This is a genomic window from Microbacterium sp. JC 701, assembly GCF_021026215.1.
Taxonomy (GTDB): domain Bacteria; phylum Actinomycetota; class Actinomycetes; order Actinomycetales; family Microbacteriaceae; genus Microbacterium; species Microbacterium algihabitans.
Window position 1 is genome coordinate 904,135 of the sequence record NZ_JAJNCV010000001.1, and the last position, 55,573, is coordinate 959,707.

Consider the following 55,573-nt stretch of genomic DNA (forward strand, 5'->3'; position numbering starts at 1 on the left):
CCCTGTCCGTTGGGACCGATGTGCACGCGACCGCCGACCGACGAGTCGGCGAGCTTCACCTTGTGGCCGCGGGCCACCGCGTGCAGCGCGCTGTGGAAGCAGGCGGCGTAGCCGGCCGCGAACAGCTGCTCGGGGTTGGTTCCGGCGCCGGATCCGCCCATCGCCTGAGGGACGGCGACGTCGAGGTCGATGTAGTCGCCGGCGGTGACGTGGCCGTTGCGGCCCTCGCCGGTCGAGACGGCTTCGGCGGTGTAGAGGACGTCCATGGGGGTTCCTTTCGTGGGGCGGGGCATCACGCGGTGGTGCGTGGCGCCCGGGATGCGGCGATCACCGGTTCGGGGTGGTCCCGCAGGTCTTTCATGGCCTCGGTGAGCTGGTGCAGCGCGTCGATCAGCTCGCGCGCGCTGTCCATGTCGGGTAGGCCCGACCCGGCCGCGATGCAGCGGGGCACGTGGGCGAGTTCGGTGCGCAGGGCCGTTCCGCGCGGCGTGAGGGACACGGTGACGACGCGCTCGTCGGGGCTGCGGCGCGCGCGCGTCACGTATCCCGCGGCCTCCATGCGCGCCAGCATCGGCGAGAGCGTGCCGGAGTCGAGCTGGAGCGCCTCGCCGAGGCTGGTCACGCTCTGGTCGCCGTCGGTCCACAGCGTGACCAGCGCGATGTACTGCGGATAGGTGAGGTTCCACGGCTCGAGCAGAACGCGGTACGCCTGCGTGGTCGTGCGGTTCGCCGCGTAGAGCGCGAAGCAGACGAGGTGGTCGACAGCGGGCATGGCAGAACTCTTGCACACAACTCAGTTGTGCACAACTCAAATGAGAATCGCTCGCCGTCCGCCATGGACGCAGACGGACCATGGGCCTGATGTCAAGCCCTGACATCCCGACCGCCGACGCCTCAGCATGGGTCGCATGACCAGCCGCAGCGACGCGAGTTTCGCCTCGCCCTCGGGATTCCTCCCCGACGGCGACGGCGACCTGCTCGCCATCAACGGGCACCACTTCGACCTCGGCACGCCTTCGACGTTCGCGGGAGGCGGCGCGGTCTGAACCCGCGTCACCCGCGGTCGGGCTCGATGTCGTCGGCGGGATGCCGCGTCACCAGCAACTGCGAGACGCGCCGACGTTCGATCGCGCTCACCTGCAGCGTCGCTCCCTCGACCTCGACGGTGTCGCCGACCCGCGCGAGTCGTCCCAGGCGCTCCACCACGAATCCCGCGACCGTGTCGGACGCGCCGCGGGGGAGGGGCACGCCGGTCGCTTCTTCGAAGTCCTGCAGGTTGAGTCGACCCTCGACGGTGCCGTGCTCTCCCTCGGACAGGGGCTGCTCGGCATCCGTGTCGTACTCGTCGAAGATCTCGCCCACCACCTCTTCGACCAGATCCTCCAACGTCACGATCCCGTCGGTGCCGCCGTACTCGTCGACGACGACGGCGATGTGACTGCCGTCGGCGCGCATCGCCGTGAGGGTCGGCAGCACTCGCGCCGTCGAGGGGATGTAGCGGATCTCGCGCATGACGGCCGAGAGCGGGCGGCCGGGCTCGTCGTAGAGGTCGCGGACGTGGACGAAGCCCACGACGTCGTCGATGGTCTGCTCGGCGACCGGGTAGCGCGAGTAGGGCAGATCGCGCACGCGTTCGGCCGCCTCGGCGATGGTGCCCCCGGCGTCGAGCGTCACGACCTCCGGGCGCGGGCGCATGACCTCGCTCACGTGCCGATCCCGCAGCGACAGGACATCGTCGAGGATGCGACGCTCGTCGTCGGGAAGCCCCTCGTGGCTGGAGACGATGTCGCGCAGCTCTTCCTCGGTCAACTCCTCGCCGGTCTTGTCAGGATCGCCGCCGAGCAGTCGGACCAGCAGGTTGGTCGAGATCGACAGCAGCCAGATCACCGGTCGCATGAGCTTCGCGAAGCCGTTCAGCACCGGCGCCACCGTGTAGGCGAACGCGGCGTTGCGCTGAATCGCGAGGCGCTTGGGCACCAGCTCTCCCAGCACGAGCGAGAGATAGGCGATCACGAGCGTCAGGGCGATCGTCGCGACCGTCGCGGCGGCGCCCTGCTCGAGGCCCAGAGAGACGAAGAGCGGGGTCACGGAGGGGGCGATCGACGAGGCGCCGTACGCGGCGGACGCGAAACCCGCCACGGTCACGCCGATTTGGACCGCCGAGAGGAAGGTGTTGGGGTTGCGCGCGAGATCGGCCACCTTCTGGCCGCGCTTGCCCCGCGACGCGAGCGCGTTGACCTGGCTCTCGCGCAGGGTGACCAACGCCATCTCGGTCGCGGCGAACACGCCTCCGATCAAGACGAACACCACGACCAGGACGATGTTGAGAGCGAGGTCGTTCACCGGCCCGCCCCGTTCTGTCCGGAGTTCGCGCCCGGGGTCACCCGGGCGTTCGGACTGTGACCGTCGGGACCGCAGGCGTGGCTCATGCGCCGAGTGTACGGAGCGTGCGCTCGGGCAGCGCCGTGAAAGCGGGGGGTTGCGCCGGGATGCGCTCGTCTGCTCGTCAGCGGATCGTGCCGTCGGCGCCCGAGACCCGGACCGTCTCGCCGCCCTCGCGTTCGATGACCCACACCGAGGTTCCGCCCTCGTCCTCGAGCTGCGCTTCGTCGACCGCGGCGTCGCCACCCTCGCCCGCGGCGATGCGCACCGCGTCGGCCAGGGTGGTCGTGATCGCGTCGAGAGCGGTGCGGTCTTCGTCGTCGAGCGCGTCGGCGTCTTGCGAGGACTGCACCGTCGCGCCGTCGGAGCTCACCCGCACCTCGATCGCGCGGTCGCCCGTCGCCACGTGCACCTGCCACTCGCCGTCGTCGGTCTCGAGCTCGAAGGCTCGGCCGCCGGCGCTCGCCTCCGCCGTGGTGATGGCCCGGACCGCCTCGCGGTCGGATGCGGCGGCATCCGTTCCTCCCGCCGGGGTGGACGCGCATCCGCTCAGCGCGAGGGCGGCCGCGGCGATGAGGGCGATGGCGGCGGGGAATCGGATCGAGGCCATGCCCGAAGGCTAATCAGCGCTCCCGCTCGACGCAGGGTGTTGCGCGCGGGGTCGTCGGTGTGCGTTCGGGGGGCATTACCAAGCGGCGGCCGACCCGTCAACGGTGGCCCGACGTCCAGCTTCGGGTTTAATCATCACCGGCATGAGCGAGATCACCGCACACCATGGACTCCTGACCGACATCGACCTCCACGTCGACGACACGGGCGGCTCCGGTCGCCCCGTCGTCCTCATCCACGGCTGGCCCCTCTCCGGCGAGTCGTGGGCGCACCAGGTCCCCGCCCTCGAGGGCGCCGGGTACCGGGTCGTCACCTACGACCGGCGCGGCTTCGGCCGCAGCGACAAGCCGCGCTCGGGCTACGACTACGACACCTTCTCGGACGACCTCCAGGCCGTGCTCGAGGCCCTCGACCTGCGCGATGTCACTCTCGTCGGCTTCTCGATGGGCGGCGGCGAGGTCGCCCGCTACCTGACCCGGCACGGGGCGGACCGCGTGCACAGCGTCGTCTTCGCGTCGGCGGTGCCGCCGTACCTCGCGAAGACGGACGACAACCCCGAGGGCCCTCTCGACGACGCGACCGCCGACGGGATGAAGCAAGGGCTGAAGGACGATGAGAAGTCGTTCTACCACCAGTTCACGACCGACTTCTTCTCTGTGAACGGCGAGCTGGTGGTCTCGGAAGCCGATCGCGCCGAGGCGGAGCGCCTGGCCGACCAGGCCGATCACCACGCCGCGCTGAAGTCGATGGAGGCATTCGCCACGACGGACTTCCGCGACGATCTGCCCAACGTGACGGTGCCGACGCTCGTCATCCACGGCGACAGCGATGCGACCGTTCCGTTCGAGGGGTCCGGCAAGCGCACGCACGAGGCTGTCGCGGGCAGTGAGCTGCACGTCGTCTCGGGCGCCCCGCACGGCGTGAACGTGAGCCACGCCGAGGAGTTCAACCGCGTGCTGATCGACTTCCTCCAGCGCTAAGCCCTCCGGTCGCCCTCTCGATCTCGCCCGCATCCGCGGAGGGCGCGACCTTTCTTCGACGCCCTCGTCACCATCGGTGGCGGGGGCGTCGTGGCGTCCGGCCGGGTGAGTGTGATCTGCGCGAGGGGTGATGCGTCGGGCGACAGACTCCCGGGGGCCGCCGCAAATGCCGGTGAGCAGCCCGCCTCGTCCCTAGCCTGACGCGCATGTCCGACACCGACGCCGCCCTCCTGCGTCGCGGTCGTCCTCGGCGCCGCGGGTGGCGCGAGGGCGGATCCCGCGTTCGCGGCTGGGATCTCGAGATGCTCGGCTGGGCCGTCTTCGCCCTGGGCGTGGGCGTGCTGCTCGCGCACGCGGCATCCGTCGCCCTCCCCGTCGAAACGTCGTCCGACGCTTCTCGCGTCGTGTTCTGGGTGGCCCTGCTGGCGCCCGCCGTGATCGCCCTGCGCCGGTCGCGACCGCGCGGCCTGCTGCGGATCAGACTCGTCGACCTCGCGTACGGCATCGTCTTCGGTCTGATCGTGCGCGGGGTGCAAGGGGCGCTCGCCGGCCTCGAGGGGCCTGTCGCCTGGCCGTCGACGTTCACGACGGGCGACGGACTGCCGTCGTCGTTTCTGACCGACGCGGTGGGGGACGCGATCGTGGCGCCGCTGTGCGAGGAGAGCTTCTTCCGCGGGGTCGTGCTGCTCTGCATCTTCGCGGTGGTGAGGCGGTGGAGCGGCCCGGTCGCGGCGGGCGTCGCGGCCGTGGCGCTGTCGACCGCCCTGTTCGTCGTCACGCACCAGATCCTCGGAGCACCGGATGCCGTGGACCTGGCCGCCCTGGCTCTGCTCGGCGTCGTCACGGGGGTCTTCGTCGTCGGCACGGGGCGCATCTGGCCGGCGGTGGCGGTGCACATCGTCTTCAACGCGTCGGGTATCGCCCTGGTCGCCATCGGCACCCTGCTCGCGTGAGTCCGACGGCACGGTTTGGCCGTGGCATCCGGATGACGTAGTCTTGATCTTTGGTGCCTGCCTCTCTGCGAGCGGGTCACCCGAACGTGAGCCCTCCACCGGCCCTGTTCCCCCGCCCCTCGGGCGGAGAACGGACCACCGGAGCGGGATTCACGAACTCCTCCGTTCGATCAAGAAAGCAGCACTACTGTGACGCGCACTTTCACCCCCAAGGCCGCTGAGGTCACGCGCGAGTGGGTCGTTATCGACGCCACCGACGTCGTTCTCGGCCGTCTGGCCTCGCACGCGGCGGTCCTCCTCCGCGGCAAGCACAAGGCGACCTTCGCCAACCACATCGACTCCGGCGACTTCGTCATCGTGATCAACGCCGAAAAGGTGGCGCTCACGGGTCAGAAGCTCCAGAAGAAGATGGCCTACCGTCACTCGGGTTACCCGGGCGGCCTCAAGTCGGTCAACTACGAGGAACTCCTCGAGAAGAACCCCGTCCGCGCGGTCGAGAAGGCCATCCGCGGCATGCTGCCCAAGAACAGCCTCGGCGCGGCGCAGCTCAAGAAGCTCAAGGTCTACCGCGGCGCCGAGCACCCCCACGGTGCCCAGCAGCCCACGGCATACACCTTCGACCAGGTCGCCCAGTAAGCGCCGCCGGATAAGGACGAAACAGTGTCGAACATCGACTCCAGCAACTACAGCACCGAGACGCCGGCCGAGCAGACGGCCGTCGCCACCGAGCGCCCCGTGCTCTCGGTCCCCGGCGGCGCCGTCGGCCGTCGCAAGCAGGCCATCGCCCGCGTGCGTCTGGTTCCCGGCTCGGGCACGATCACGGTCAACGGCCGCACGATCGAGGACTACTTCCCGAACAAGCTGCACCAGCAGCTGATCAACGACCCGTTCACGGTGCTCGAGCTCGCGGGCTCGTACGACGTGATCGCGCGCATCTCCGGTGGTGGCCCCTCGGGTCAGGCCGGCGCGCTGCGTCTGGGCATCGCTCGTGCGCTCAACGAGATCGACGCCGAGAACAACCGCCCGACCCTGAAGAAGGCCGGCTTCCTCTCGCGCGACGCTCGCGTCAAGGAGCGCAAGAAGGCCGGTCTCAAGAAGGCCCGCAAGGCGCCTCAGTACTCCAAGCGCTGAGTTCGAAGCTCCGTATGCCTCTTTTCGGCACGGACGGGGTGCGGGGGCTGGCCAACGGCCTCCTCACCGCCGAACTCGCGCTGCACCTGGCCCAGGCGACTGCTGTCGTCCTGGGCCAGGGTCGTTCCGCGGAGGCGCGCAAGGCCGAGGGCCGTCGACTCACGGCCGTCGTCGCGCGCGACCCGCGCGTGTCGGGGGAGTTCCTCTCGGCCGCGGTCGCCGCGGGACTGGCGTCGTCGGGTGTCGACGTGCTCGACGCCGGGGTCATCCCCACGCCCGCGACAGCTTTCCTGATCGCCGACCACGACGCCGATTTCGGCGTGATGGTTTCGGCGTCGCACAACCCCGCACCCGACAACGGCATCAAGATCTTCGCGCGCGGCGGCACCAAGCTCCCCGACGTCGTCGAGCAGCGCATCGAAAGCGCTCTCGAGGGCGAACGGCTGCAGCCCACCGGCGCAGGCGTCGGACGCATCCGCCGCTTCGCCGACGCGGAGGACCGCTACGTCCTGCACCTGCTCGGCTCGCTCCCGCACCGTCTCGACGGCATCCACGTCGTGCTCGACTGCGCGCACGGAGCCGCGGCCGGTGTGTCGCCCGAGACCTTCAAGGACGCCGGCGCCCAGGTCACCGTGATCGGCGCCGATCCCGACGGACTGAACATCAACGACGGTGTGGGCTCGACGCACCTCGACGTGCTCGCCGAGACCGTCGTGCGCCTCGGTGCCGACCTCGGCATCGCTCACGACGGCGATGCGGACCGCTGCCTCGCCGTGGACGCCGAAGGCAACATCGTCGACGGCGACCAGATCATGGCCATCCTCGCGGTCGCGATGAAGGACCGCGGCGCCCTCGTCGACGACACGTTGGTCGCCACGGTGATGAGCAACCTCGGACTCCATCGGGCGATGCAGGACCACGGCATCCGTGTGCTGCAGACCGCGGTCGGCGACCGCTACGTGCTCGAGGCCATGAACGAGGGCGGATACTCCCTCGGCGGCGAGCAGTCGGGGCACGTGATCATGAGCGAGTTCGCCACGACCGGTGACGGACTGCTCACGGGACTCCACCTCGTGGCGGAGATGGCGCGGCAGGGCAAGACCCTCGCCGAGCTCGCCTCGATCATGACCGTGTACCCGCAGGTGCTCGTCAACGTGCGCGGCGTCGACCGCGACGGAGTGAGCGACGACCAGGTGCAGGAGGCCGTCGCGGCCTCGACCGCGGAACTCGGCGATTCCGGACGTGTGCTGCTGCGCGCGTCGGGTACCGAGCCGCTCGTGCGCGTGATGGTCGAAGCCGCCGACGAGCACACGGCTCGCCTGCACGCCGATCGGCTCGCCGACGTGGTGCGGGAGCGTTTGGCGCTCTAGGGTCCGTCCCTTCGACAGGCTCAGGGACCTTCGACAGGCTCAGGGACCTTCGACAGGCTCAGCAGTCTCCGTCCGCGGAGACTGCTGAGCCGTCGTCGTCTCAGTACTCGAGCGACTCGATGTAGCGCAGCAGGACGCCCTCGCGCAGGGCCCACGGCGAGACCTCGAGCTCGTCGACGTCCATCGCCTTCATGGCCCGCTCGACGACGACCGCCGCCGCCACGATCTGGAACGTGCGATCGGCCGTGATGCCCGGCAACGCCTCGCGGGCGTCGGCGGGGATGCGGGCGAGGCGCGGAATCCAGTCCTTGAGCTCCTTGCGCGGAAGCACCATGCGATCGATGCCCGACCACCCCGGCACGGGGTACCCGGCGAGCTTCGCCAACGAACGGATCGCCTTGGACGAGCCGATCACGTGATCGGGGCGGGGGAGAGCAGCGAAGCGCTCGGCGACGGGGGCGAGGACGGATGCCGCGTGCTGGCGGAGCGCCTCGATCTCATCGTCGCTGGGCGGGTCGTGGGGGAGGAACCGCACGGTCGATCGTCCGGCGCCCAGCGGCACCGATTCGGCGAGGTCGGGCAACTCGTCGGCGCCACCGGCGATCTCGAGCGACCCGCCCCCGATGTCGAAGAGCAGGATCTGCCCCGCCGACCATCCGAACCAGCGGCGCACCGCCAGGTAGGTGAACCGCGCCTCGGTCTCGCCGCCGAGCACCTGCAGTGGCTGGCCGAGGGCATCCTCGATCAGGGCGATCACGTCGTCGCCGTTCGTGGCCTCGCGCACCGCCGAGGTCGCGGTGGCGAGCAGCTCGTCGACCCCCTCGGCGCGAGCCCTCTCGCGAGCGGCGGTCACGGCATCCACCAATCCCCTCACCCCCTCGGGCGAGATCGAGCCGTCGGGCTGCACGTAGCGCATCAGGCGCAGGACCGATCGATGCGACGAGGTCGCGGTCGGTCGGCCGCCCGCGCGCGCATTGGCGACGAGCAGGTGGACGGTGTTCGAGCCGATGTCGAGGACTCCCAGGCGCACGGTCCGAGCGTAGTGGGCGGATGCCGCGGACCTCCGGCCGCGGGGCGCTCGAGGGTCCGCGCGGCCGCGCCGGTAGCATGGGCGGGTGTCCGCCGCCGAGACAGCCGCTCCCGCACCGTCGCTGAGCCCCTACCGTCAGATCGACCGCGAGGACTGGGCCCGCATGGCCGGTGGACTCGAGCAACCGCTGACCGAGAACGAGATCGTGCAGTTGCGCGGGATCGGCGACCGGCTCGACCCCCGCGAGGTCGCGGAGGTGTACCTGCCGCTCAGTCGCCTGCTGAGCCTTTACGCCCGCGCGACGCGTCGGCTCGGCGTCGACACGAGCCAGTTCCTCGGCGAGCCGGATGCCACGACGCCTTTCGTCATCGGCGTCGCCGGGTCGGTGGCGGTGGGCAAGTCGACCATCGCGCGTCTGCTGCGCGAGCTCATGAGTCGCTGGCCCGATACGCCGCGCGTGGAGTTGGTGACCACCGACGGGTTCCTCTATCCGAACGCCGAGCTCGAACGGCGAGGCCTGATGGACCGCAAGGGCTTCCCCGAGTCGTACGACCGGCGGGCGCTCGTGGAGTTCCTCAGCGAGGTCAAGTCGGGCGCCGAAGAGGCCCGCGCCCCCTTCTACTCGCACGTGCGGTACGACATCATGCCCGACGCGCACGTGAGCGTGCACCGTCCCGACGTGGTGATCGTCGAGGGCCTCAACGTCCTGCAGCCGCCGCCCTCGCCGAACGAGGTCGCCGTCAGCGACCTGTTCGACTTCTCGATCTACGTCGATGCCGACGCCGCCCACATCGAGCGCTGGTACGTCGACCGGTTCCTCGCCCTGCGCGACAACGCCTTCACGAACCCGACGTCGTTCTTCCGCGTGTTCGCCGACATCAGCGACGAAGAAGCGGTCGAGCGCGCGCTCGGCTACTGGCGCGAGATCAACCTCCCCAACCTCGAAGAGAACGTGCTGCCGACGCGGCATCGCGCGAAGCTCGTGCTGCAGAAGGGCGCCGACCACACCGTCGAGTCGGTGCTGCTGCGCAAGCTCTGAGTCGCGGCATCCGGAACCGTCGTTCCCCGTGAAGGGCCGGTAATCGGCGACGGATCCGAGCGGTACCGACGTCCGTCGCTCGGTATACCTACTGGCCTCGGCCCCGCATTCAAACCGGTACCACAGGTCGTTCACAGACTCCTCACAGCCGACCTAGCGTGACTGCACGGCTCTCTTTCGCGGGATGCCGTGACCTGCGCCGACGGCGGCGCCGGCGTACCGAAGGGGGAGTCATATGTTTCGCGTGAGATGGAGGGACCGGGGTTCCGGTCCCGGCAGCGGGTCGACGGAGAACGGTCGGGTGTGGACGGGCAGTCGCACCGGACGCGCCGCGATCAAGGTCGCCGCAGCGGTGGGCGCGGGATCGCTCAGCCTGTTCGGCGGGGTCACGGCCGCGCAGGCCGCTCCGACGGTGAGCGCCCCGGCGCCCATCCAGCTCGGAGTGCTCGACCTGATCGACGGGACGCTCGACCTCGACGTCACGGACGTGGTCGACGCCCTCGACCTGGCGGACGCCGTCGACACGACGCTCGACATCGACGTCGCGGATGTGCTCGACGCCCTCGATCTCGACGCGGATCTCGATCTGCTCGACGCCGACGCCGACGTGCTCGATGTCACCGACGTCGTCGACCAGCTCGACCTGGACGTCATCGACGCCTTCGACGCGGATGCCGACGTGCTCGACCTCGACGCCGACACCGTCGACGCGACGGATGTGGCCGACGCCGACGCCGCCGACGCGGAGGCGCTCGACGTGCTCGACATCGACGTGACCGACGTGCTGGACGCCCTCGACCTGGACGGCACCCTCGACCTGCTCGACGCGGACGCGGACGTGCTGGACATCGACGGTGACGCCGAGGGTCTCGACATCGACCTGATCGACGCGGATGCGCTGGACATCGACATCCTGGACGCGGACGCCGACGTGCTCGACATCGACGCGGACGGCGCCGACGTCGTCGACGCGGCCGAGGTGCTCGACGCCGCTGACGTGGTCGACGCGACCGAGGTGCTCGACGTGGATGCCACCGACACGCTGGACATCCTCGACATCGATGTGACCGACGTGCTCGACGCTCTCGACCTCGACGCAGACCTCGATCTGCTCGACGCCGATGCCGACGTGCTGGACGTGACCGACGTGCTCGACGTGGTGGACGTGCTCGACATCCTGGACGCGGATGCCGACGTGCTCGACATCGACGCCGACACGGTGGACGCCTCGGACGTGGCCGATGCGGATGCCGCTGACGCCGACGCTCTGGACGTGCTCGACCTGGACGTGACCGACCTGCTCGACGCCCTCGACATCGACGGCACCCTCGACCTGCTGGATGCGGACGCGGACGTGCTGGACATCGACGGTGACGCCGAGGGTCTGGACATCGACCTGCTCGACGCGGACGCGCTGGACATCGACATCCTCGATGCCGACGCCGACGTGCTCGACATCGACGCCGACGGAGCGGACGCCGACGCCGCTGACGTTCTCGACGTCCTCGACGTCGTCGACGCTGACGGTCTCGACGTGCTGGACGTGCTCGACATCGACGTCACCGACGTGCTCGACGCGCTCGACATCGACGCCGACGCGGACGTTCTCGACGCTGACGCTGACGTGCTCGATGTGACCGACGTGCTCGACGCGGTGGACGTGCTCGACGTGATCGATGCTGACGCCGACGTGCTCGACATCGACGCCGACGGTGCTGACGCCGCAGACGTGGTCGACGCGGATGCCGCTGACACCGACGCGCTGGACGTGCTCGACATCGACGTGACCGACGTGCTCGACGCGCTCGACATCGACGCCGACGCCGACGTGCTCGACGCTGACGCCGACGTGCTCGACATCGACGGTGACGCCGACGGCCTGGACCTCGACGTGATCGACGCCGACGGTCTCGACGTCGACGTCTTCGATGCCGACGCCGACGCCGACGTGCTCGACATCGACGCCGACGTCGCTGACACCGACGTCGCTGACGCGGACGTGGCTGACGCCGACATGGTGGAGGCCGACATGGTGGACGCGGATGTCGCTGACGCGGATGTCGCTGACGCGGATGTCGCTGACGCGGATGTCGCTGACGCTGACGTGGCTGACGCCGATGTGGCTGACGCCGACGTGGCCGACGCTGACATGGTCGACGCCGACGCCGACGTCGCAGACGCGGACATGGTGGATGCCGACATGGTTGACGCGGATGTCGCTGACGTTGCTGACGCCGACGTGGCTGACGCCGACGTGGCTGACGCCGACGTGGCTGACGCCGACGTTGCCGACGCTGACATGGTCGACGCCGACGTCGCTGACGTGGATGTCGCCGACGCCGATGTGGCTGACGCTGACGTTGCTGACGCTGACGTTGCTGACGCCGACGTTGCCGACGCCGACATGGTCGATGCAGACGCGACGGACGCCGCTGACGCGGCCGATGCCGCTGACGCGACCGACGCCGCCGATGGCGACGCGACGGACGGGGACCCCACCGCGGGAGCCCGAGCCGACGCGGTGAACGGTGTGGTGGTCCGCGGTACGGACGCCCGTCAGAACATCGTCGTCTCGGGCTTCCAGCCCGGTGAGACGGTCTTCGCGACGGTGTTCTCGACGCCGTTCGACTTGACCCCGGTGACGGTCGATGCCTCCGGCATGGCCCGCATGTCGTTCGCCGTCGGACCGGACTTCGAGCTCGGCGCACACCGCGTCGAGATTCGCGGATCGGTCACGGGCGACCTGCCGCAGGACCGCGAGAACACGGCCTTCCTGGTCGTCGATCCCGCGAACGCCGGCCCCAGCGGGGACGGTGGTGGTGACGGCATCCAGGGCGGTCTCCCGCAGACCGGTGCCGAGGTGAACGCACCTCTGGCTCTCGGTGGAGCGACTCTCCTGCTGCTCTTCGGTGCCGGGCTCTGGAGCATCCGTCGCCGCGAGAACCGGAGGACGAACGCCGGTGAGTAAGACGACCACGGTGGAGGGCGCCCCTGACACGGGGGTTGCGGAGGGGCGTCCCTCCACCGGGCGGTCGACGAGGGTCGCGGCGGTCGCCGCCGCCGCGACCCTCGCCATCGTCGCCGGATACGCCTTCGTCGCCGGGTCGTTCACCGTCCCGACGTCTCCGACTCGACCGGTCGTGAGTGAGGTGTTCTCGCCCTGGTTCTCGCAGCGCTGGAACGTCTTCGCGCCGAACATCATGAAGGTCAATCGCAACCTCCAGATCCAGGTGCAGTGGCGCGACGGCAACGAGCTCGTCCACAGCGACTGGGTCGACGTGACCGACATCGAGTTCACGTCGGCCCGTGGCATCCCGATGCCGTCGCGCATCTCGAAGAACTCGTTCAACGCGACCCAGGCGATGTTCACGCGGTACCAGGCGCTGAGCCCGCAGCAGCGGGATCGGGTGCGCGACACCTTCATCCGGGGGCTCGGCGGCGGCGCGTTCGAGCCCGTGGACGCCGGAGACCTGCTCACCCAGCTCGACGGCCTCGAGGGCAGTCGGGCCGCCGCGGTGAGCTACCTGCGCTACGACTACATGCTCGTTCGTTTCGCCTCGGCCTTCGGCACCGCGTACTTCGACCGGCCGGTCGAGCGCGTGCGGTGGCGCATCGAGTCGGATCGACCGAACGATTTCCTCCACCGATTCGATCAGGAGCGGCAGACGGAGTTGTCCTACATCACATTCGGCTGGCGTCAGCCGGCCGCGGCACCGACCGACGAGGTCCAAGCCATCTACGACGAGGTCGTCGAGAGGTACACGGGACGATGAACACAACGGCATCCATCGCCCGCCCGCAACCGCTGCGCGAGAGGCTTCGGCCCTCGGCGCTGTGGCCGCGGTTCGTGGACTGGATCATGGACCGGCCGCACGCCACGATCGGCTTCTCGATCCTGCGCATCCTGATGGGGCTGTCGATGCTCATCGTGCTGGTGCCCAGCTACGCCGATCGGCAGTACCTCTGGGGAGCGGGCGCCTGGTGGGTGGAGCCCGAGGCGAGCCGGCGGGGCTGGTGGGAGCCGCTGCGCGTGTTCTTCCCGAAAGACAACGCGGTGGTCTTCGAGATCTGCTTCCACCTCCTCATCGTGCTCGCGGTGGTGTTCGTCGCCGGCTTCAAGACCCGGTGGGTCACCCCCGTGCTGATGGTGTTGTGGGTCGGCCTGTCGACGAACACGACGCTGCTCGGCAACGGCGGCGACACGCTCATGCGCATCGTGCTGGTGTTCGTGGTGTTCGCCGACCTCAGCCGGCATTTCTCGGTCGATGCGTGGGTGCGCCACCGACGCGGCGCCCGTGCCTCGTTCTGGGCGCGGCGGCGACCGGCGTGGGTGCCGATGTGGCTCGGGGCGTGGCTGCACAACACGGTGCTGATCCTCTGCGTCTTCCAGATCCTGCTCGTGTACTTCGTCTCGAGCGTGCTGAAGTTCCAGGGCGAGGAGTGGTTGAACGGAACGGCGATCTACTACGCGTTGAGCATCGAGCAGTTCCATGTGCTCCCGGCGCTCAGCCAGCTGGCGTGGCAGTCCGCGCCCATGGTCGCGCTGGCCACGTGGCTCGCCCTGTGGGTGCAGATGCTGTTCCCGCTCATGATCCTGTGGAAGCCCACGCGGTACGCCGCGGTGTTCCTCATCACCGGGATGCACCTGGGCATCGCGATCCTGCTGGGGCTGTGGCCGTTCTCGCTCATGATGATCGCCCTTGACCTGCTGCTGGTCAGAGACGGGTCGTGGATGCGACTGGGCGGGCGCCTCGCCTCGCTGCGGAGGGGTTCACTCAGGCCTGCCACGTAGACTCGACCCCATGTGCGGAATCATCGGTTACGTGGGTCCTCGGCAGAGCCAGGACATTCTCATCGCGGGGCTGTCGCGTCTGGAATACCGGGGCTACGACTCCGCGGGTATCGCCGTGATCGACGGCGACGGTCAGCTCGACATGCGCAAGCGCGCGGGCAAGCTCGCGGTGCTGCGCGACGACCTGGCGTCGTCGCCCATGCCCGACGGCACCACCGGGATCGGCCACACGCGGTGGGCGACGCACGGCGGGCCGACCGACGCCAACGCGCACCCGCACCTGGCCGACGACGACAAGCTCGCCGTCATCCACAACGGCATCATCGAGAACTTCGCCGAACTCAAGAGCGAGCTGGTCGGAGAGGGCTTCGCCTTCCGCAGCGAGACCGACACCGAGGTCGCCGCGGTCATGATCGGCCGCGAGTACGCCCGCACGGGTGACCTCGTCGCGGCGTTCCGCGCCGTCGTGTCGCGCCTCGAGGGCGCGTACACGCTGCTCGCGATGCACAAGGACCACCCCGGCCTCGTCGTCGGCGCGCGCCGCAACTCCCCGCTGGTGATCGGACTCGGCGAGGGCGAGAACTTCCTCGGCTCCGACGTGGCCGCCTTCGTCGAGCACACGCGCAACGCGCTGGCCATCGGTCAGGACGAGATCGTCGCGATCACGCCCGAGGGCGTCGAGGTCACCGACTTCTCGGGCGCGCCCGTCGAGGTCGAGCCGTTCGAGGTCACCTGGGACGCCTCGGCTGCCGAGAAGGGCGGCTGGTCGTCGTTCATGGCCAAGGAGGTCTCGGAGGAGCCCGAGGCCGTCGCCAACACGCTGCGCGGTCGGATCCACGAGGGCCGCGTCGAGATTCCCGAGCTCGACGGCATGGACGAGTTCCTCGCCGACATCGACCGCATCCTCGTCATCGCGTGCGGCACCGCCGCCTACGCCGGCATGGTCGGCAAGTACGCGCTCGAGACGTGGACGCGTGTTCCCGTCGACGTCGAGCTTGCGCACGAGTTCCGCTACCGCGACCCCGTGCTCTCCGCGCGCACCCTCGTCGTCTCGATCAGCCAGTCGGGCGAGACGATGGACACGCTGATGGCCGTGAAGTACGCGCGTTCGCGCGGTGCCAAGACGCTGTCGATCTGCAACACCCAGGGCGCCACGATCCCGCGCGAGTCGGATGCCATCGTGTACACCCACGCCGGCCCCGAGGTCGCTGTGGCCTCCACCAAGGCCTTCGTCGCGCAGATCACCGCCCTGTACCTGCTTGCGCTGCACGTGGGCCGTGTGCGCGGCGCCATCGACCCCGTCGTGGCCGTCGAGGCCGTGACCGAGCTCGAGGCCGTGCCCGGCAAGATCGCCCGCGTGCTCGAGACCGAGCAGTCGCGCATCGAGCAGCTCGCGCACTGGATGGCCGACACCCGTTCGGTGCTGTTCCTCGGCCGCAACGTCGGCTACCCGATCGCGCTCGAGGGTGCGCTCAAGCTCAAGGAGCTGGCCTACATCCACGCCGAGGGCTTCGCCGCCGGCGAGCTCAAGCACGGTCCCATCGCGCTGATCGAGCCCGGACAGCCCGTGTTCGTCGTCGTCCCGAGCCCGCGCGGGTCGGGTGAGATGCACAAGAAGGTCGTCTCGAACATCGAGGAGATCCGCGCCCGCGGTGCCCGCGTGATCGCGATCGCCGAGGAGGGCGACGTGGCCGTGCTGCCCGCCGCCGATGAGGTTCTGCGCATCCCGCTCGCGGCCCCCCTCTTCGAGCCGCTGCTGGCCGTGGTGCCACTGCACATCTTCGCGATGGGCCTCGCCGAGGCGAAGGGCCTCGACGTCGACCAGCCGCGCAACCTGGCGAAGTCGGTGACGGTCGAGTAGGACTCGTCGTCTTCGGGGCCGGATGCCGTGGCATCCGGCCCCTTCGTCGTCTCGGGTGCCCGCCGGCACCGGCAGAATGGAACGGATGCCGAGAGGGGAGGGCCCATGATCGTCGGAATCGGCGTCGACCTGGTCGACGTTCCGCGGTTCGAGGAGCACCTCGCTCGCACCCCGCGCCTGCTGCCGCGTCTGTTCGCCCCCGCGGAGCGCGTGCTCAAGCCGCGATCGCTGGCCGCCCGGTACGCCGCGAAAGAAGCGCTCATCAAGGCCCTCGGAGGGTCGGACGGCGTGCACTGGACCGACATCGAGGTCACCTCGGAGCCGTCGGGTCGCCCCGTCTTCGCGCTCAGCGGAGAGACGGCGGCGACCATCGCTGCACGCGGCATCACCGCTGTGCACCTGTCGATGTCGCACGATGCCGGGCTCGCGACGGCCTACGTGGTCGCCGAGGCGGCATCCGGAATCGAACCCACCCGAGAGGACACCGCGTGAGCATGGCATCCGGGGTGCTGCGCGAAGCGCTCATCGACGTCGACGCGATCACCGAGAACGTCCGGCACCTGCGCCGGCTGACCGGCTCCGAGATCATCGCCGTGGTCAAGGCCGACGGCTACGGCCACGGTGCGTTCCGCGCGGCGCAGGCGGCGCTGCGGGGAGGGGCGACCCGCATCGGCGTCTCCGACATCGACGAGGCCCTGGCGCTGCGTCGCGCCGGCATCCGCGCCCCGCTCTTCGCGTGGCTGCACGCGCCCGGCGCGTCGTTCGTCGAGGCCGTGCGACACGAGGTCGAGCTCGGCATCTCCGACCTCGACCAGCTGTTGCGGGCAGCGGAGGCCGCCCAGGGCGAGCGCCCCGCCGCCGTCCACCTGAAGATCGAGACCGGGCTCTCGCGCAACGGCATCGCACCGGCGGACTGGCGGCAGGTGTTCTCGGAGGCCGCGCGTCTGGAGCGGATCGGTCGCCTGCGCGTGGTCGGGCTGTTCTCCCACCTGTCGAACACGAGCATCGACGACGATCGGGCGGCGCTGGCGAAGTTCGAGGAGGGCGTCGTGCTCGCCGCGGGCGTCGGCCTGACCCCTCCGCTGCGCCACATCGCCGCGACGAACGCGGCGATCGCCCTTCCCGAGGCGCGGCTGGGCTGCGTGCGCATCGGCATCGGCATCTACGGCGTCTCGCCGTTCGACGACCGGACGCCCGCCGATCTGGGTCTGCGCCCCGCGATGACCTTGCGCGGCGCCGTCGCGGCCGTGCGCCGCGTGCCCGCCGGCACCGGGGTCTCGTACGGCTACGACTACCGCACGACGACCGACACCACCCTCGCGCTCGTGCCCCTCGGGTACGCCGACGGCGTGCCGCGACAGGCCTCGGGTCGGGGCCCCGTGACGATCGGCGGTCGTCGGTTCACCGTCGCGGGTCGCATCGCGATGGACCAGTTCGTCGTCGACGTCGGCGATCACCCGGTGGCCGTGGGCGACGAGGTCGTACTCTTCGGCGACCCGACCCTGGGTGTGCCCTCGGCGCGCGAGTGGGCGGAGGCCGCCGACACCATCGACTACGAGATCGTCACGCGGGTGGGGGCGCGCGTACCGCGACGGGAGGGCGGGGCATGAGCATTCCGGACGACCTGCTGGGCGAGCGCGTCATCGACGCCCCCGGCGACATGGAGGAGCTCGGCCGCGCGATCGGTCGCGTCCTCGAGCCGGGCGACGTCGTGGTGCTCACCGGCCCGCTCGGGGCGGGGAAGACGACCCTGACCCGGGGGATCGGCGAGGGTCTCGGCATCCGGGGTCCCGTCCAGAGTCCGACGTTCGTGATCGCGCGCACGCACCCCTCGCTGGTCGGGGGGACTCCGCTGGTGCATGTCGACGCGTACCGGCTCGGGGCGGCCGTCGAACTCGACGACCTCGACATCGACGTGGCCGGATCCGCCGTCATCGTCGAGTGGGGGCGCGGGGTCGCGGAGTACTTGGCCGACCGATGGTGGGAGATCGAGATCTCGCGTCAGGTCGGCGGCCGCGGTGTCGACAACGCCTGCGGTGAGATCGCGGTGCACACCGTCGAGCTCGACGCCGACGCCCCGCGGACGGTCACGATCTCGCGTCGTCCCTGAAACGCCGCGTCTGGCCGGTGGGCCGCTGTCGGCCGCCGGCACCGCGCGCGGGTGCGCGATGCGCCGACCACACCTCGCGGAGGGCGCGCAGCGTCTCGACCGGCTGCTCGACGTGGGCGAAGTGGCCGCTGTCGGCGAGCACGCGGTCGTCGTAGTCGCGCATGAGGCGCGCCCAATCGTGTGCGTCGCGGGCGGAGACGAAGACGTCGTGCTCGCCTCGGACCGAGCGCACGGGGCAGGAGATGCGTCGCCAGACGCCGTCGTCGTGCGTGCGCGACGCCTGCATCGCGGCGAGGAACGCCGTCGGACGGATCTCCGTGGCGAGGGCGTCGGTCACCGCCCGATCCACCCCGTCCGGATGCCGGAACAGGGGCCGCGCCAGACGGTGCAGCAGACCCGTGCGGCGCAGGACCCGCAGCAGCGGGGCGGACAGCGGTCCGAGCGCGCGCAGGATGCGCATGGCCAGAACCATCCCGGCGAGCCACGGCAACCGCGCCGCCTTCGCGATCGGGCGCCGGCCGACGGTACGTGCTCCGGCGCCGCTCGGTGAGACCACACCGACCGCGACGGTGTCGTTCGGAAAGCGTGCGGCGACGTCGAGCGCGATCACGCCGCCGAGGGAATGGCCGACGATGCGCCAGCGCGGGTATCCGAGTGCCCGGGCGACGGCGGCGACCGCGACCGCGAGGTCGGCGGGGTCGGGGACCGGGCCCGGCGTCTCGCCCCAGCCGGGGAGGTCGATCGCCACGATGTCGGACAGCGGCAGGCGCAGGGCGTCGGATGCCGCGATGAGCGGTACCCACGTGCGCCACGATCCCGCGGCCCCGTGCAGGAGGACCGTGGCGACGGGGTTCCCCGACGCCCGACCCGCGCGCACGACGATCGGCCCCACCCCCGTGGGCACGATGACGCGGCGCAGGCCGAGGTCGGTGGCATCCATGTCCCTTCTTCGGAGCGGAGGTGGTCCCGGATGCCGTGTCGGAGGCGCCGACTACCCTGGAACCGTGATCATCGGCATCGACACCTCGCTCGGCACCGCTGTCGCGGCCATCGCTCGCGACGGCGAGATCCTCGCCGAGGAGCAGAGCAGCAACCCTCTCGGGCACGCCGAGGTGATCGGCGACCTGCTGCGACGCGCCACCACCGCAGCTCCCGCGCCGACGCATGTCGCGATCGGCATGGGACCGGGGCCCTTCACCGGGCTGCGCGTGGGCATCGCCACCGCTCGGGTCTATGCGCTTGGTCGCGGCGTGCCGCTGGTCGCCGTGCCGAGCCACGACGGCGTCGCGCTCGGCGTCCTGCTCGCCGACGCCCTGACCGGTACCGAGACCGGCCGCTTCGCCGTCGTGACCGACGCCCGCCGCAGAGAATTCGCCTACAGCGTCTACGACGGGCTCGACGACGACGGACTGCCCGTGCGCGTGACCGAGGCGGCTCTCAGCCCTCGCGACGACCTCGACGCGCGCCTCGAGGAGCACGGGGCACGCCGCTACGACGCCACGAGCGTGTCGGCCGCGATGATCGCGCTCGCCGCAGCGCGCGCCCTCGACGCCGATCGCACGCTCGCCGGCCCCGAGCCGCTGTACCTGCGCAGCCCCGACGTCGTCGCCGCCCACGCGCCGAAGCGGGTCAGCTGATGTCGACGCGGGTGGCGACCGCCGCCGACCTCGACGCGATCATGGCGCTCGAGCACGCGTCGTTCCCGACCGACGCCTGGAGCCCGGCCATGATGCGCGAAGAGCTGGCCTCGCCGCACGGGTGGTACGTCGTCGTCGAAGAGGCCGGGAGTCTCGTCGGCTACGCGGGCCTGCGCGCGGTGCGCGGGGCTCGGGATGCCGACATCCAGACGATCACGATCTCCGAGTCCGCGCGGGGTCGGGGGCGGGGCCGTGCCCTTCTCGCCGCCCTGCTCGACGAAGCCGCGCGGCGCGAGGTGCACGACGTGTTCCTCGAGGTGCGCGCCGACAACCCGGTCGCGCAGAGGCTGTACCTCTCCGAGGGCTTCGTCGAGGTCGGACGACGACCGCGGTACTACCAGCCCGACGACGTCGACGCGATCGTGATGCAGCTCGACCTGCGGGGCTGGAGCGCGCGGCGTGCGCAGGAGCCGGCATCCGGGATCTCCGAGACCCCCACCACCACCAGCGGAAAGGGATGGTGCTGATGGACGCTCCCCTCGTACTCGGCATCGAGACCAGCTGCGACGAGACCGGCATCGGGATCGTGCGCGGTCGGCAGCTGCTCAGCAACACCATCGCGTCGAGCATGGACGAGCACGCGCGCTACGGCGGCGTCGTGCCCGAGGTCGCCGCGCGCGCCCACCTCGAGGCGCTGCAGCCCTCGATCGACGCCGCGCTCGCCGAGGCCGGCGTGACCCTGGCCGATCTCGACGCCGTGGCCGTGACCAGCGGCCCGGGTCTCGCCGGCGCGCTGATGGTCGGCGTCGGAGCGGCAAAGGGCCTCGCGGTCGCGCTCGACAAGCCGCTGTACGCGGTGAACCACCTGGTCGGTCACATCGCCGCCGACATCCTCGACGCCGACGCGGGCGAGCTCGAATATCCGACCGTCGCGCTGCTGGTGAGCGGCGGTCATACCTCGCTGCTGCTCGTCCGCGACCTCACCAGCGACGTCGAACTGCTGGGCGAGACGATGGACGACGCCGCGGGCGAGGCCTTCGACAAGGTCGCCCGGTTGCTGAAGCTGCCCTACCCCGGCGGACCCGAGATCGACCGGGCGGCCGCCGACGGCGATCCCACGGCGATCCGCTTCCCCCGGGGCCTCTCGCGGGCCTCCGACATGGCCGCGCACCGCTACGACTTCTCGTTCTCGGGGCTCAAGACCGCCGTCGCCCGGTGGGTGGAGCAGCACGAGGCTGCCGGTCAGCCGGTGCCGGTGTCGGACGTCGCGGCGTCGTTCCGCGAGGCCGTCGTCGACGTGCTCGTCACGAAGGCCCTCGACGCGTGCGCGCGATTCGAGGTGCCGCGTCTGCTGCTGGGCGGGGGAGTGATCGCCAACAAGCGCCTGCGCGACGTCGCCCTCGAGCGGGCGGCGGCCGCGGGCGTCGCGGTGCGCATTCCGCCCCTGCGACTGTGCACCGACAACGGTGCGATGATCGCGGCGCTCGCCGCCGAACTGATCTCGTCGGGTCGCCGCCCCTCGACGCTCGCCTTCGGGGCCGACTCGACGCTCCCGGTGACCGAGATCCAGGTGGACGAAGACCCGGATGCCGTGGCTCCGATGCTCCCCTCGGGCAGCGCCCCGTGAGCGAGCCCACACCGCCCACGCGACGCGCCCGCAAGGACGCCCCGCCCGTGCCTTCTCTCGACCCGTCGGACGCCGCCCGTCTCGCCGCGCAGGCGTCGCGGTCTGCTGCCGCCCCGGCCGACGACGACCCCGAGCGACTGCCGACCGCCCAGCTCGAGATGGCCGCCTTCGGCGATCACCTGATCCCCTACGTGCCGCCCGCACCGCCGACCCCGCTGTCGCTCGCACCGGGGGCGCTCGCGGCGGCGATCCTCGCGCTCGTCGCCTCGTTCTTCACCGGCTGGCTGCTGCCGCTGGGCGCCGTCGCGGTGATCCTGTCGATCATCTCGCTGCGGCGACCCCACGACAGCACCCGGGTGGGGGTCTGGTCGCTGTGCCTCTCGCTGCTGTCGATCGTCTTCAGCGCCGGATGGCTCATCTGGGGCTTCTCGCAGCTCGCCGTGGTCTGACGCGCAGGAGCGCGTCTGCCGTCACACGCGGTCGGCCAGCAGGGCGAGGCGCTTCGAGCCCACGCGGGTGAGGATCAGCGTCGCCGACTCGTCGCCGCGCAGCGACAGCTTCTTGCGCAGCACCGCCGGGTCGACGTCGACGCCGCGCTTCTTGATCTCGAGGGTGCCGATGCCGCGCGCGCGAAGCGCCTGCGCGAGCTTCTTGGGGTCGGCGGGCAGCTGCTCCCGCACGCGGAACGACGACACGAACGGACTCGTCAGCGCCGCATCGGAGGTGAGGTAGGCGATGCCGGGCGCCAGCATCCCGGCATCCAGCGCTCGGGCGACCTCGCCGATGAGGCGCGCGCGGATGACGGCGCCGTCGGGTTCGTGCACGAAAGCGCCGAGCTCGCGCACCTCGACGTCGGGGGTGTCGGCGGGCGCCGTGAGCTCCCACGCGTCGCTCCCGCGCACGACGAGGGCGGCGCGCCGCACGCCTTCGCGGGCGAGGGAGCCCGACCAGAGCACGAGCTCGATGGTCGAGCCGTCGGCGCTGATCCACTGCGCCTCGAGGTCGTCGGGGATCTGGGCGCGGTCGAAGCCCGGCCCGAGCTTCACTCCGCCCGGTTTCGTCTTCAGCAGCTCGAACACCCACTCGAGAGAGGGCGACCACTCGGCGGCCGACACCTGGCGCGTCTCGGAATGGCCCGCCGTGCGTCGCGCGGGGTCGAGCCACACGGCATCCGTCCCGCTGAGGTCGACGTCTTCCGCGCGCGCGTGGGTGACAGAGGCCGCATCGCCGAACGGAGCGAGGTTGTACGCCGCGATCGCCGCGGTGACCTCGTCGGCGTCGACGGCGTGCACGCGGACGCCGATGCCCGCCATCCCGAGGGCGTCGCCGCCGATCCCGCAGCCGAGGTCGGCGACGCTGTCGATGCGGGCGGCGCGAAAGCGGCCGGCGTGGCGGGCCGCGATCGACAAACGTGTCGCCTGCTCGAGGCCTGCGCGGGTGAAGAGCATGCGTTCGGCGAACGGGCCGAACTTCGTCGCCGCCTTGACCCGCAGCCGTGCCTGCCCGACGACCGCCGAGACGAGGTCGGGGGAGTGACCCGCGGCGCGCAGGCGCGACACCGTGCGGGCGGCGTCGTCGGTCGAGGCGATGGGTCCGGCCTCGTCGAGGAGGCGCAGGCCCTCGGGCGTGAGCAGGGCGGTCAGCTCGCTGGTGTCCACCGATTCAGCCTAGGCGGGCGGCCGTGTTGGCACTCGCGTTGCGTGAGTGCCAACGCTTCTCTACACTCGGATTAGCACTCTCCCCGCGTGAGTGCTGACAAGTCTTCTGTAACGAGAAAGAAGAGGTAGACCGTGTCGGTTTCCATCAAGCCGCTCGAGGACCGCATCGTCATCAAGCAGGTCGAGGCTGAGCAGACCACCGCGAGTGGTCTCGTCATCCCCGACACCGCCAAGGAGAAGCCGCAGGAGGGCGAAGTCGTCGCCGTCGGCCCCGGCCGCATCGACGACAACGGCAACCGTGTCCCCCTCGACGTCGCCGTCGGCGACCGCGTGCTCTACAGCAAGTACGGCGGCACCGAGGTCAAGTTCGGCGCCGAAGAGTACCTCGTGCTCTCGGCTCGCGACGTGCTGGCGGTCGTCGTCCGCTGATCGAGTGAGATCCTCCGAAGACCCCGGATGCCACGGCATCCGGGGTCTTCGTCGTTCCCGGGATCGGCCGGGGCCTCTGGCAGGAAAGAGTGCACCGGCGTCGCTCGGCCTCTCCTCGCGCCGCGTAGGCTGAATCGGTGACCCCCGCCGCCCCCGCATCCACCGGCGGGAGCAACCGCGGAGTGCTCTACGCCTTCTCCGCCTATCTGCTGTGGGGCGTCCTGCCCATCTACTTCCTGCAGCTCGCCCCCACCGGCCCGTTCGAGGTCGTCGCGTGGCGGATCATCCTGGCGTTCGTGTTCTGCCTCCTGCTGCTCACGGTGCTGCGCACCTGGAAGGCGTTCCTCGCGATCGTGCGCCAGCCGCGGCTGATGGCGCTCACGGCGCTGGCCGGCGTGCTGATCTACGTGAACTGGCAGACGTATCTGTTCGGGGCGCTGACCGGGCACGTGATCGAGACGAGCCTCGGTTACTTCATCAACCCGATCGTCACCGTGCTGCTGGGGGTCATCGTTCTGCGCGAGCGGCTGCGCGTGATCCCGTGGATCGCGATCGGCCTGGCCGTCGTCGCCGTCGCGGTGATCGTCATCGGCTACGGCGCCTTCCCCTGGATCGCCCTGACGCTGGCGTTCTCGTTCGGCTTCTACGGTCTCGTGAAGAAGCAGATCGGGCCGGCGGTCGACGCCGTCAGCGGGCTGACCCTCGAGTCGATGTGGCTGTTGCCGGTCGCCGTGATCCAACTGTTCTTCGTGGCGAACCTCACGGGCATCACCCTCGGCACCGCGGGCGTGCTGCACACCGTGCTGCTGCTGCTCGCCGGCGCCGTCACCGCCGTGCCCCTGCTGCTGTTCGCCTCGGGCGCGCGGCGCGTGCCGCTGACGGTGATCGGACTGCTGCAGTTCGTGGCGCCGATCATCCAGTTCGCGATCGGCGTGTGGGTGCTCGGTGAGCCGATGACCATCGAGCGGTGGATCGGCTTCGCCCTCGTGTGGATCGCCCTGGCGATGCTCAGCGTCGACTCCGTCATCGCGTCGCGGCGCAACCGCCGAGTGGTCGCCGACGTCGTCGAACCCGTCTGAACGCCCCGCGTCCCCCGTTCGGTCTACAGACGTCGGCGGCGGGGGTCTGCCAGAGTGTGAGCACCCCGCGGGATCGCGCTTCTCGAATCGGCTCCTTCTTCGTAATCGGTCCCGTCGGGTAGGTGCGATGAGGGGCTCCGTCAACGCGCGATGCCAACCGTTATGCGGCCGTGACCGCTTCGACCCACATCGTTAACGAACGGCAACACGCGGAAAATGCGCGGCCGATTAGGTTTGGGGACACCAGGCGGCCCAAAGGGTCGCCGAACGTTCATTCACAGCAAGGAGCCCTATGAACGTCTTCACGCGTACGCGCACCGCGAAGGTCCTCGGCGGTATCGCCCTGGTCGGCGCCAGCGCGCTCGTCCTCGCCGGATGCTCTGGTGGCGGCGGCAGCGAAGCCGCAGCGCCCAGCGCATCGTCCGGCGGCGGGGCAACCTCGACCGCCGACGGCACGTTCCACGTCGGCACGATCCTGCCCGCCACGGGTAACCTCGCCTTCCTCGGCCCGCCCGAGGTCGCGGGTGTCAAGCTCGCCATCAAGGACATCGAGGCCACCGGCGGCGACTTCCCCTTCAAGACCGAGCTGACCGAGCGCGACTCGGGTGACACCACCACCGACATCGCCACGCAGTCGGCCACCGAGCTCGTCGACGCGGGCGCCGACGTCGTCATCGGTGCCGCCTCGTCGGGTGTGTCGTTCACGTTCGTCGACCAGCTGGTCAACGCGGGTGTCGTGCAGATCTCGCCGGCCAACACCTCGCCCGACTTCACGACCTACGCCGACGACGGGTACTACTGGCGCACCGCGCCCTCCGACGTGCTGCAGGGCCGCGTGCTCGGAAACCTGATGACCGGAGACGGTGCCGCCAACATCGGCATCATCTACATCAACGACCCGTACGGCATCGGCCTCAAGGACAACGCGACCAAGGCCGTCGAGGCCGCCGGTGGCGAGGTCTCGGTCGCTGTTCCCTACAACCCGGGTGACACCGTGTTCACCTCGCAGGTCGACCAGCTGCTCGCGGCCAAGCCCGACGCCGTCGCGGTCATCGCCTTCGAGGAGACCTCGTCGATCATCCCGCAGCTCGTCAGCACGCAGGGCTACCCGGCGTCGAAGGTCTACTTCGTCGACGGCAACCTGTCGAACTCGTACGAGTTCCCCGCCGGCACGCTGCAGGGCGCCAAGGGCACGCTGCCCGGCAACCCGGCCGACACCTCCTTCCAGGACCGCCTGAAGGAAGTCGACCCCGCGCTGACCGACTACAGCTACGCGCCGGAGTCGTACGACGCCGTCATCGTCGCGGCCCTCGCCGCGGCGCAGGCCAAGGACGACTCGGGTACCGCGATCCGCGACAACATGCAGTCGGTCTCCGAGGACGGCGAGAAGTGCACGACCTTCGCCGACTGCCTCAAGCTGATCAACGCCGGCACCGACATCGACTACGACGGTGTCTCGGGCCCGATCACCTTCGACGGCAACGGTGACCCGACCGAGGCGTACATCGGCATCTACCAGTACGGTGCCGACAACAAGTACACCCTGCTGAACACGGAGTTCGGTTCGCTCAACGAGTGACCTGAGTTCGTACGAGAGGCCCGGATCCGTGAGGATCCGGGCCTCTTCGCATTGCCGGGGGCGGCGTTCGGGTTGCGGGCGGCGGCGTTCGCGTTGCGGGGTCGCGGTGCGGTGTTCGCGGTGCCGGTCGAGAGCGGGTCGACGGCTCCCGTGCGCGCAGCGGGTGCGGAGGACGCGCCGGGATGCCCGTCCCGGCTCTGTGCGCCTCACAGGCGGAACGGGCGGGTCCCCGGGCGGACAGGACCACTCATGCCATCCCGACAGCTCACAGAGCGCGTACCGGCGCACGGTCCACGCGGGCGCTCGTGGCCCGAGGCCGCCCCTCGTCGCGATCCACGTCCCGGAACCACGAGTGCCCCGCGGCCGGAGCCGCGGGGCACTGAAGAGCCGGAGTTACTCAGCGTGGGGGTTCTTGCCGCTGTCGCGCTTGGCGTCCTCATCGGCCGCCAGGGTGCCGAGGTACAGCTCGATGACGCGGGGATCGTTGAGCAGCTCGCGGCCACCGCCCGTGTACGCGTCCTTGCCCTGGTCGAGCACGTACGCCCGGTGGCAGATCTGCAGGCAGCGGCGGGCGTTCTGCTCGACCATGATGATCGTCACGCCCGCGCGGTTGATCTCTGCGACGCGCAGGAACGTCTCGTCCTGACGCACAGGGGAGAGGCCGGCGGACGGCTCGTCGAGCAGCAGCACCGAGGGGTCCATCATGAGCGCGCGGCCCATGGCGACCATCTGCCGCTCACCGCCCGAGAGCGAGCCCGCGCGCTGACGGCGGCGCTTGGCCAGCTCGGGGAACAGGCCGGTCACGAACTCGAAGCGCTCCGCGAACACCTTGGGGCGCTGGAAGAGCCCCATCTGCAGGTTCTCCTCGATCGAGAGGCTCGGGAACACGTTGTTGTTCTGCGGCACCATGCCGACGCCCTTGCCGACGAGCTTGTCGGCCTTGAGCGCGGTGATGTCGTCACCGTTGAGCAGAACGGAGCCCGAACGGATCTTGACCTGGCCGAAGATGGCCTTCAGCAGCGTCGACTTGCCGGCGCCATTGGGGCCGATGATGCCGATCAGATCGCCCTGGTAGGCGTCGACGGTGCACCCGTTGAGGATGTTGACGCCCGGGAGGTATCCGGCGACCAGGTCGTCGGTGCGCAGCACGGGCGTGCGCGTGTCGGTGGCGGTCTGAGACATCAGAGCTTCCCGTCCTTCTCATCGGCGGTGAGCTCCGCCTCCGCCTCGGCGGCAGCTTCGGCCTGGATGGTCTCGAGCTGCGAGGTGGTCATGTCACCGAGGTCGGTGTCGTGGTGTGCGCCCAGGTAGGCATCGATCACTGCCTGATCGCTCATCACGGTCTCGGGCGGACCCTCGGCCACGACCCGGCCCTCGGCCATGACGATGACCCAGTCGGAGATGTGGCGCACCATGTGCATGTCGTGCTCGACGAAGAGCACGCTCATGCCCTCCTTCTTCAGGTCGAGGATGTGACCCAGCAGGCTCTGCGTGAGCGCCGGGTTGACGCCGGCCATCGGCTCGTCGAGCATGACGAGCTTCGGGTCGCTCATGAGCGCCCGCGCCATCTCGAGGAGCTTGCGCTGACCACCCGAGAGCGACGCGGCGAAGTCCTCGCGCTTGGCGTCGAGCTTGAAGCGGCGCAGCAGGTCGTCGGCGCGCTCGGTGTTCTCGGTCTCCTGCGACTTCCAGATGCCGGGGATCAGGGCGCGGAAGATGTTCTCGCCCTTCTGCCCGCGGGCTCCGAGCAGCATGTTCTGCAGCACCGACAGGCGGCCCAGCGACTTGGTGAGCTGGAAGGTGCGCACCATTCCCTTGCGCGACACCTTGAATGCGGCGACGCCGGCGAGGTTCGACCCCTCGAAGCTCCAGCGCCCGGTGTTGGGCTTGTCGAAACCGGTCAGCAGGTTGAACAGCGTGGTCTTACCGGCGCCGTTGGGACCGATCAGGGCGGTGATCTGACCGCGCGGGATCTCGAGGTGATCGACGTCGACGGCTTTGAGGCCGCCGAACTGGCGGGTGACGCTGTCGGCGACGACGATCGGGTCGACCTTCGCGCAGCCGGGGCCGACCTCGCCCTTGACGAGCGGGTGGGTGACGGTCGTGTCAGACATTGAACGACAGCTCCTTCTTGTTGCCGAAAATGCCCTGCGGCCGGAAGATCACGAGCAGCATCAAACCGATGCCGACGAGGATGAAGCGCACCTGACCCGTCTGGGTGGAGGACATGAAGCCCAGGATGCCGACGTCGCGCAGACCCACGATGATGCCGTTCGACAGCGAGAGCAGCACCCAGAAGAGCATCGCGCCGACGATGGGTCCGAGCAGGGTCGCGGCCCCACCCAGCAGGAGGGCGGTCCAGATGAAGAACGTCAGCGCCGTTCCGTAGTTACCGGGCTGCACCGCGCGGGGGAGGATGAACACCACTCCCGCCAGGCCGCCCATCACGCCGCCGAGCACGAGCGCCTGCATCTTGTAGGAGTAGACGTTCTTGCCGAGGCTGCGCACGGCGTCTTCGTCTTCGCGGATGCCCTTGACCACGCGGCCCCAGGGGCTGCGCATGAGCACGTAGACGAGGATCGTCGCGAGGATGACGAGCAGCCAGCCGAACAGGCGCACCCACCAGTCGTTCGCCGAGTAGGTCCAGGGGCCGATGCCGTAGGTGCCCGCCGGGAGCGGGTTCATCGCCTGGAATTCGCGGTTGTAGCCGTTGAGGCCCTGCGAGCCGCCGGTGATGTCCGTCAGGCCGACGGTCGAGACCACGTACCGCACGATCTCCGCCGCGGCGATGGTGACGATGGCGAGGTAGTCGGCGCGCAGACGCAGCGTCGGGATGCCGAGGATGAAGGCGAACACCACCGAGGCGACGATGGCGAGGAGGATCGCGAGCCACACGGGGGCCGAGAACGACAGGGTCGCGATGGCGAAGGCGTACGCGCCGACCGCCATGAAGCCGGCCTGGCCGAAGTTGAGCAGGCCCGCGTAGCCGAAGTGGACGCTCAGGCCGATGGCGGCGAGGGCGTAGGCCGCGGTGGTCGGGCTGATGAGCTCGCCCGCGGCGTTGTTGATGATCGAAAGCCAGTCCATGTCGTCGTTCCTCAACCGATCCGCTCTTTACGACCGAGCACACCTTGCGGCCGGAACAGCAGCACGCCGATGAGCACGATCAGGGCCACCGCATACCGAAGGTCGGGAGGGATGACGATGGTGGAAAGTTCCGTGATGATGCCGATGATGAGCGAGCCCACGAGAGCGCCGAACGCGCTGCCGAGGCCACCCAGGGTGACGGCGGCGAACAGCAGGAGCAGGATCGCGAAACCCATGTCCCAGGTGACGCCGCGGTAGAGGCCGTACAGCACGCCCGAGAGACCGGTCAGCGCTCCCGCCAGCACCCACACGATGCGGATCACGCGGTCGACGTTGATGCCGGATGCCGCGGCGAGCGAGGCGTTGTCGCTCACGGCGCGCGTGGCCTTGCCGATGCGGGTGCGCGTGAGGAAGTAGGCGACGAAGGCCAGCATCACGATGCTGACGCCCATGCTGATGATCGAGGTCAGGGTCACCGTGACGGGTCCGATGGTCACGTTGTCGGTGATGCCGGTGTCGATGTTGCGCGTGCCGCCGTCGAAGAAGTACAGGTACAGGTAGCGCAGCACGATCGACAGACCGATCGTGACGATGAGCACCTGTACCAACCCCACCCCGCGCTTTCGCAGGGGTTTGAAGAGCACGGCATCCTGTGTCCACCCGAGAGCCGCCGAGAGGGCGACGGTGAGCAGGATCGCCAGGATGATGTTCCAGCCCATGGCCGTGAACACGTAGAAGATGATCGCGCCGAAGGTGAGCATCTCGCCGTGGGCGAAGTTGTTCACGCCGGTGGTGCCGAAGATGAGCGAGATGCCGATCGCGGCGAGCGCCAGCAGCAGGCCGAAGTTCAGGCCGTAGAAGAACCGCGAGAAAAGCGTGTCCCAGATCGTGGCCGTCGCGGCCGTGCCCTCACCCGTGGGGAACAGCACGTTGACCGTGTTGGTCGTGCCGATCGTCACGTCGCGGGTGATGTTGTCGGGGTCGCGCGGGGCGACTCCGTCGGGAAGGGTGTCGACCTGCAGCTGCGCGGTGTACGCGCCCGGCCCCGGGACCGAGACCGACCAGCGCCCGTCGGCGCCGGTGGTGCCGACCTCGCTGAAGCCCGAGCCTTCGACGGTGACCTGAACCCCCTCGAGTGGCTCGTCGCCGGAGCGGATGATGCCGCCCACCGAGTACTGAGTGGACACGTCGCCGGTGCCGGCCGAGGCGGCCGGAGTCGGGGCGGGCGTCGTCTGCGCGCTCGCCGGTGAGGCGAGGAGCAGGCTCAGAACGGCGATCGCACTCGCGAGGAGCGAGACGATCACAGCCATGCGGGATAGGGATCGCGATCGTATCGCGGTGGGGGAGGAATGACCCACGGAGTCTCCAGTTCGGCAGCGCTGACGAAGTCTTCCCGTCAGCTTCGACGGTCGACGCTACGAGCGTAATGTGTCGCGCGTGTTTCCAGTGACGAGTCGTTAGCGAACCGTGTCGTCGCGGCTGCGCACGGCGGACGAACGTCCGGGAATGTCACGGACCCCTTCGACGCTTACACTTTGAGACGGAGCGCTTCGCACGCGTTCCGGCCGACGTCGTCCCGAACAGAGCAGGCGCCGCGCGCGCAGGAGGATCCATGGAGCAGCACGACCCCTTCGGTTTCATCGGACTGACCTATGACGACGTGTTGCTCCTGCCGGGGCACACCGACGTCATCCCGAGCGAGGCCGATACGTCGTCGCGTCTGTCGCGCCGCATCACGGTCGCGACGCCTCTTCTCTCGAGCGCGATGGACACCGTCACCGAAGCGCGCATGGCGATCGCGATCGCGCGCCAGGGCGGCATCGGCATCGTGCACCGCAACCTCTCGATCGAGGATCAGGCCGGCATCGTCGACCAGGTCAAGCGCAGCGAGTCGGGCATGGTCTCGAACCCCATCACCACGAACCCGGATGCCACGGTCGCCGAGGTCGACGCGATGTGCGCGCAGTACCGCATCTCGGGCCTGCCGGTGGTCGACCCCGACGGCGTGCTGGTCGGCATCATCACCAACCGCGACATGCGCTTCGTCTCGGGCTTCGAGCGCCAGACCACCAAGGTCAAGGACGTGATGACCAAGGACGGTCTGATCACCGGGCACGTCGGCATCCACGCCAACGACGTCATCGCGACCTTCGCCAAGCACCGCGTCGAGAAGCTGCCGCTCGTCGACGACGAGGGCAAGCTCGCCGGTCTCATCACCATCAAGGACTTCGACAAGAGCGAGAAGTACCCCCTCGCCACCAAGGACGAGCAGGGACGCCTGCGCGTCGGCGCGGCGATCGGCTTCTTCGGCGACGCCTGGCAGCGTGCCGAGGCGCTCCGCGACGCGGGCGTCGACGTGCTTGTCGTCGACACCGCCAACGGTCAGTCGGCGGGCGTGATCGACATCGTGCGGCGCGTCAAGGCCGATCCGACGTTCGACCACATCGACGTCATCGGCGGCAACGTCGCCACGCGCGAGGGCGCCCAGGCGCTCATCGACGCGGGCGTCGACGCCGTGAAGGTGGGCGTCGGCCCGGGCTCCATCTGCACCACCCGCGTCGTCGCGGGCGTCGGTGTCCCCCAGGTGACCGCGATCTACGAAGCCGCGAAGGCGGCGATCCCCGCGGGCGTGCCCGTGATCGCCGACGGCGGGCTGCAGTATTCGGGCGACATCGCCAAGGCCCTCGTGGCCGGCGCCGACACCGTGATGCTCGGCTCGCTCCTCGCGGGAACCGACGAGTCGCCGGGCGAGATCGTCTTCCAGGGCGGCAAGCAGTTCAAGCAGTACCGCGGGATGGGCTCGCTCGGTGCCCTGCAGACGCGCGGCAAGAAGACCTCGTACTCGAAGGACCGCTACTTCCAGGCGGACGTGCCGAGCGACGACAAGCTGATCCCCGAGGGCATCGAGGGTCAGGTGCCCTACCGCGGACCCGTCGCGGCCGTGGCCTACCAGCTGATCGGCGGACTGCGTCAGTCGATGTTCTACGTCGGCGCGCGCACCGTCGAGGAGCTCAAGACCAAGGGCAAGTTCGTCCGCATCACCTCGGCGGGACTCAAGGAGTCGCACCCGCACGACGTGCAGATCGTCGTCGAGGCGCCGAACTACAAGAAGTAATCGCGTCGCACGAAGGGCCGGGCCGATAGCCCGGCCCATTGTGGTCTCCGAGGGACGTGCGCGGCTACGCTGTGCGCATGATCCGACGGCGCAGCCACCCGGCGGCGTCGATGTCGGCGCGGCGGACCGAGGCGTTCACCGACGGCGTCTTCGCGATCGCGGCCACGTTGCTCGTGCTGGGGCTGACCGATCAGTCGCTGGGGTCGCCCACCACGGACGACGCGTTGGCTCGGGGTCTGCTCGATCTCGCCCACCCGCTGTTCTCGTTCGTCATCAGCTTCCTCATCCTGTGCGTGATGTGGATGACCCACGTGCGCCAGTTCGAGTGGATCGTGCGAATCGACGACACCGGCATGTGGATCAACAACATCCGGTTGCTGCTGGTCGTGCTCGTGCCGTTCACCTCGTCGCTGGACACCACCCACTCCGACCTCCTTCTCGGTCGCGTCCTGCTCCCCATCAACTTCTTCCTCGCGATCGTCATGGGCTGGCTGCAGTGGGCGTGGGCCGTGCGCTCGGGGGCGATCGCCGATCTGACGCGGGACGACGCGCGGCGACTGGGTCGCGCGAGCCTCAGCGCGGTCATCCTCAGCGCGGCGGCGATGCTGCTGAGCCCGCTGCTCGGCTCGATCGGCTTCGTGCTGTTCGCCTTCGACGGCCTGCTCACCCGCCTGCTGCGGGGCTCGGACGATCCGCTGAGTCCGCCCTCTGCGTCTGCTGCGCAGTCCGACGCGGCCGACGGCGATGTCGGAGGGCGCGGGTAGGCTGGTCGGGTGACCATGGAGATCGATCTCGGCCGCGCCAAGCGCGCCCGCCGCGCGTACACCTTCGACGACATCGCCGTCGTGCCGTCGCGGCGCACGCGCAACCCCGAAGACGTCTCGACCGCGTGGACCATCGACGCGTTCCCGTTCGAGATCCCGGTGCTCGGTGCGCCGATGGACTCCGTGGTCAGCCCGCGCACCGCGATCGAGCTCGGGCGCCTCGGCGGCCTGGGCGTCCTCGACCTCGAGGGGCTCTGGACGCGGTACGACGACCCCGAGCCGCTCCTGGCCGAGATCGCGACGCTGCCCGAGGCCGACGCCACGCGGCGCATGCAGCAGTTGTACTCCGAGCCCATCAAGCCCGAGCTCGTGCGCGACCGCCTCGCCGAGGTGCGCGCTGCGGGGGTGACCGTCGCGGGTGCCCTCACTCCGCAGCGCACCAACGACCTGTACGAGACCGTCGTCGCCGCCGGCGTCGACCTGTTCGTCATCCGTGGCACTACGGTCTCGGCCGAGCACGTCTCGAGCGTCGACGAGCCCCTGAACCTGAAGAAGTTCATCTACGACCTCGACGTGCCCGTGATCGTCGGCGGCGCCGCGACCTACACCGCCGCTTTGCACCTCATGCGCACGGGGGCCGCGGGCGTGCTGGTCGGCTTCGGCGGCGGTGCGGCCTCGACGACGCGCGCCACGCTGGGCCTGCACGCGCCCATGGCCACCGCGGTCGCCGACGTCGCCGGCGCCCGTCGCGACTACCTCGACGAGTCGGGCGGACGCTACGTGCACGTCATCGCCGACGGCGGGGTCGGAACCTCCGGTGACATCGTGAAGGCTCTCGCCATGGGCGCGGATGCCGTCATGCTCGGTGTCGCGCTCGCGCGAGCGACCGATGCCCCCGGCCGCGGTTTCCACTGGGGTCCCGAGGCGCACCACGCCAAGCTGCCGCGCGGACGCCGCGTCGCCGTCGATCGCGTGGGCCCGCTCGAGCAGGTCCTCTACGGTCCCGCGCCCGTCGCCGACGGCACCGCCAACCTCATCGGCGCCCTCAAGAAGTCGATGGCGACCACCGGGTACTCCGACCTCAAGGAGTTCCAGCGCGTCGAGGTCGTCGTCGCGCCCTACGGGCACTGACCCCCGAAAGCCCCATGACCTCCACCCCCATGACCGAGCCGGCGCCGCCGCAGATCTTTCCGCCGACGCTGCGCGAGGTCATGCTGCGCCCGCGCTGGATCGCGCTGCTGGCGTTCTCGCTCGTGGTCGCGGGGGTACTCGCGTGGCTCGGGCAGTGGCAGCTGGGTCGTGCCGTCGACACGTCGCCGCCCGAGCCGGGGCTGACCGAGGTCGTGCAACCGCTCGCCGACGTCGTCAAACCGGGCGACTACCTCCCCGAACCCCTCGTGGGGCAGCGGGTCGAGGTGAGCGGCACGTGGGTGGCATCCGACTTCATCGTCGTCTCGTCGCGCTACAACAACGACGTCGAGGGCTACTGGGTGACCGGCCAGCTCCGCGTCGCGGGTGCGGTCGCGCCGACCTCGATCGCCGTGGCGACCGGGTGGACGAGCAGCCTCGACCAGGCGAACGCCGCGGCCGCCCAGCTCGAGGCCGACGCGGAGGCGAATCCCGCCGCCGTCGTCGAGGTGACCGGGCGCCTGATCTCCGACGAAGGCCCCTCGGTGCCGCCCGCCGGGGCCGACCCGCAGACGCTGGTCAAGATGTCGCCGGCCATGCTGCTCGGCCGCTGGCACGACACCGCCGACCTCGACGTCTACCGGCAGTACGTCGCCTCGCAGACGGCGATCGGTCCCCTCGACGACATCGCCTCGCCCGCGCCCGACGAGCGTTCCCGGGTCAACTGGCTCAACATCTTCTACGCGGCGGAATGGGCGATCTTCGCCGGCTTCGCGCTGTACCTCTGGTACCGCCTCGCGCGTGACGCGTGGGAGAAAGAAGTCGAAGACCTCGAAGACGAACAGGCCGAGGCTCTCGCGGAAAGCTCCGCGTCGAGCAGTCCGGCAGGAGCCGCGGAAAGCCGCGACTAGACTGGCATCCATGCCCCGCGCCCCCAAGCTCGCCTCGTTCCCGGCGATCCGCGGAGCCCTGAAGTTCTACCAGATCTGCTCCGTCATCACCGGTATCGGCCTGCTGCTGCTGGTCACCGAGATGATCCTGAAGTACACGCCCATTCACGTGGAGCTGTTCCTCGGCGGATCCGGCGGCTTCCTGTGGTTCGCGGATGCCGTGCCCGGTCCCGACTGCCAGTGGTTCTCGCTCTTCATGCCCGGCGGTAACGGCTGCAGCATCCTCTCGACCGGCGACGGAGTGAACGTCTCGCTGGCGATCCTCGTGGCCCACGGCTGGTTCTACGTCGTCTACCTGTTCTCGTGCTTCCGCGTGTGGAGCCTCATGCGGTGGCCCTTCAGCCGGTTCGTGTTCCTCGCCCTCGGTGGCGTCGTGCCGTTCCTGTCCTTCATCCTCGAAGTGCGCACCGCCCGCCGCGTGCGCGCCTACCTCGCCGAGCGAGAAGCCGCCCAGGCCGCCGCTCCCGTACCCGCCCCGGAAGGCAACCGGTGACCGAACAGACCGAAACGTCCCAGCGCCCCGTCCTTGTCGTCGACTTCGGCGCCCAGTACGCGCAGTTGATCGCCCGCCGCGTCCGCGAAGCGGGCGTGTACAGCGAGATCGTGCCGCACACCGCCACCGCCGACGAGATCGCGGCAAAGAACCCCGTCGGCCTCATCCTGTCGGGTGGCCCCTCGTCGGTGTACGAAGAAGGAGCCCCGAGCCTCGACTCGGGCGTCTTCGACCTCGACGTGCCCACGCTCGGCATCTGCTACGGCTTCCAGGTGATGGCCAAGGCGCTCGGCGGCGAGGTCGCCAACACCGGCCTCCGCGAATACGGGGCGACGGATGCCACTGTCGTCACCGAGGGCACTCTGCTCGAGGGTCAGCCCGCCGAGCAGAACGTCTGGATGAGCCACGGCGACCAGGTGTCGCGCGCCCCCGAGGGCTTCGAGGTGCTCGCCCGCACGGCGCACACCCCCGTCGCGGCGTTCGCGAACGACGCCCGCCGCATGTACGGCGTGCAGTGGCACCCCGAGGTCAAGCACTCCGACCACGGCCAGCAGGTGCTCGAGAACTTCCTCCACAAGGCCGCAGGGCTCCCCGCCGACTGGAACAGCGGAAACGTCATCGCCGAACAGGTCGAGCGCATCCGTCAGCAGGTCGGCACCAGCCGCGTCATCTCGGCCCTCTCGGGTGGAGTCGACTCCGCCGTCTCGACGGCCCTCGTGCACGAGGCCGTCGGCGACCAGCTCATCGCCGTGTTCGTCGACCACGGACTGCTGCGCAAGGGCGAGCGCGAGCAGGTCGAGAACGACTACGTCGCCTCGACCGGCGTCAAGCTCATCACCGTCGACGCGCGCGAGACGTTCCTCGACGCCCTCGCCGGAGTCAGCGATCCCGAGCAGAAGCGCAAGATCATCGGCCGCGAGTTCATCCGCGCGTTCGAGAAGGTCCAGGCCGACCTCGTCGCCGAAGCCAAGGCCGAAGGCGAGCAGGTGCGCTTCCTCGTGCAGGGCACCCTGTACCCCGACGTCGTCGAGTCCGGTGGCGGCGCCGGTACGGCGAACATCAAGAGCCACCACAACGTCGGCGGCCTGCCCGAAGACCTGCAGTTCGAGCTCGTCGAGCCGCTGCGCACCCTCTTCAAAGACGAGGTGCGCGCGATCGGCCGCGAACTCGGCCTGCCCGAGGCCATCGTCGGCCGTCAGCCCTTTCCGGGGCCCGGTCTTGGCATCCGCATCGTGGGCGAGGTCACCGCTGACCGTCTCGAGATCCTGCGTGAGGCCGACGCCATCGCCCGCGCCGAGCTGACCAAGGCGGGCCTCGACAACGAGATCTGGCAGTGCCCCGTCGTGCTGCTCGCCGACGTACGCTCGGTCGGCGTGCAGGGCGACGGCCGCACCTACGGCCACCCCATCGTGCTGCGCCCCGTCTCGAGCGAAGACGCCATGACCGCCGACTGGACGCGCCTGCCCTACGACGTGCTGTCGAAGATCTCGAACCGCATCACCAACGAAGTGCGCGACGTCAACCGCGTGGTTCTCGACGTGACGTCGAAGCCGCCGGGGACGATCGAGTGGGAGTGAGCGTCTAGCCTGCGCCCGCGCCGACGTCGTCGGCCGGCTCCGGGGCACCGCCTTCGGGTCGAGAGCGGGGCCCCTACCCCGATCGACCCGGAGGCGGTGCTCCTTCGCCGTCCGGCGCCGGCGTCGCTCTGTCTCGACGCGGAAAGTATGTGGCGGGGCCCCTACCCCGATTGACTCGGGAGGGCGTGTCACTTCGCCTTGCGTGCGCGGCGGCGCTCGCGCTCCGCCCGCCCGGTTGCCGGGTTTGGGGCGGCATTTTTCGTTTGGGGCGGGAAAAATGCGCCCCGGGCGACGGAATCTGCCCCAAAACCATGTCACGACGTGGCCCCGGGGCCACGTCTGGCGCCCCGGGGCCATGTTCGGCGCCCCGGCGACGTCGGCGGCTGCACGGGCGGTGCCCCGGGGCCACCGCCCGCGACCCGATGGGCACGCCGGCAGACCGCAGCCCCGGCGCGCGCAAACCGCGCACGCCAGGGCCCGGGACCCGATGAGCCACGAGGCGCCCGCGGCTCCGGTGCGCCGCAGACCGCGCCCGCCGGACCCGATGGGCACGCCGGCAACCGCAGCCCCGGCGCGCGCAGACCGCGCACGCCGGAGCCCGGGACCCGATGAGCCACGAGGCGCCCGCGGCTCCGGCGCGCCGCGGACCGCGCGGCGGGTGGGGGAGGATGGGGGCGTGACTTCCGGCGACTTCCCCGACGCGTGGTACCTCATCCTGTCGAGCCGGCTGATCCCCGACCTCGACGGCGGATACACGATCGCCACCCTCTCGCGAGCGCGACAGATGGCGGATGCCGGCGCGGACACCCTTCTGCTGACCGTCGACCCCGGTGACGTCGACGCCCACTCCGCGCAGCGCGCGACCTTCGTCGAACGGGGGGCGGTTGCGGCATCCGGGATCTTCCGAAACCTCTTCGACGAGGCCGTCGACGCGCAGGGCGGCGCGGCGGAGTGGGTGCGCGACGCGGCGCATCCCGGTGACGCCGATCCGGCACTGGAGTACCGCGGCGTGGCCGGGGGAGCGGTCGAGCTCCCCGTGGTGATCGACCCCGACTGGCACCTCACGACGGCGCCGATCGTGATCCGGGATGCCGCGGGTAAAAACGTCGGCGTGATCGACGGATTCGGGGCGCTGTACCGCGCCTGGCTGACCCACCTGGCCGGCCGGCTCCACGCCGAGAACGACCGGCCGATCGTCGTCATCTGCGAGTCTCGGCAGCTCGGCGAGCTCATCGCGGGCTGGGGTGACGACGCCGTGCGGATCGTGCACACCGTGCACACGATCCACCTCGAGCCGCCGTTCCAGGCTGACTCCGACCTCAACCCGCTCTGGACGCGGTGGTTCGAGATCGCTCCGCGCTTCGACGCCGTGCTGTGGCCGACCGCATACCAGCGCGACGACGTGCGCGCCCGCTTCGGCACCGCCGCGAACGACGTGGTCGCGCCGCACGGGGTGAAGGCTCCGGATGCCGTCGTGCCCGCGTCGCAGCGGGAGCGCAGCCTCGTCGTGGTGCTGGGGCGGCTCGCGCCGGGTAAGCGTCTGGATCGAGCGATCAAGGCCTTCGCCCGCGTGCTCGATGACGTGCCGGACGCCCGGCTCGAGCTTTGGGGCGAGGGTGCTCAGCGGGGTGCGCTCGAAGCGCTCGTCGCCGACCGCGGACTCGCGCACGCCGTCTCGCTACCGGGACTCACGACCGAGCCGGGGGCGGTGCTCGATCGCGCCGCGGTGTACCTGACGACCTCCGGCTTCGAGGGGCAGGGGCTCGCCCTCGCCGAAGCCCTCGCGCACGGCACTCCCGTGATCGCGTGGGACATCCGCTACGGCCCGCGCGACATGCTGGCGTCGGGTGGCGGCATCCTGGTTCCGGACGGTGACGACGACGCTCTGGTCGACGCGCTGCGGCGGGTGCTCACGGACGACGGGCTGCGCGAGAGTCTTGCGGCCGAGGCGCGGCAGGCGGCGGATGCCGTGAGCCCGGCGCGCGCGATGCACACGCTCGCCGCGGTCGTACGCGAGGTGCTGGGCAGGCCGCGCCGGCGCTGACGACGGGCAACCGCGACAGCCGCTCGACCTTTCTACCGCGTTCGCCGCATCGGCCGGAGAGTCGCGGTACGCCGGGCCGCACCCTGTCGGCATCCACGCCCGCGACACGATCCAGTGAGGCGAGCGCCTCGGTCGGGCCGTCGATGACGGGCGGCGCGTCCGCTCTGACCGACACCGGCCGAGCCGCGTCGGCGTCCGCGCCCTGCTGTGACCGGGTGAGGCGAGCGCCTCGGCCCGGTCGTCGGTGAAGGGTGGAGCGTCCGCTCAGGCCGACACGGTCCGAGCCGCGCCGGCGTCCGCGTCAGCCCCGCGCGACCTTCCGCACCGCGTCGGCCGCATCGGCCGGCGAGCCGCGGAACGCCGGGCCGTGGCCGGGCAGCACCCAGTCGGCATCCAGTCCCGCAATGCGATCGAGCGAGGCGAGGGCCTCGGCCGGGTCGTCGGTGAACGGCGCCGGTCCGGGGCCGGTGCGACCGGTCAGGACGTGTCGGGTCGTGAGGGCGTCGCCGACGAACACGGCGCGAACCGCGGGGGAGAAGACCGCGACGCTGCCCGGCGAGTGGCCGGGCATGCCGACGATGCGGGGGCTTCCGGGCAGGTCGAGGGTCTCGCCGTCGGCGACCTCGCGCACCTCGGTCAGCCACTGCGGACGCATGCCCTTGCGGAGACCGAAGGCGGCGAAGCCCAGCAGTGGTCCGAGACGGAAGGGACCCATCGCGGTCTTGGGCTTGTCGCCGCCGCGCGCCCGGTCGGCGTCGGCTGCGTGGACGAAGACGGGCACGCCGTGCTCGCGGCGGAGGCGTTCGGCGAATCCGACGTGGTCGCTGTCGCCGTGGGTGAGGATGACGCCGCGGATGTCGTCGGGCGTCCGGCCGATGCTCTGCAGCTCCCGGAGCAGGTCGGCGTACATTCCGGGGAGCCCGGCGTCCACGAGAGTGATGCCCTCGGGGGCGACGACGAGGTACGAGGCGACGATGTCGTTGCCGATGCGGTGGAGCGATGGCGCGAGTCTCATGGGGTGCCTTTCTGGATGGCTATGAGTGTTAGCCATGATAGCTTATAAGCGTAGCTATGAGGAGGGGTCGTGCCCACACCGGAACGAACGTCGCTCGACGAGATCGTCGACGCGGCCGCGGGACTGCTCGAGAAGGGCGGGCCCAGCGCCGTCACGATGCAGGCCGTGGCCCAGGCTGTCGGGGTCAAGGCTCCCTCGCTGTACAAGAGGGTGCGCGACCGCGAAGCCCTGCTCGGACTCGTCGGTGCGGCCGCGGCCGACGACCTGACGGAGCGGCTCGAGGCGGCATCCGGAGGCCTCGACGACCTCCTGGTCGCCTTCCGCGCGTTCGGGCGCGACCGGCCCGAAGCGTTCCGTCTGCTGTTCACGACGGTGGTGGATGCCGACCGGCTCGCTGCCACGAGCGCCCCGGTGCTGCGCGCGACCACCGTCGCCGTGGGCGAGGCTCACGCGCTCGAAGCGGCGAGGCTGCTCACCGCGTGGGCGACCGGGTTCGTGACGATGGAGCTCGCCGGGGCCTTCCGCCTCGGTGGCGACCTCGACGAGGCGTACCGCTACGGGCGGCGCCACCTCGTCGCCTCACTCACGCAGGATCAGGTGGCCGAGCGGCTGGCCCAGGGGTCGTAGTCGGCGATCAGATCCTCTTGCACCGGGCGGTCGGCATCCGGAACGTGCTGCAGGTTCACGCGGACGCGGTACCAGAGCGAGCTCGACCCGCGCATGCCGTCGACGAGGACGTCGGCGGGGTGGAGCAGCGACGTCGCTTTTGGATGCTGCTGCTTCCACGTTTCGAGCGCGTCGAGGGCCTCGAGCTTGGTCTTGGTGCGGGCGACCTCGATGAGCGGCATGGTCGAGGCCCGGCGGCCCGAACCGTCGGATCCCCGCGGGGGCTTCTCGGCGGGGCCGAGTTCCTTCGCCAGGGCGAGGAGAGCGTCGAGCGAGCCTGCCGCGTCGTCGATGCCCGCGTGCGGGTCACCGATGCTGCGGAAGCGCTCGGGCACCGTGAGCACGGTGAACTCCTCGGGGCGGCGATCTCGGACCTCGTCCCACGTGAGGGGAGTCGAAACGCGGGCATCGGGGAGCGCGCGGATCGAGTACGCCGAGGCGACTGTGCGGTCCTTGGCGTTCTGGTTGAAGTCGACGAAGACGCTCTCGCCGCGCTCCTCCTTCCACCAGCGGGCGGTCGCGAGGCCCGGGGCGCGGTTCTCGACCTCGCGGGCGAGGGTCTCGGCGGCCAGACGCACGTCGGCGTAGTCCCACTCGGGGCGGATGCGCGCGAGGATGTGGAGCCCGCGCGAGCCCGACGTCTTCGGCCATCCGGTCAGACCATGGTCCTCGAGGACGTCGCGGGCGATGAACGCGACATCGACGATCTGCGACCAGTCGACGCCGGGCATCGGGTCGAGGTCGACGCGCAACTCGTCGGGGTGATCGAGGTCTTCGGCGCGGACGGGGTGCGGGTTCAGATCGAGGCAGCCGAGGTTGACGACCCACGCCAGCCCCGCGGCATCCCGGATCACCGTCTCTTCGGCCGAGGTACCCGAGGCGTAGCGCAGGGTCGCGGCGTCGATGAAGTCAGGGTGGTTCTCGGGAACGCGCTTCTGGAAGAACGGCTCCTGATCGAGGCCCTTCGAGAAGCGCTTGAGCACCATCGGGCGGCCACCGGCTCCGCGGAGGGCGCCCTCGGCGACGGACAGGTAGTACCGCACGAGGTCGAGCTTGGTGAGACCGGGCTCGGGGAACACGACGCGGTCGGGGCTCGTGACGCGGACCTCGTGGCCGTCGACGTCGAGGATCTCGGGCGGCGTCTTCGCGGGACTCATGGCGCGAGGCTAGCGGCGCGGCATCCGGGGTTCGAGCCCCTTGCGGGCGCCGTGCGGGGGCGTCGCGCGGTGCAGAGGGTCCAAGAAACCCGGACGAGATCGGGGGGGGGTCTTGGACACTCACGGGGTGGCGCAGGGGCCGTTCAGTGCCCACGACACGCCGCTTCCCGCGCGGGCGTGCGGCGTGTCTTGGACACTCAACAGGGGGGGGGAGGGCCGGTGCGCGGGGCGTCATGTGCGGGAGCGTCGCGCGCGGGGCTCGCGCGCGCGGCCCGCACGACGAAGGGCCGCCCCGAAACGGGACGGCCCTTCGTGCGAGACGCTGCGTCAGTTGTTGCCGCGCAGGATCGCGATCATGCGGAGGATCTCGACGTACAGCCACACGACGGTGACCATGATGCCGAAGGCGCCGACCCAGCCGTAGACCCGGGCTGCGCCGTTGCGGACGCCGCGCTGGATCTGGTCGAAGTCGAGCACCAGCGAGTACGCGGCCATGATGACCACCAGAACGCCGATGATCAGGCCGAGCGGGATGCCCGCGACCTTCATGCTGTACAGGCCGAAGGCGCCACCGGCGATCGGGGCGTTGAAGAGCATCAGGCCGAGGTTCAGCAGGGCGAACACGAGGTAGCCGACCATCGCGATCATGAAGATCTTGGTGGCGCGGGCCGAGGCGCGGATCTTGCCGCTCGCGAAGAGGGCGAGGGTCACGCCGACCACGGAGAGGGTCGCCAGCGTCGCCTGCAGGACGATGCCGGGGAACATGAACTCGAAGAACGCCGAGATGCCACCGACGAACAGGCCCTCGAAGGCCGCGTACGCGATGATGACGGGAACCGACGGCTTCTTCTTGAACGTCGCGACCATCGCCAGCACGAAGCCGACGAGGCCACCGACGATCATCGGGGCGGCGGACGGGTTCGGGTTGGCGACGCTGACACCGGCCATCGACCAGACCCAGCCGACGACGGCGGTCACGACGAGGATGCCGAACAGGGCCAGCGTCTTCATGACGGTGTCTTCGACCGTCATGCGACCGGTCTCGACGGCGCTCGCGGACGGGGCGGCGTACGCGCCTTCGATCGTTGCGGCGGCGGCGGGATCGACGGCCGGGGGCGGGCTGTAGCGCGTGTTAGCGCCACCGGCTCGAGGGTCCTGGAACGCCGGGGTATTGAATGCCGGGTTATTGAGGGCCACGGGAACTCACACTCCAAAGATGGTGATCACAGCACCGTGCTGTAGATAAACACTAGCCGAGCTGGTCGGCGAAATCCTTGTGCTGACTGGGATTTCGCTTTGAGCGATGCTGCCGTTCACCCGGCCTGACTAGCGTGTGCACGTGCCTCTCGTGATCGGTCATCGCGGTGCTCCCGGCTATCTGCCCGAGCACTCGCGCAGCTCCTATCTGCGTGCGATCGAGGCGGGGGTGGATGCCGTCGAGCCCGACGTCGTGCCGTCGAAGGACGGGGTGCTCGTCGTGCGCCACGAGAACGAGATCTCGGGCACGACCGACGTCTCGACGCGTCCGGAGTTCGCCGACCGCCGAACGAGCAAGACCGTCGACGGGGAGCTGCTGACCGGCTGGTTCGTCGAGGACTTCACGTGGGAGGAACTGCGCACCCTGCGCTGCCGCGAGCGCATCCCCGCCATTCGGCCCCAGAGCGCCGCCCACGACGACGAGGATCGAGTGCTCTGCCTGCGCGACCTCCTCGACCTCGCTCGCGCGGGCGGAGTGGGAGTCATCCTCGAGATCAAGCACGCCGCGACCTTCGCCCGGCTGGGATTCGACATGTCCGCTCTCGTCGAGGACGAGCTTCGTGCCGCCGGTTGGGTGGACGCCGTCGACGACCTGGTGATCGAGTCGTTCGAACCGCTCGTTCTCGCGCGGCTGCGGGAACGCGGCATCCGGATCCCCCTCGTGCAGCTCATCGAGGCCGACGGGGCGCCGTGGGACCTGCGTGAACGGCACGGAGCGGATGCCGCGAGCTACCGTTCGATGCTGACGACGGCCGGCCTCGACGCGCTCGCCGCCGAGGTGCAGGGGATCAGCCCCGACAAGAGGATCGTCCTCGCTCCGGACCGGCTGGGGAGGGCTCGCGGACCGGCGCGCGTCGTCGGCGAGGCACAGGACCGCGGGCTGCGCGTCTTCACGTGGACATGCCGACCGGAGAATACGTTCCTTCTCCCGGCATACCGACGGCCCGGCGGCAAGGCCGCGTTCGGCGACTATCGCCGCGAATGGGCGGTTCTGCGAGACGCGGGCCTCGACGGCGTCTTCGTCGACCACGCCGATCTGGGTGTGGAGTTCTTCGGCGCGGCATCCGGAACCGTCTGACACGCGCGCGCAAGCCCGACCCGGCCCGACGGGTCTCCCGCGAGGATGGCGGCATGACGGTGGACGTGACGGTGGTCGGCGGCGGAATCTCGGGACTCGCCTGCGCGCGAGCGGTGCAGGACGCAGGGGGCACGGCACGTGTGATCGACCGCGGGCGCCGCGTCGGCGGACGCCTGTCGAGCCGCACGGTCGACGGCCGCCCGGTGGACCTCGGTGCGTCGTACTTCGTGGTCGGCGAGGCGGAGCGCTTCTCGCACGTCGTCGCCGATTGGGAGGAGCGCGGGATCGCTCGGCCCTGGACGGACACCTTCCAGGTGATCGACCCCTCCGGTGAGCGCCGGCCGAAGCCCGGACCCATGCGCTGGGCAGCGCCGCTCGGACTGCGATCTCTCGCGCTCGACCTCGCGGACGGCGTGGACGTCGAGTCGGGCCGGGTCGTCGAGAGGGTCGAGCCGCATCGCGTCGACGGCATCGAGGCGGGCGAGGTCGTGCTCGCGATGCCCGCGCCCCAGGCTGCGCGTCTGACCGGTGAGGCGCCCGGGGGCCCGCAGGAGTGGGAGCCCGTGATCGCGGTCGTGTTGCGGTGGGACGGACGGCAGTGGGACGCCGATCTGCACGGGGCGTTCGCCGAAGCGGATGCCGATGTGTCGTTCATCGCCGACGACGGCGACCGTCGCGGAGACGCGGCGCCCGTGCTCGTGGTGCACACGACGGCGGAACGCGCCCGCCGGCACCTCGACGACCCCGACGCGGCGATCGAGCCCGTGCTGGCGGCCACCCGGCGCCTGCTGCGGATCGACGTGGAGCCCGCCTCCGCCCACGCGCACCGCTGGACCTTCGCCCGGCCGACCCAGACGACGGGGGAGCCGTTCTTCCGTTCGCCCGGGCTGTCCGCGTGCGGCGACGCCTGGGGGAAGTCGGCGGCCGTTCGCACGGCGTGGACGTCGGGCGATGCGTTGGGGCGCGCGCTCGTCTCCTGACCGAGGACACGCCGGGGCCGGAGCAGCGTCGATCACGCATTCCGGCCGGGCGGTCCGGGTGGGCACGGGCGCCGTCGTGGGCTGCCTGCGCGATTCGTCCGTCGCCGAGCGGAATTCGCCCGGGCGTCTCGGGAAGCCGCCCCTATGGTGGGGGCCATGGATGTGGGGATCGACGTCGCGGGGGTCAGACGGTCGTTCGGTGCGGTGCACGCGGTGCAGGAGGTCACCTTCCGAGCGGCGCCAGGGCGGGTGACCGGACTGGTCGGGCCGAACGGCTCGGGCAAGACGACGCTCATGCTCATGCTCGCGTCGTTGCTGCGACCCGACGCGGGGCGGATGAGCATCGGCGGTGTCGATCCGGTCGCCGACCCCGCCGGCGCGCGCCGTCTTCTCGGGTGGATGCCGGACTCACTCGGCGCCTGGCCGAGCCTGACGGCCCGCGAGGTGCTCGTGGCCACCGGCCAGCTCTACGACCTCGCGCGTGACGACGCCCGTGCCCGTGCCGATCAGTTGCTCGGGCTCGTCGACCTCGCCGCTCTCGCGGGTGCTCCGGCGCGGGTGCTTTCCCGCGGGCAGAAGCAGCGCCTCGCGCTCGCCCGCGCGCTGGTGCACGACCCGCAGGTGCTGCTGCTCGACGAACCCGCGTCGGGTCTCGACCCGCAGTCGCGCATCGCGCTGCGCGAGCTGCTGCGGCGGTTGGCGGCCGAGGGGCGCACCGTGCTCATCTCGAGCCACGTGCTCTCGGAGCTCGAAGAGGTCGTCGACGACGCCGTCTTCCTCGTCGGCGGTCGCACGGTGGCCGGAGAGCGCATCGCCGCGGCAGCCACGCGGACGCGCGTGTGGCGCCTGCGAGCGGTGGCCGACGCCTCGCGCTCGCTCGAGGCGGATCGTGCGCAGGTCGCCGCAACCCTCGGCCGCGCGTTCGACGACGTCGCCGCCGACCGGCGCGACCTCCTCGTGCCCTTCGCCGACGAGGCCGCGGCCGTCGCGGGCCTTCGGGCTCTCATCGCGGCCGGGTTGCCGATCGTGGAGTTCGCTCCGGCCGTCGGAGACCTCGAGCATGCGTTCCTCGATCTGCGGGCGTCGGGGCACGCCGGCCCCACGGGCGCCCCGAGCGGGCCCGTCGACCCGCCACCGGCCGATCCGCACGCGGGGTGGGCTCCGCCGCACGCGCCCGACACCCGCCCTGACGACGGGAGCCCGGCATGAACCTCCACCGCCTCGGAACCATCATCGGCATCGAGCTGCGTCAACGCGTGCGCTCGGTCGCCTGGTACGTCCTGCTGGCCGTGTTCGCGGTCATCCTGATCGGCATGCTCGCGCTGTCGTTTGCGGCGTTCTCGCTGTTGAGCGGCGGCAACGACTGGTTCTTCTCGCTCATCATCATGCTCGTGCTGCTGCTGACGCTGCTGGTGTCGCCCACGCTCAGCGGAAGCGCGGTCAACGGGGATCGCGACGCGGCGACCCTCGCCCCCGTGCAGGTGACACTGGCGACCACGAGCGAGATCGTGGTCGGCAAGTTCCTTGCGGCGTGGGTCTCGGGTCTCGCGTTCCTGCTGGTCGCGCTGCCCTTCCTCGCGGTCGCCACGCTCGCGGGTCGCCTCAATCCGACGGTCATCATCACCTCCCTCGGCATCCTGATCATCGAGGTCGGGATCGTCGCGGCGATCGGGGTGGGACTCAGCGCCATCGTTGCCCGGCCCCTCTTCTCGGTCGCGAGCACCTACCTGATCATCGCCGCGCTGACCATCGGCACGCTTCTCGCCTTCTGGCTCGGGGGGACCGCGCTGCGGACCACCCAGACGACGGTGACGCGCGATTTCGATTACAGCGCGCTCCCGCCGACCTGCGATCCGTGGGCCGACATGCGCGCCGAGGGGTGCCCGTCGTTCGACGAACTCGAGTGCACTGAGACCACGACCAACTCGTTCGAGGTGGCGCGTTTCGACCGGGTCTGGTGGGTGCTCGCCGCGAATCCGTTCGTGATCCTCGCGGATGCCACGCCCCCGACATACGACAACGGGTACCCCAGCGACCTGTTCTCGCAGATCGCCTCGGGCGTGCGCCTCGCGCAGATCCCTCCGGAGCAGCAGACCTCGTACGACGGATGCGATGCCCGCGGGTGGAACGCGAGCGACCCCTACCCGACGACCGAGGACCAGGTGCGGGGAACAGCACCGAGCTGGTTCGTCGGTCTGCTCGTGCAGCTGCTCATCGCGGCCGGGCTCATGGCGTGGGGCGTCGCGCGCACGCGCACACCGGCCAAGCGCCTGCCGCCCGGCACGCGCATCGCGTAGCCGGTCGACAGGCGCTTGAGGGCGAACGGGCCCCCTCGAGGGAGGGTCGCGCTCGCCGTGAGGGTTGTGCTCGCCGTGAGGGGTGCCGTCAGGCGTGGCCCTCAGCGGCGGGGAAACCCGGGTCGTCGGCCGGGGCCGCATCGCCCTCGAGGGGCTCGCCGATGTGGTCGTCGAGGTTCACGTTCTCTTCGGCCTGGGCGGCGTCTTCGCGGACCTCGTCGGTGACGGCGTCGGTGGGGGCGGCCGCGTCGGCGCGGGCGTCGTCGGAGTGGCGGGTGGGGATGTCAGGAGTGCTCATCGCTCCACGGTGCTCCTGAGGAGGCGTCGGTCGGACCGGGTTGACAGGCGCACGTCGGCCGCGTGTACCCGTCCCGAGCCGATGCTCTGCCCTGCGAATCGCGATGCGGCGGGGCCGACCGTTTGCCCCGGTGTGGCAGCGCCCCGGTAAACCTGTGCGGGTGATCGTCGCGGCCGAGGTGCTGCGAAACGCGTCAACGAGAAACGTCCGGGCCGCGCGATTCGAGGAAGGTCGCCGATCGGATGCGTGCTCACCCGTTCCAGGATGGACGACACCTGAACACGAGGAAACGCCATGACCACCTTCACGCAGACACGCCGCGCGCAGACCGAGCCGCCCCGCATTCGCCGCCCCAGCGCGGTCGCTGGATACCTGCTGCTGCTGCCCGCGACCGCTGTGATCGTCGTGCTGGTCATCGTGCCGACCCTGGTCATCCTGCGCGACAGCTTCGCCATCAGCGACCCGCTCGGCGGCACCCTCGGAGGCTTCACGCTCGACAACTACGCGAAACTCCTCGACCCCGTGTACGCGAAGACGTTGGGGTACAGCCTTGGCATGGCCGCACTCAATGCGATCGTGTGCGTGGTCGTGGGCTACATCGTCGCCTACTTCGTCGCCACACGGTCGGCCCGCACGCAGCCCGTACTGCTCGTTCTCGTCATCATCCCGTTCCTCACCGACTTCCTCGTCCGCACCTTCGCCTGGATCACGTTGCTCGGATCGGGGGGCCCCCTCATCCCGCTGCTCCGCGCGGTGGGCATCGACGCGACCTCGCTCGTCCCCTCGCAGCTCGCCGTGACGCTGTCGCTGCTGTATGCGTTCCTCCCCGTGGCGGTCTTCCCGATCTACGCCTCGCTGCGGGCGGTCGATCCGGCCCTGCGTGAGGCGGCATCCGACCTCGGCGCCACGGCGGTCCAGACGCATCTGCGGGTGTTCATCCCGTTGGCCACACCGGGGATCGTCTCGGCAGTGGTGCTGACCTTCGTGCCCACCCTGGGGGTCTTCGTGATCCCCGTCCTCCTCGGCGGCGGCAAGGACCCGCTCGTGGGGAACCTGATCGTGACGCTGTTCACCGAGTTCCGAAACGAACCCCTCGGAGCGGCCCTCTCGATGGTGGTGCTCGCCCTCATGTTGCTGACGATCGTCGTCGCTGCTCTTCTCGCCCGCCTGCGCACCTCTCGGAAGGCCTCGTGATGGACCGCATCATCTCCTGGATCGCCGGCGCGGTCTTCGTCTTCCTCTACATCCCGATCGCCGCCGTCATCGTCTACTCGTTCAACGCCTCGGAGGTCGGGTACCGCTTCGACGGCCTGACTCTGCGGTGGTACGCCGAGCTCTTCGGCGATCGAATGCTGGGCGATGCGCTGCGCACGAGCCTCGTCGTCGGTCTCGCCGCCGCCGTGCTCTCGACGATCATCGGTCTGCTCTCCGCGTACGGACTGGTGCGATTCCGCGTCCGTGGTCGCGCCGTGTTCCTCGGCGCGATCCTCATTCCGCTGATCGTCCCCGAGATCGTGCTGGGCGTCTCGCTGCTGACGATCTTCTCGAGCGCCGGCATTCCGACCGGTTACGCGACGCTCATCCTCGGCCACGTCGTGATCACGCTGCCGCTGTCGACCCTGGTCCTGGTCGGCGCCATGAGCACGCTCGATCCGAGCCTGGGCGAAGCGGCGGCTGACCTCGGCGCGAGTCCCTGGCAGACCTTCGCCCGCGTCATCCTGCCTCTGCTGCGTCCCTCGCTCATGGCGGCGTTCCTGCTGAGCTTCGCGACGTCGTTCTCGAACATCGTCGTGTCGACCTTCACCTCGGGTGTCGGTACGACGACGCTCCCGCTGCGCATCTACAGCACGCTCCGCACGGGGCTCACCCCCGAGCTGAACGCGCTCGGGACGCTCCTCGTGCTCGCCACTCTCGGCCTCATCCTCGTCGTCGGCGTCTCACAGATGCGCCGCATCCTCGCCGGCCCTCCCACTCCCGCCGCCTGAGCGGGCCGACGACGACGTCGGACTCAGGCATCACCCGAAACATGCGCTCCACCCACCACGAAAGCAGGCACCCATGAACACGCGTCACCGGGCCGTCGGTGCGGTCCTCGCCGTCGGCGTCCTCTCCGCACTCACCGCTTGCGCCTCCGGCGCCGGCACCGACTCCGCGGGCGGCGGTTCCTCGTCGCTCAGCATCTACGCCTGGGCGGGTGAGATCCCCGACTCCGTCATCTCGGGCTTCGAGAAGGAGACCGGCATCACGGTCACCGTCGACACCTTCGACAGCAACGAGACGATGATCTCCAAGCTCGCCGCGGGGAACTCGGGGTACGACATCGTCGAGCCCAGCCAGTACGCCGTCCAGCTGCTCGTCGACCGCAACCTCGTCGCGCAGATCGACAAGAGCAAGCTCGAGGGCTTCGACAACCTGGCCGAGAAGTTCGTCGACCCCTCATTCGACCCCGACAACGCGCACGCCATTCCGTGGGCCTGGGGCACCACCGGCATCCTGTACAACCAGGCCTGCACCGGCAAGGAGATCACCGGCTGGGCCGACATGTGGGACCCCGCGTACAGCGGCAAGATCTACATGCTCGACAACATGCTCTCGGCCTACATCGCCGGACTCCAGGTCGAGGGACTCAGCGCCACCACCACGAGCCAGGACGATATCGAGAAGGCCACGCAGAAGCTCATCGAGCAGAAACCGCTCCTCGCCGGATACAACAGTCAGAACTACGCCGACCTCGTCGGGTCGGGCGATGCGTGCATCGCCGAGGCGTACAGCGGCACGACCGCGGCGAAGGCGGTCATGGCCAACTCCGACGTGCACTACATCATCCCCGAAGAGGGCGGCACGCTCTGGACCGACAGCTTCTCGGTCGTCGAGGGCACGAGCAACACGGATGCCGCGTACAAGTGGCTCAACTACACCCTTCGTCCCGAGGTGGCAGCCCTGCTCACCGACGACGCGTCGTTGGCCTCCACCAACGCCGGGGCGCTCGAGCTCGTCAAGGACCAGAGCCTCGTGAGCAACCCGGCGATCTACGCCCCCGCTGACTCCCTTACGAAGTCGGAATTCATCGTCGACCCGGGCGCGGCTCTGTCGTACTTCCAGGACGGCTGGACCCGCCTCCGCGCCTCGTGATCTGAGACCGAAATGAGCCCCATGACGATCGACAGCCCCGTGGCCGGCACTGCGCCGGCCACGGGCCCCGCCCCGGCCGTGCGCCTGCGGGGCCTCACCAAGTCGTTCGGCGCCAACCGCGTCGTCGACCCTCTCGACCTCGACATCGCGCAGAACGAGTTCTTCAGCATCCTGGGCCCGTCCGGCTGCGGCAAGACGACGCTCATGCGCATGATCACGGGGTTCGAAACGCCGACCGCCGGCTCGATCGAGCTCGACGGCCGCAACGTCGACGGTGTCGCCACCCGTCAGCGCGATCTGAACATGCTGTTCCAGAGCTACGCGCTGTTCCCGCACCTCAGCGTCTACGAGAACGTCGCCTTCGAGCTGCGCGTGCGCCGCACTCCGAAGCGCGAGATCGACGACCGCGTCCGCGCGGCGCTCGAGCTCGTTCGGTTGAGCGCGTTCGCCGACCGCAAGCCCGCGGCGCTGAGCGGCGGTCAGCGTCAGCGCGTCGCCCTCGCCCGCGCCGTCGTCGGGCGCCCCGCCGTCGTGCTGCTCGACGAGCCGCTCGGTGCGCTCGATCAGAAGCTGCGCAAAGAGATGCAATTCGAGCTCAAGCGCATGCAGCGTGAGGTCGGCATCACGTTCATCTACGTCACCCACGATCAGGAGGAGGCGCTGACGATGTCGGACCGTATCGCGGTCATGTCGGAGGGGCGCATCCAGCAGATCGGAACGCCGACCGAGATCTACGACACCCCGGCGTCGCGGTTCGTGGCGGGGTTCATCGGCAGCTGCAATCTCATCGACGGTGTCGCGGATGCCGCGACCGGCCGCTTCACGATCCCCGGCGTGGGCGAGGTGCCGGTGGACGAGATCCCGGACGCCGCGCCGGGGACGCCCCTCACCCTCGCGGTGCGTCCCGAGCGGGTACGCGTGCTCCCCGACGGTGCTCGTACCGAGGGCGGCGTCCACCTGCCGGCGACGCTCACGCAACGCGTTTTCCTCGGCGACGAGTGGATCTCGCACCTCGCGCTCGATTCGGGCATCGTCCTGTCTGCCTCGGTGCCGAGCGGCGACGCCGCCCGGGCCCTCGCGGCGACGGCCGATGGTGCGCGCGTGACGGTGTCATGGCATCCGTCCGACAGTCGTGTCATCCCGACGGGAGAGCTCGCATGAACCCGGTCCTGCTGGCCGCCGTGGGGCAGATGGCTCCCACCACCGACGCCGCTCACAACCGCGACGAGGTCACCGCGCTCGCCGCCGACGCGTCGGCCGAGGGAGTGCGTCTGCTCGTGCTGCCCGAGGAGGCGATGCTCGTCGCAGGCGAGATCGACGCGTCGGAGCGTGCAGACGTCGTCGCCCGAGAGTGGCCCGCGTTCCTCGCGCACCTGTCGGAACTCGCCATGCGGCACGATCTGTGGATCATCGCCGGGGGCTACGAGCCCAGTGGCTCCGAGCGACCCTTCAACACCCTCGTCGTCGTCAACCCGCGCGGCGAGTTGGTCGACGTGTACCGCAAGCTGCACCTCTACGACGCCTTCACCTATCGCGAATCCGACTACGTCACCGCCGGGCACGAGCTGCCGCCGCTCGTGCTGATCGACGGCGTGGCCGTCGGACTGGTCAACTGCTACGACCTGCGTTTCCCCGAGCTGGCGCGCGACCTCGTCTCGCGCGGCGCCGACGTGCTCAGCGTGTCGGCGGCCTGGGTCGCCGGTCACCGCAAGGTCGAGCACTGGACCACCCTGCTCACCGCTCGCGCGATCGAGAACACGTGCTGGGTGCTGGCATCCGGATCGTCCTCGCCCGACTGCATCGGCACGAGCCTCGTCATCGACCCCCTCGGGGTCGAGCAGGTGCACCTGCCCGCCACCGGTCGCGCGATCGGCATCGTGCCGGTCTCGCTCGATCGCATCGCCGAGGTGCGCGACGCGCTGCCCGCGCTGTCGAATCGCCGCCTCTCCGCCCACCTCTCCCTCCTGGACTGATCCATGCCCTACACCTCCGGCCCGACGCCGCCCGCCCTCGACCCCGACCTCGTTGCGAAACTCGAACGCGTGTCATTCCCGACCCTCGGCCACTACCTCGAGGAAGGCTTCGTCGACCCTGAGATCCGTCGACAGACCGGCGATCGTCGGGTCGTCGGGCGTGCCGTCACGGTGCGCCTCACCGCGCAGGACTCCACCGCGCTCCATCACGCCGCGGGCTGGTGCGAGCCGGGTGACGTGTTCGTCATCGACACCGGGGGAGACGTGCGGCACGCACCGGTGGGCGAGGTTCTCGCGGCCGCTCTCAGCATCCGCGGAGCGGCCGGAATCGTCGTCGACGGTGTCGTCACCGACCTCGACGAAGTGGAGGCGTTCGGCATCCCCGTCTACGCGCGGGGCACGAGCGTGCTGACCACGAAGCTGCTGGGGGTGGATGCCGGTGGCCACAACATCGCGGTCACGTGCGGCGGCGTGCCGGTGCAGCCCGGCGACGTCGTGCTGGCCGATCGCAACGGGGTGTTCATCGCTGCGGCGGCGACGGTCGCCGCGTTGATCGACACCGCGCTCGACGACGACGCCGAAGAGCCCGAGCTCGTCGCACAGCTGCGCGCGGGCGGTCGCCTGGGCGAGCTGACGGGTGCGACGGCCATGCTCGACGCCCTCACCGGCCACTGACGACGACAGCGAAAGCGCAGGAGAACCATGCTCATCAAGGCCGCCATCAACGGAGGTCGCTCGCGCGACGAACACTCCGCCATTCCCCTCACCGTCGAGCAGATCGCGGATGCCGCGGTCGCGGCCGTGCGTGCCGGAGCCGATGTCGTGCACGCCCATGCGCGCACCGACGACGGCGCCCAGACGATCGCGCCCGACGAGATCGCCCGCATGGTGCGCGGCATCCGGGAACGTGATCCCGGCATCGTCGTCGGAACCACCACAGGGCTGTGGACGTGTTCGGGACACGAGGAGCGGATGCGCCTGATCGCGGAGTGGCCCGAGGAGTGGCTCCCCGATTTCGCCTCCGTCGCATTCTCGGAAGAGGGGGCGGCCGAGGCCGCCGTGCTCGTGCGCGAGCGCGGGATGGTGCTCGAGAGTGCGGTGTGGCACATCGACGAGGTGCCCGCGCTCCTCGCCTCGCCGACCCTCCACGAGAACGTCCGCATCCTCATCGAGCCCGAAGACGAGCAGATCCAGGATGCCGTGGACCACTCGCGGCGCATCGCCGCTGCACTGCGTGAGGCCGGGGTGACGGTACCGATGCTCTACCACGGGTATGACCAGACCGCCTGGCCGGTCGTGCGCGCGGCGATCGAGGACGGATGCGAAGTGCGCGTCGGTTTCGAGGACATGCTGACCCTCCCCGACGGGTCGATCGCCCCCGACAACAGCGAGATGGTGCGGACCGCGCGGCGGTGGTCGGACGCCGAGTGAGCCGCGGGTGAGCGCCGACGCGCGAGAATGAGAGCATGAGCGCCGACGATCTGGACCGTCGCCTCGTCGAACTCCTCGTCGAGGACGGCCGCCGCGCCTACACGGAGATGGCGGCGATCGTCGGAGTGTCCGAGGCGACGGTGCGCACGCGCGTCAGCCGACTGACCTCATCGGGGATCCTCCGGATCGTCGCGCTGTGCAACCCGCTGACGCTCGGGCATCAGTCGGTGCGCCTCATGCTGTCGGTGCAGGGGCTGCGCCCCCGGCAGGTGGCCCGTTCGCTCGCGTCGAACCCGATGATCGGGCACGTCTCGCTCACCTCCGGAGCGCACGACATCTACCTTGAAGCGACGGCTCGCGACCTGACCCAGCTCGTCGAGCTGCTCGATGAGCTCCGGCGCACGCCGGGCGTGACGACCATCGACCAGTACGTGCTCACACGGTTGTACAAGGACTACTCGTGGAACGGGCTGCGCGACCAGTCAGGTCAGCGCGCCGTCGGCGGATCCGCCGGCGCCGCAGGGACCACCGGGGCGGTCACGACCCAGACGGGCGCGATCCGGCAGACGGATGCGGCCGGGTCAAACGGCCGACCGGGTCACGGAAGCCCGACCACAGATACTCGTCTTTGATCACCTCGAGGATGTTCGTCGTGTCGACGACGGCGATGCCGGGGATCGTGTGCAGGGTGTCGGTGAGGAACGCGGTGAGCTCGGTCTGCGTCTCGCAGCGCACGTCGACGATCAGGTCGTAGGCGCCGATGCACGCGCCGACGTACTTGACGGGCGCGAGGGCCGAGAGCGCGTGCGCCACGGCGTCGACCGTGGTTCCGCGCACGCGGATCGACAGGCGCACTTCGAGCAAT

57 protein-coding genes (2 of these 57 running past the window's edge) are annotated in these 55,573 nt (G+C 70.1%); 41 read left to right on the forward strand and 16 right to left on the reverse strand.

Annotated features, from left to right (window positions below; all coding sequences use genetic code 11):
- A protein-coding gene (locus LPW41_RS04335) for an organic hydroperoxide resistance protein (protein ID WP_144829531.1) crosses the window boundary here: on the reverse strand, positions 1–266 show its 5' portion. The gene continues 154 nt to the left of window position 1, outside the view; only the first 266 of its 420 coding nucleotides appear in the window; its start codon is at positions 264–266; the stop codon falls past the left edge of the window.
- A gap of 26 nt (positions 267–292) precedes the next feature.
- Positions 293–772, reverse strand: a complete 480-nt coding sequence (locus LPW41_RS04340) for a MarR family winged helix-turn-helix transcriptional regulator (protein WP_144829529.1) — start codon at positions 770–772, stop codon at positions 293–295.
- Between the two features lie 136 nt (positions 773–908).
- On the opposite strand from LPW41_RS04340, the gene LPW41_RS04345 reads away from it, so the two are divergent.
- Positions 909–1,046 carry a hypothetical protein gene (locus LPW41_RS04345; protein ID WP_186325407.1) on the forward strand — a complete coding sequence of 46 codons (138 nt, stop codon included), beginning with the start codon at positions 909–911 and terminating at the stop codon, positions 1,044–1,046.
- A 7-nt stretch (positions 1,047–1,053) separates the two neighbouring features.
- Here the strand turns inward: LPW41_RS04345 and LPW41_RS04350 are convergent, their stop codons facing one another.
- A complete protein-coding gene (locus LPW41_RS04350) occupies positions 1,054–2,343 on the reverse strand; it encodes a hemolysin family protein (RefSeq protein ID WP_144829526.1) in 1,290 nt (429 codons plus the stop codon).
- A 163-nt stretch (positions 2,344–2,506) separates the two neighbouring features.
- The gene (locus LPW41_RS04355) at positions 2,507–2,992 is read right to left on the reverse strand and encodes a hypothetical protein (protein WP_144829523.1); all 486 of its coding nucleotides are present in this window, start codon (positions 2,990–2,992) and stop codon (positions 2,507–2,509) included.
- A 142-nt stretch (positions 2,993–3,134) separates the two neighbouring features.
- Between LPW41_RS04355 and LPW41_RS04360 the strand changes: the two genes are divergently transcribed.
- The 5 genes from LPW41_RS04360 to glmM all read left to right on the forward strand — a co-directional run bounded on the left by LPW41_RS04360 (position 3,135) and on the right by glmM (position 7,425).
- On the forward strand, positions 3,135–3,971 hold the full coding sequence (locus LPW41_RS04360) for an alpha/beta fold hydrolase (protein WP_144829520.1): 837 nt from the start codon (positions 3,135–3,137) through the stop codon (positions 3,969–3,971).
- A 206-nt stretch (positions 3,972–4,177) separates the two neighbouring features.
- Positions 4,178–4,924, forward strand: a complete 747-nt coding sequence (locus tag LPW41_RS04365; protein ID WP_144829517.1) for a CPBP family glutamic-type intramembrane protease — start codon at positions 4,178–4,180, stop codon at positions 4,922–4,924.
- A gap of 189 nt (positions 4,925–5,113) precedes the next feature.
- A complete protein-coding gene (rplM, locus tag LPW41_RS04370) occupies positions 5,114–5,560 on the forward strand; it encodes a 50S ribosomal protein L13 (protein ID WP_056226423.1) in 447 nt (148 codons plus the stop codon).
- A 33-nt stretch (positions 5,561–5,593) separates the two neighbouring features.
- Positions 5,594–6,055, forward strand: coding sequence for a 30S ribosomal protein S9 (gene rpsI, locus LPW41_RS04375; protein ID WP_307214011.1), 462 nt, complete (start codon positions 5,594–5,596; stop codon positions 6,053–6,055).
- A 14-nt stretch (positions 6,056–6,069) separates the two neighbouring features.
- The gene (gene glmM / locus LPW41_RS04380) at positions 6,070–7,425 is read left to right on the forward strand and encodes a phosphoglucosamine mutase (RefSeq protein ID WP_154096165.1); all 1,356 of its coding nucleotides are present in this window, start codon (positions 6,070–6,072) and stop codon (positions 7,423–7,425) included.
- Positions 7,426–7,525: 100 nt separating this feature from the next.
- On the opposite strand, the gene LPW41_RS04385 is transcribed toward glmM, so the two are convergent.
- Positions 7,526–8,455 (reverse strand): Ppx/GppA phosphatase family protein, encoded by a 930-nt coding sequence (locus tag LPW41_RS04385; protein WP_144829509.1) that lies wholly within the window; start codon positions 8,453–8,455, stop codon positions 7,526–7,528.
- Positions 8,456–8,540: 85 nt separating this feature from the next.
- On the opposite strand from LPW41_RS04385, the gene coaA reads away from it, so the two are divergent.
- From coaA to tsaE, 8 genes are all read left to right on the forward strand, one after another.
- Positions 8,541–9,494, forward strand: a complete 954-nt coding sequence (coaA, locus tag LPW41_RS04390; protein ID WP_144829506.1) for a type I pantothenate kinase — start codon at positions 8,541–8,543, stop codon at positions 9,492–9,494.
- A gap of 301 nt (positions 9,495–9,795) precedes the next feature.
- The gene (locus LPW41_RS17010) at positions 9,796–12,462 is read left to right on the forward strand and encodes an LPXTG cell wall anchor domain-containing protein (RefSeq protein WP_230704191.1); all 2,667 of its coding nucleotides are present in this window, start codon (positions 9,796–9,798) and stop codon (positions 12,460–12,462) included.
- Positions 12,455–13,267, forward strand: a complete 813-nt coding sequence (locus LPW41_RS04400; RefSeq protein WP_154096163.1) for a DUF5819 family protein — start codon at positions 12,455–12,457, stop codon at positions 13,265–13,267. Before LPW41_RS17010 ends, LPW41_RS04400 begins: the two co-directional genes overlap by 8 nt.
- Positions 13,264–14,286 carry an HTTM domain-containing protein gene (locus tag LPW41_RS04405; RefSeq protein ID WP_154096162.1) on the forward strand — a complete coding sequence of 341 codons (1,023 nt, stop codon included), beginning with the start codon at positions 13,264–13,266 and terminating at the stop codon, positions 14,284–14,286. The genes LPW41_RS04400 and LPW41_RS04405 overlap by 4 nt, the downstream gene beginning before the upstream one ends.
- A 10-nt stretch (positions 14,287–14,296) precedes the next feature.
- The gene (gene glmS / locus LPW41_RS04410) at positions 14,297–16,147 is read left to right on the forward strand and encodes a glutamine--fructose-6-phosphate transaminase (isomerizing) (RefSeq protein WP_144829498.1); all 1,851 of its coding nucleotides are present in this window, start codon (positions 14,297–14,299) and stop codon (positions 16,145–16,147) included.
- Positions 16,148–16,252: 105 nt separating this feature from the next.
- On the forward strand, positions 16,253–16,639 hold the full coding sequence (locus LPW41_RS04415; RefSeq protein ID WP_144829495.1) for a holo-ACP synthase: 387 nt from the start codon (positions 16,253–16,255) through the stop codon (positions 16,637–16,639).
- A 2-nt stretch (positions 16,640–16,641) separates the two neighbouring features.
- A complete protein-coding gene (gene alr / locus LPW41_RS04420; protein ID WP_144831852.1) occupies positions 16,642–17,757 on the forward strand; it encodes an alanine racemase in 1,116 nt (371 codons plus the stop codon).
- Complete coding sequence (tsaE, locus tag LPW41_RS04425) at positions 17,754–18,257, forward strand: tRNA (adenosine(37)-N6)-threonylcarbamoyltransferase complex ATPase subunit type 1 TsaE (protein WP_144829493.1); 504 nt, start codon at positions 17,754–17,756, stop codon at positions 18,255–18,257. The genes alr and tsaE overlap by 4 nt, the downstream gene beginning before the upstream one ends.
- Here the strand turns inward: tsaE and LPW41_RS04430 are convergent.
- Complete coding sequence (locus LPW41_RS04430) at positions 18,235–19,197, reverse strand: alpha/beta fold hydrolase (protein WP_154096161.1); 963 nt, start codon at positions 19,195–19,197, stop codon at positions 18,235–18,237. The genes tsaE and LPW41_RS04430 overlap by 23 nt on opposite strands.
- Positions 19,198–19,261: 64 nt before the next feature.
- Between LPW41_RS04430 and tsaB the strand changes: the two genes are divergently transcribed.
- Genes tsaB through LPW41_RS04450 form a run of 4 tightly spaced genes read left to right on the forward strand, consistent with a single transcriptional unit; the run spans position 19,262 to position 21,970 of the window.
- Complete coding sequence (gene tsaB / locus LPW41_RS04435) at positions 19,262–19,894, forward strand: tRNA (adenosine(37)-N6)-threonylcarbamoyltransferase complex dimerization subunit type 1 TsaB (protein ID WP_230704192.1); 633 nt, start codon at positions 19,262–19,264, stop codon at positions 19,892–19,894.
- A complete protein-coding gene (rimI, locus tag LPW41_RS04440) occupies positions 19,894–20,421 on the forward strand; it encodes a ribosomal protein S18-alanine N-acetyltransferase (RefSeq protein WP_154096159.1) in 528 nt (175 codons plus the stop codon). The genes tsaB and rimI overlap by 1 nt, the downstream gene beginning before the upstream one ends.
- Positions 20,421–21,521, forward strand: a complete 1,101-nt coding sequence (gene tsaD, locus LPW41_RS04445; RefSeq protein WP_230704193.1) for a tRNA (adenosine(37)-N6)-threonylcarbamoyltransferase complex transferase subunit TsaD — start codon at positions 20,421–20,423, stop codon at positions 21,519–21,521. The genes rimI and tsaD overlap by 1 nt, the downstream gene beginning before the upstream one ends.
- Before the next feature lie 47 nt (positions 21,522–21,568).
- Positions 21,569–21,970 (forward strand): hypothetical protein, encoded by a 402-nt coding sequence (locus tag LPW41_RS04450; RefSeq protein WP_230704194.1) that lies wholly within the window; start codon positions 21,569–21,571, stop codon positions 21,968–21,970.
- 21 nt (positions 21,971–21,991) lie between these two features.
- Here the strand turns inward: LPW41_RS04450 and LPW41_RS04455 are convergent, their stop codons facing one another.
- Complete coding sequence (locus LPW41_RS04455) at positions 21,992–23,179, reverse strand: class I SAM-dependent methyltransferase (protein ID WP_144829476.1); 1,188 nt, start codon at positions 23,177–23,179, stop codon at positions 21,992–21,994.
- A gap of 132 nt (positions 23,180–23,311) precedes the next feature.
- On the opposite strand from LPW41_RS04455, the gene groES reads away from it, so the two are divergent.
- The 3 genes from groES (at position 23,312) to LPW41_RS04470 (ending at position 26,266) form a co-directional block, all read left to right on the forward strand.
- The gene (gene groES, locus LPW41_RS04460; protein WP_013583903.1) at positions 23,312–23,608 is read left to right on the forward strand and encodes a co-chaperone GroES; all 297 of its coding nucleotides are present in this window, start codon (positions 23,312–23,314) and stop codon (positions 23,606–23,608) included.
- Between the two features lie 137 nt (positions 23,609–23,745).
- Complete coding sequence (rarD, locus tag LPW41_RS04465; protein ID WP_144829473.1) at positions 23,746–24,687, forward strand: EamA family transporter RarD; 942 nt, start codon at positions 23,746–23,748, stop codon at positions 24,685–24,687.
- A gap of 292 nt (positions 24,688–24,979) precedes the next feature.
- Positions 24,980–26,266 (forward strand): ABC transporter substrate-binding protein, encoded by a 1,287-nt coding sequence (locus LPW41_RS04470; protein ID WP_144829470.1) that lies wholly within the window; start codon positions 24,980–24,982, stop codon positions 26,264–26,266.
- Between the two features lie 393 nt (positions 26,267–26,659).
- On the opposite strand, the gene LPW41_RS04475 is transcribed toward LPW41_RS04470, so the two are convergent.
- From LPW41_RS04475 to LPW41_RS04490, 4 genes are read right to left on the reverse strand one after another with little or no spacing between them, the layout of a single operon-like run.
- Entirely contained in the window at positions 26,660–27,448 is a 789-nt protein-coding gene (locus tag LPW41_RS04475) for an ABC transporter ATP-binding protein (protein WP_144829467.1), read from the reverse strand.
- A complete protein-coding gene (locus LPW41_RS04480; protein ID WP_144829463.1) occupies positions 27,448–28,380 on the reverse strand; it encodes an ABC transporter ATP-binding protein in 933 nt (310 codons plus the stop codon). Before LPW41_RS04480 ends, LPW41_RS04475 begins: the two co-directional genes overlap by 1 nt.
- Positions 28,373–29,353: a branched-chain amino acid ABC transporter permease gene (locus tag LPW41_RS04485; RefSeq protein ID WP_144829460.1), complete on the reverse strand. Its 981-nt coding sequence runs from the start codon at positions 29,351–29,353 to the stop codon at positions 28,373–28,375. The genes LPW41_RS04480 and LPW41_RS04485 overlap by 8 nt, the downstream gene beginning before the upstream one ends.
- Before the next feature lie 11 nt (positions 29,354–29,364).
- Positions 29,365–30,663, reverse strand: a complete 1,299-nt coding sequence (locus LPW41_RS04490) for a branched-chain amino acid ABC transporter permease (RefSeq protein ID WP_144829457.1) — start codon at positions 30,661–30,663, stop codon at positions 29,365–29,367.
- Positions 30,664–30,965: 302 nt separating this feature from the next.
- Between LPW41_RS04490 and guaB the strand changes: the two genes are divergently transcribed.
- The 7 genes from guaB to LPW41_RS04525 all read left to right on the forward strand — a co-directional run bounded on the left by guaB (position 30,966) and on the right by LPW41_RS04525 (position 39,424).
- Positions 30,966–32,468 carry an IMP dehydrogenase gene (guaB, locus tag LPW41_RS04495; RefSeq protein ID WP_144829455.1) on the forward strand — a complete coding sequence of 501 codons (1,503 nt, stop codon included), beginning with the start codon at positions 30,966–30,968 and terminating at the stop codon, positions 32,466–32,468.
- 77 nt (positions 32,469–32,545) lie between these two features.
- The gene (locus LPW41_RS04500) at positions 32,546–33,232 is read left to right on the forward strand and encodes a TMEM175 family protein (RefSeq protein ID WP_230704195.1); all 687 of its coding nucleotides are present in this window, start codon (positions 32,546–32,548) and stop codon (positions 33,230–33,232) included.
- Positions 33,233–33,247: 15 nt separating this feature from the next.
- On the forward strand, positions 33,248–34,363 hold the full coding sequence (locus tag LPW41_RS04505; protein ID WP_154096307.1) for a GuaB3 family IMP dehydrogenase-related protein: 1,116 nt from the start codon (positions 33,248–33,250) through the stop codon (positions 34,361–34,363).
- Between the two features lie 14 nt (positions 34,364–34,377).
- Positions 34,378–35,271 carry an SURF1 family protein gene (locus LPW41_RS04510; protein ID WP_230704196.1) on the forward strand — a complete coding sequence of 298 codons (894 nt, stop codon included), beginning with the start codon at positions 34,378–34,380 and terminating at the stop codon, positions 35,269–35,271.
- 10 nt (positions 35,272–35,281) lie between these two features.
- The gene (locus LPW41_RS04515; protein WP_144829446.1) at positions 35,282–35,803 is read left to right on the forward strand and encodes a DUF3817 domain-containing protein; all 522 of its coding nucleotides are present in this window, start codon (positions 35,282–35,284) and stop codon (positions 35,801–35,803) included.
- On the forward strand, positions 35,800–37,380 hold the full coding sequence (gene guaA / locus LPW41_RS04520; protein WP_144829443.1) for a glutamine-hydrolyzing GMP synthase: 1,581 nt from the start codon (positions 35,800–35,802) through the stop codon (positions 37,378–37,380). The genes LPW41_RS04515 and guaA overlap by 4 nt, the downstream gene beginning before the upstream one ends.
- A gap of 676 nt (positions 37,381–38,056) precedes the next feature.
- Complete coding sequence (locus tag LPW41_RS04525) at positions 38,057–39,424, forward strand: glycosyltransferase (RefSeq protein WP_230704197.1); 1,368 nt, start codon at positions 38,057–38,059, stop codon at positions 39,422–39,424.
- Between the two features lie 301 nt (positions 39,425–39,725).
- On the opposite strand, the gene LPW41_RS04530 is transcribed toward LPW41_RS04525, so the two are convergent.
- Positions 39,726–40,439, reverse strand: a complete 714-nt coding sequence (locus tag LPW41_RS04530; RefSeq protein ID WP_144782685.1) for an MBL fold metallo-hydrolase — start codon at positions 40,437–40,439, stop codon at positions 39,726–39,728.
- A 69-nt stretch (positions 40,440–40,508) separates the two neighbouring features.
- Here LPW41_RS04530 and LPW41_RS17015 point away from each other — a divergent pair, with 69 nt between their 5' ends.
- Positions 40,509–41,066, forward strand: a complete 558-nt coding sequence (locus LPW41_RS17015; protein WP_230704198.1) for a TetR/AcrR family transcriptional regulator — start codon at positions 40,509–40,511, stop codon at positions 41,064–41,066.
- On the opposite strand, the gene ligD is transcribed toward LPW41_RS17015, so the two are convergent.
- Complete coding sequence (gene ligD / locus LPW41_RS04540) at positions 41,033–42,262, reverse strand: non-homologous end-joining DNA ligase (protein WP_230704199.1); 1,230 nt, start codon at positions 42,260–42,262, stop codon at positions 41,033–41,035. The genes LPW41_RS17015 and ligD overlap by 34 nt on opposite strands.
- Positions 42,263–42,589: 327 nt before the next feature.
- Positions 42,590–43,459 (reverse strand): Bax inhibitor-1/YccA family protein, encoded by an 870-nt coding sequence (locus LPW41_RS04545; RefSeq protein ID WP_144829432.1) that lies wholly within the window; start codon positions 43,457–43,459, stop codon positions 42,590–42,592.
- A 142-nt stretch (positions 43,460–43,601) separates the two neighbouring features.
- Here LPW41_RS04545 and LPW41_RS04550 point away from each other — a divergent pair, with 142 nt between their 5' ends.
- The 4 genes from LPW41_RS04550 (at position 43,602) to LPW41_RS04565 (ending at position 47,874) form a co-directional block, all read left to right on the forward strand.
- The gene (locus LPW41_RS04550; protein ID WP_230704200.1) at positions 43,602–44,597 is read left to right on the forward strand and encodes a glycerophosphodiester phosphodiesterase family protein; all 996 of its coding nucleotides are present in this window, start codon (positions 43,602–43,604) and stop codon (positions 44,595–44,597) included.
- 53 nt (positions 44,598–44,650) lie between these two features.
- The gene (locus tag LPW41_RS04555; RefSeq protein WP_230704201.1) at positions 44,651–45,577 is read left to right on the forward strand and encodes an NAD(P)/FAD-dependent oxidoreductase; all 927 of its coding nucleotides are present in this window, start codon (positions 44,651–44,653) and stop codon (positions 45,575–45,577) included.
- 156 nt (positions 45,578–45,733) lie between these two features.
- Positions 45,734–46,786, forward strand: coding sequence for an ABC transporter ATP-binding protein (locus LPW41_RS04560; protein WP_230704202.1), 1,053 nt, complete (start codon positions 45,734–45,736; stop codon positions 46,784–46,786).
- Positions 46,783–47,874 carry an ABC transporter permease gene (locus LPW41_RS04565; RefSeq protein ID WP_230704203.1) on the forward strand — a complete coding sequence of 364 codons (1,092 nt, stop codon included), beginning with the start codon at positions 46,783–46,785 and terminating at the stop codon, positions 47,872–47,874. The genes LPW41_RS04560 and LPW41_RS04565 overlap by 4 nt, the downstream gene beginning before the upstream one ends.
- A gap of 88 nt (positions 47,875–47,962) precedes the next feature.
- Here LPW41_RS04565 and LPW41_RS04570 read toward each other — a convergent pair whose 3' ends face one another.
- Entirely contained in the window at positions 47,963–48,172 is a 210-nt protein-coding gene (locus tag LPW41_RS04570) for a hypothetical protein (protein WP_230704204.1), read from the reverse strand.
- 294 nt (positions 48,173–48,466) lie between these two features.
- Between LPW41_RS04570 and LPW41_RS04575 the strand changes: the two genes are divergently transcribed.
- The 8 genes from LPW41_RS04575 (at position 48,467) to LPW41_RS04610 (ending at position 55,340) form a co-directional block, all read left to right on the forward strand.
- On the forward strand, positions 48,467–49,366 hold the full coding sequence (locus LPW41_RS04575) for an ABC transporter permease (protein ID WP_230704205.1): 900 nt from the start codon (positions 48,467–48,469) through the stop codon (positions 49,364–49,366).
- Positions 49,366–50,157: an ABC transporter permease gene (locus LPW41_RS04580; RefSeq protein WP_154096147.1), complete on the forward strand. Its 792-nt coding sequence runs from the start codon at positions 49,366–49,368 to the stop codon at positions 50,155–50,157. The genes LPW41_RS04575 and LPW41_RS04580 overlap by 1 nt, the downstream gene beginning before the upstream one ends.
- Positions 50,158–50,230: 73 nt before the next feature.
- Positions 50,231–51,304 (forward strand): PotD/PotF family extracellular solute-binding protein, encoded by a 1,074-nt coding sequence (locus LPW41_RS04585; RefSeq protein ID WP_144829411.1) that lies wholly within the window; start codon positions 50,231–50,233, stop codon positions 51,302–51,304.
- A gap of 21 nt (positions 51,305–51,325) precedes the next feature.
- Entirely contained in the window at positions 51,326–52,465 is a 1,140-nt protein-coding gene (locus LPW41_RS04590; RefSeq protein ID WP_230704206.1) for an ABC transporter ATP-binding protein, read from the forward strand.
- Positions 52,462–53,277, forward strand: coding sequence for a carbon-nitrogen hydrolase family protein (locus tag LPW41_RS04595; RefSeq protein ID WP_230704207.1), 816 nt, complete (start codon positions 52,462–52,464; stop codon positions 53,275–53,277). Before LPW41_RS04590 ends, LPW41_RS04595 begins: the two co-directional genes overlap by 4 nt.
- Positions 53,278–53,280: 3 nt before the next feature.
- Positions 53,281–53,952 (forward strand): RraA family protein, encoded by a 672-nt coding sequence (locus LPW41_RS04600; protein ID WP_154096144.1) that lies wholly within the window; start codon positions 53,281–53,283, stop codon positions 53,950–53,952.
- Positions 53,953–53,979: 27 nt separating this feature from the next.
- Entirely contained in the window at positions 53,980–54,708 is a 729-nt protein-coding gene (locus LPW41_RS04605; protein WP_144829402.1) for a 3-keto-5-aminohexanoate cleavage protein, read from the forward strand.
- Between the two features lie 35 nt (positions 54,709–54,743).
- A complete protein-coding gene (locus tag LPW41_RS04610; protein WP_230704208.1) occupies positions 54,744–55,340 on the forward strand; it encodes an Lrp/AsnC family transcriptional regulator in 597 nt (198 codons plus the stop codon).
- Here the strand turns inward: LPW41_RS04610 and LPW41_RS04615 are convergent.
- Positions 55,246–55,573: the 3' portion of an Lrp/AsnC family transcriptional regulator gene (locus LPW41_RS04615; RefSeq protein WP_230704209.1), read on the reverse strand. It continues 191 nt past the right edge of the window; only the last 328 of its 519 coding nucleotides appear in the window; its start codon lies off the right edge, out of view; it ends in the stop codon at positions 55,246–55,248. The genes LPW41_RS04610 and LPW41_RS04615 overlap by 95 nt on opposite strands.

What these genes read in the sequence shown, in the direction of transcription:
- LPW41_RS04340 (WP_144829529.1), bottom strand. Translation starts at nt 772, where the DNA reads ATGCCCGCTGTCGACCACCTCGTCTGCTTCGCGCTCTACGCGGCGAAC.
- LPW41_RS04345 (WP_186325407.1), top strand. Translation starts at nt 909, where the DNA reads ATGACCAGCCGCAGCGACGCGAGTTTCGCCTCGCCCTCGGGATTCCTC.
- LPW41_RS04355 (WP_144829523.1), bottom strand. Translation starts at nt 2,992, where the DNA reads ATGGCCTCGATCCGATTCCCCGCCGCCATCGCCCTCATCGCCGCGGCC.
- LPW41_RS04360 (WP_144829520.1), top strand. Translation starts at nt 3,135, where the DNA reads ATGAGCGAGATCACCGCACACCATGGACTCCTGACCGACATCGACCTC.
- LPW41_RS04365 (WP_144829517.1), top strand. Translation starts at nt 4,178, where the DNA reads ATGTCCGACACCGACGCCGCCCTCCTGCGTCGCGGTCGTCCTCGGCGC.
- glmM (WP_154096165.1), top strand. Translation starts at nt 6,070, where the DNA reads ATGCCTCTTTTCGGCACGGACGGGGTGCGGGGGCTGGCCAACGGCCTC.
- LPW41_RS04405 (WP_154096162.1), top strand. Translation starts at nt 13,264, where the DNA reads ATGAACACAACGGCATCCATCGCCCGCCCGCAACCGCTGCGCGAGAGG.
- glmS (WP_144829498.1), top strand. Translation starts at nt 14,297, where the DNA reads ATGTGCGGAATCATCGGTTACGTGGGTCCTCGGCAGAGCCAGGACATT.
- LPW41_RS04415 (WP_144829495.1), top strand. Translation starts at nt 16,253, where the DNA reads ATGATCGTCGGAATCGGCGTCGACCTGGTCGACGTTCCGCGGTTCGAG.
- alr (WP_144831852.1), top strand. Translation starts at nt 16,642, where the DNA reads ATGGCATCCGGGGTGCTGCGCGAAGCGCTCATCGACGTCGACGCGATC.
- tsaE (WP_144829493.1), top strand. Translation starts at nt 17,754, where the DNA reads ATGAGCATTCCGGACGACCTGCTGGGCGAGCGCGTCATCGACGCCCCC.
- LPW41_RS04430 (WP_154096161.1), bottom strand. Translation starts at nt 19,197, where the DNA reads ATGGATGCCACCGACCTCGGCCTGCGCCGCGTCATCGTGCCCACGGGG.
- rimI (WP_154096159.1), top strand. Translation starts at nt 19,894, where the DNA reads ATGTCGACGCGGGTGGCGACCGCCGCCGACCTCGACGCGATCATGGCG.
- tsaD (WP_230704193.1), top strand. Translation starts at nt 20,421, where the DNA reads ATGGACGCTCCCCTCGTACTCGGCATCGAGACCAGCTGCGACGAGACC.
- LPW41_RS04470 (WP_144829470.1), top strand. Translation starts at nt 24,980, where the DNA reads ATGAACGTCTTCACGCGTACGCGCACCGCGAAGGTCCTCGGCGGTATC.
- LPW41_RS04475 (WP_144829467.1), bottom strand. Translation starts at nt 27,448, where the DNA reads ATGTCTCAGACCGCCACCGACACGCGCACGCCCGTGCTGCGCACCGAC.
- LPW41_RS04480 (WP_144829463.1), bottom strand. Translation starts at nt 28,380, where the DNA reads ATGTCTGACACGACCGTCACCCACCCGCTCGTCAAGGGCGAGGTCGGC.
- LPW41_RS04485 (WP_144829460.1), bottom strand. Translation starts at nt 29,353, where the DNA reads ATGGACTGGCTTTCGATCATCAACAACGCCGCGGGCGAGCTCATCAGC.
- LPW41_RS04490 (WP_144829457.1), bottom strand. Translation starts at nt 30,663, where the DNA reads ATGGCTGTGATCGTCTCGCTCCTCGCGAGTGCGATCGCCGTTCTGAGC.
- guaB (WP_144829455.1), top strand. Translation starts at nt 30,966, where the DNA reads ATGGAGCAGCACGACCCCTTCGGTTTCATCGGACTGACCTATGACGAC.
- LPW41_RS04500 (WP_230704195.1), top strand. Translation starts at nt 32,546, where the DNA reads ATGATCCGACGGCGCAGCCACCCGGCGGCGTCGATGTCGGCGCGGCGG.
- LPW41_RS04505 (WP_154096307.1), top strand. Translation starts at nt 33,248, where the DNA reads ATGGAGATCGATCTCGGCCGCGCCAAGCGCGCCCGCCGCGCGTACACC.
- LPW41_RS04510 (WP_230704196.1), top strand. Translation starts at nt 34,378, where the DNA reads ATGACCTCCACCCCCATGACCGAGCCGGCGCCGCCGCAGATCTTTCCG.
- LPW41_RS04515 (WP_144829446.1), top strand. Translation starts at nt 35,282, where the DNA reads ATGCCCCGCGCCCCCAAGCTCGCCTCGTTCCCGGCGATCCGCGGAGCC.
- LPW41_RS04530 (WP_144782685.1), bottom strand. Translation starts at nt 40,439, where the DNA reads ATGAGACTCGCGCCATCGCTCCACCGCATCGGCAACGACATCGTCGCC.
- ligD (WP_230704199.1), bottom strand. Translation starts at nt 42,262, where the DNA reads ATGAGTCCCGCGAAGACGCCGCCCGAGATCCTCGACGTCGACGGCCAC.
- LPW41_RS04555 (WP_230704201.1), top strand. Translation starts at nt 44,651, where the DNA reads ATGACGGTGGACGTGACGGTGGTCGGCGGCGGAATCTCGGGACTCGCC.
- LPW41_RS04560 (WP_230704202.1), top strand. Translation starts at nt 45,734, where the DNA reads ATGGATGTGGGGATCGACGTCGCGGGGGTCAGACGGTCGTTCGGTGCG.
- LPW41_RS04565 (WP_230704203.1), top strand. Translation starts at nt 46,783, where the DNA reads ATGAACCTCCACCGCCTCGGAACCATCATCGGCATCGAGCTGCGTCAA.
- LPW41_RS04570 (WP_230704204.1), bottom strand. Translation starts at nt 48,172, where the DNA reads ATGAGCACTCCTGACATCCCCACCCGCCACTCCGACGACGCCCGCGCC.
- LPW41_RS04575 (WP_230704205.1), top strand. Translation starts at nt 48,467, where the DNA reads ATGACCACCTTCACGCAGACACGCCGCGCGCAGACCGAGCCGCCCCGC.
- LPW41_RS04580 (WP_154096147.1), top strand. Translation starts at nt 49,366, where the DNA reads ATGGACCGCATCATCTCCTGGATCGCCGGCGCGGTCTTCGTCTTCCTC.
- LPW41_RS04585 (WP_144829411.1), top strand. Translation starts at nt 50,231, where the DNA reads ATGAACACGCGTCACCGGGCCGTCGGTGCGGTCCTCGCCGTCGGCGTC.
- LPW41_RS04590 (WP_230704206.1), top strand. Translation starts at nt 51,326, where the DNA reads ATGACGATCGACAGCCCCGTGGCCGGCACTGCGCCGGCCACGGGCCCC.
- LPW41_RS04595 (WP_230704207.1), top strand. Translation starts at nt 52,462, where the DNA reads ATGAACCCGGTCCTGCTGGCCGCCGTGGGGCAGATGGCTCCCACCACC.
- LPW41_RS04600 (WP_154096144.1), top strand. Translation starts at nt 53,281, where the DNA reads ATGCCCTACACCTCCGGCCCGACGCCGCCCGCCCTCGACCCCGACCTC.
- LPW41_RS04605 (WP_144829402.1), top strand. Translation starts at nt 53,980, where the DNA reads ATGCTCATCAAGGCCGCCATCAACGGAGGTCGCTCGCGCGACGAACAC.
- LPW41_RS04610 (WP_230704208.1), top strand. Translation starts at nt 54,744, where the DNA reads ATGAGCGCCGACGATCTGGACCGTCGCCTCGTCGAACTCCTCGTCGAG.